The sequence below is a fragment of the Longimicrobium sp. genome (assembly GCA_036389795.1).
GTDB lineage: Bacteria > Gemmatimonadota > Gemmatimonadetes > Longimicrobiales > Longimicrobiaceae > Longimicrobium.
In genome coordinates this window covers 1-42,393 of the sequence record DASVWD010000155.1, presented here as the reverse complement: position 1 = coordinate 42,393, position 42,393 = coordinate 1, and the positions used below count along the sequence as shown (strand labels likewise).

At 74.8% G+C, this 42,393-nt stretch carries 32 protein-coding genes; 2 read left to right on the top strand and 30 right to left on the bottom strand.

Features of this window, described 5'->3' with window-relative positions; genetic code table 11:
• Positions 1 to 155 precede the first annotated feature (155 nt).
• The 30 genes from VF746_21255 to VF746_21110 all read right to left on the bottom strand — a co-directional run bounded on the left by VF746_21255 (position 156) and on the right by VF746_21110 (position 38,726).
• Complete coding sequence (locus VF746_21255) at positions 156 to 1,592, bottom strand: pitrilysin family protein (protein HEX8694952.1); 1,437 nt, start codon at positions 1,590 to 1,592, stop codon at positions 156 to 158.
• Complete coding sequence (locus tag VF746_21250) at positions 1,592 to 2,935, bottom strand: pitrilysin family protein (GenBank protein ID HEX8694951.1); 1,344 nt, start codon at positions 2,933 to 2,935, stop codon at positions 1,592 to 1,594. Before VF746_21250 ends, VF746_21255 begins: the two co-directional genes overlap by 1 nt.
• A 664-nt stretch (positions 2,936 to 3,599) precedes the next feature.
• Entirely contained in the window at positions 3,600 to 6,041 is a 2,442-nt protein-coding gene (locus VF746_21245) for a polysaccharide biosynthesis tyrosine autokinase (protein ID HEX8694950.1), read from the bottom strand.
• Positions 6,042 to 6,374: 333 nt separating this feature from the next.
• On the bottom strand, positions 6,375 to 7,484 hold the full coding sequence (locus VF746_21240; protein ID HEX8694949.1) for a glycosyltransferase: 1,110 nt from the start codon (positions 7,482 to 7,484) through the stop codon (positions 6,375 to 6,377).
• Positions 7,485 to 7,738: 254 nt separating this feature from the next.
• Positions 7,739 to 9,136, bottom strand: a complete 1,398-nt coding sequence (locus VF746_21235) for a glycosyltransferase family 1 protein (protein ID HEX8694948.1) — start codon at positions 9,134 to 9,136, stop codon at positions 7,739 to 7,741.
• A gap of 14 nt (positions 9,137 to 9,150) precedes the next feature.
• Positions 9,151 to 9,927, bottom strand: a complete 777-nt coding sequence (locus VF746_21230) for a class I SAM-dependent methyltransferase (GenBank protein HEX8694947.1) — start codon at positions 9,925 to 9,927, stop codon at positions 9,151 to 9,153.
• A gap of 148 nt (positions 9,928 to 10,075) precedes the next feature.
• A complete protein-coding gene (locus VF746_21225; GenBank protein HEX8694946.1) occupies positions 10,076 to 11,236 on the bottom strand; it encodes a glycosyltransferase family 4 protein in 1,161 nt (386 codons plus the stop codon).
• Between the two features lie 154 nt (positions 11,237 to 11,390).
• A complete protein-coding gene (locus tag VF746_21220) occupies positions 11,391 to 12,344 on the bottom strand; it encodes a glycosyltransferase (protein HEX8694945.1) in 954 nt (317 codons plus the stop codon).
• Positions 12,341 to 13,057 (bottom strand): class I SAM-dependent methyltransferase, encoded by a 717-nt coding sequence (locus VF746_21215; GenBank protein ID HEX8694944.1) that lies wholly within the window; start codon positions 13,055 to 13,057, stop codon positions 12,341 to 12,343. The genes VF746_21220 and VF746_21215 overlap by 4 nt, the downstream gene beginning before the upstream one ends.
• Before the next feature lie 105 nt (positions 13,058 to 13,162).
• A complete protein-coding gene (locus VF746_21210; GenBank protein ID HEX8694943.1) occupies positions 13,163 to 14,083 on the bottom strand; it encodes a decaprenyl-phosphate phosphoribosyltransferase in 921 nt (306 codons plus the stop codon).
• Between the two features lie 141 nt (positions 14,084 to 14,224).
• Positions 14,225 to 14,977: an SDR family oxidoreductase gene (locus VF746_21205; GenBank protein HEX8694942.1), complete on the bottom strand. Its 753-nt coding sequence runs from the start codon at positions 14,975 to 14,977 to the stop codon at positions 14,225 to 14,227.
• A complete protein-coding gene (locus VF746_21200) occupies positions 14,970 to 16,316 on the bottom strand; it encodes an FAD-binding oxidoreductase (GenBank protein HEX8694941.1) in 1,347 nt (448 codons plus the stop codon). The genes VF746_21205 and VF746_21200 overlap by 8 nt, the downstream gene beginning before the upstream one ends.
• A 186-nt stretch (positions 16,317 to 16,502) precedes the next feature.
• Positions 16,503 to 17,969: a S8 family peptidase gene (locus tag VF746_21195; GenBank protein HEX8694940.1), complete on the bottom strand. Its 1,467-nt coding sequence runs from the start codon at positions 17,967 to 17,969 to the stop codon at positions 16,503 to 16,505.
• Positions 17,970 to 18,243: 274 nt separating this feature from the next.
• Positions 18,244 to 19,404, bottom strand: a complete 1,161-nt coding sequence (locus tag VF746_21190; protein ID HEX8694939.1) for a glycosyltransferase family 4 protein — start codon at positions 19,402 to 19,404, stop codon at positions 18,244 to 18,246.
• On the bottom strand, positions 19,401 to 20,246 hold the full coding sequence (locus VF746_21185) for a hypothetical protein (protein HEX8694938.1): 846 nt from the start codon (positions 20,244 to 20,246) through the stop codon (positions 19,401 to 19,403). Before VF746_21185 ends, VF746_21190 begins: the two co-directional genes overlap by 4 nt.
• Position 20,247: 1 nt before the next feature.
• Entirely contained in the window at positions 20,248 to 21,291 is a 1,044-nt protein-coding gene (locus VF746_21180) for an NAD-dependent epimerase/dehydratase family protein (protein HEX8694937.1), read from the bottom strand.
• 301 nt (positions 21,292 to 21,592) lie between these two features.
• On the bottom strand, positions 21,593 to 22,804 hold the full coding sequence (locus VF746_21175) for a glycosyltransferase (GenBank protein HEX8694936.1): 1,212 nt from the start codon (positions 22,802 to 22,804) through the stop codon (positions 21,593 to 21,595).
• Positions 22,801 to 24,012 (bottom strand): glycosyltransferase family 4 protein, encoded by a 1,212-nt coding sequence (locus VF746_21170; GenBank protein HEX8694935.1) that lies wholly within the window; start codon positions 24,010 to 24,012, stop codon positions 22,801 to 22,803. The genes VF746_21175 and VF746_21170 overlap by 4 nt, the downstream gene beginning before the upstream one ends.
• Before the next feature lie 287 nt (positions 24,013 to 24,299).
• On the bottom strand, positions 24,300 to 25,469 hold the full coding sequence (locus tag VF746_21165) for a glycosyltransferase family 4 protein (GenBank protein ID HEX8694934.1): 1,170 nt from the start codon (positions 25,467 to 25,469) through the stop codon (positions 24,300 to 24,302).
• Positions 25,466 to 26,320, bottom strand: a complete 855-nt coding sequence (locus tag VF746_21160) for an FkbM family methyltransferase (GenBank protein ID HEX8694933.1) — start codon at positions 26,318 to 26,320, stop codon at positions 25,466 to 25,468. Before VF746_21160 ends, VF746_21165 begins: the two co-directional genes overlap by 4 nt.
• 249 nt (positions 26,321 to 26,569) lie before the next feature.
• Positions 26,570 to 26,983 carry a hypothetical protein gene (locus VF746_21155; protein HEX8694932.1) on the bottom strand — a complete coding sequence of 138 codons (414 nt, stop codon included), beginning with the start codon at positions 26,981 to 26,983 and terminating at the stop codon, positions 26,570 to 26,572.
• Positions 26,984 to 27,006: 23 nt separating this feature from the next.
• Positions 27,007 to 28,530 (bottom strand): hypothetical protein, encoded by a 1,524-nt coding sequence (locus tag VF746_21150; protein ID HEX8694931.1) that lies wholly within the window; start codon positions 28,528 to 28,530, stop codon positions 27,007 to 27,009.
• 615 nt (positions 28,531 to 29,145) lie between these two features.
• Positions 29,146 to 30,138, bottom strand: coding sequence for a class I SAM-dependent methyltransferase (locus VF746_21145; GenBank protein ID HEX8694930.1), 993 nt, complete (start codon positions 30,136 to 30,138; stop codon positions 29,146 to 29,148).
• A 3-nt stretch (positions 30,139 to 30,141) separates the two neighbouring features.
• On the bottom strand, positions 30,142 to 31,308 hold the full coding sequence (locus tag VF746_21140) for a glycosyltransferase family 4 protein (protein HEX8694929.1): 1,167 nt from the start codon (positions 31,306 to 31,308) through the stop codon (positions 30,142 to 30,144).
• A gap of 148 nt (positions 31,309 to 31,456) precedes the next feature.
• Positions 31,457 to 32,941 carry a hypothetical protein gene (locus VF746_21135; protein ID HEX8694928.1) on the bottom strand — a complete coding sequence of 495 codons (1,485 nt, stop codon included), beginning with the start codon at positions 32,939 to 32,941 and terminating at the stop codon, positions 31,457 to 31,459.
• Entirely contained in the window at positions 32,938 to 33,909 is a 972-nt protein-coding gene (locus tag VF746_21130; protein HEX8694927.1) for an FkbM family methyltransferase, read from the bottom strand. Before VF746_21130 ends, VF746_21135 begins: the two co-directional genes overlap by 4 nt.
• A 250-nt stretch (positions 33,910 to 34,159) precedes the next feature.
• Complete coding sequence (locus VF746_21125) at positions 34,160 to 34,834, bottom strand: class I SAM-dependent methyltransferase (GenBank protein HEX8694926.1); 675 nt, start codon at positions 34,832 to 34,834, stop codon at positions 34,160 to 34,162.
• Positions 34,831 to 35,955, bottom strand: a complete 1,125-nt coding sequence (locus VF746_21120) for a glycosyltransferase family 4 protein (protein ID HEX8694925.1) — start codon at positions 35,953 to 35,955, stop codon at positions 34,831 to 34,833. The genes VF746_21125 and VF746_21120 overlap by 4 nt, the downstream gene beginning before the upstream one ends.
• Positions 35,952 to 37,151 (bottom strand): glycosyltransferase family 4 protein, encoded by a 1,200-nt coding sequence (locus tag VF746_21115; protein ID HEX8694924.1) that lies wholly within the window; start codon positions 37,149 to 37,151, stop codon positions 35,952 to 35,954. The genes VF746_21120 and VF746_21115 overlap by 4 nt, the downstream gene beginning before the upstream one ends.
• A 30-nt stretch (positions 37,152 to 37,181) precedes the next feature.
• Positions 37,182 to 38,726 carry an MraY family glycosyltransferase gene (locus tag VF746_21110; GenBank protein HEX8694923.1) on the bottom strand — a complete coding sequence of 515 codons (1,545 nt, stop codon included), beginning with the start codon at positions 38,724 to 38,726 and terminating at the stop codon, positions 37,182 to 37,184.
• 703 nt (positions 38,727 to 39,429) lie between these two features.
• Between VF746_21110 and VF746_21105 the strand changes: the two genes are divergently transcribed.
• Complete coding sequence (locus VF746_21105; GenBank protein ID HEX8694922.1) at positions 39,430 to 40,974, top strand: ATPase domain-containing protein; 1,545 nt, start codon at positions 39,430 to 39,432, stop codon at positions 40,972 to 40,974.
• Between the two features lie 56 nt (positions 40,975 to 41,030).
• Positions 41,031 to 42,206 carry an ATP-binding protein gene (locus VF746_21100; protein HEX8694921.1) on the top strand — a complete coding sequence of 392 codons (1,176 nt, stop codon included), beginning with the start codon at positions 41,031 to 41,033 and terminating at the stop codon, positions 42,204 to 42,206.
• The last annotated feature ends 187 nt before the right edge of the window (positions 42,207 to 42,393 follow it).

The following is a 42,393-nucleotide window of genomic DNA, read 5'->3' as shown; positions in this document are numbered from 1 at the left end:
CGACCTGGGCCGCGCTCCCCTCTCCCAGACCACGGGAGAGGGGAAACACCTCGGCGCTGCGCGCGACGGAGCGCGGGAGCGGACGAACGCGCGAGGGGCCCGGGATCGCTCCCGGGCCCCTTCGTACTTCCGTACTTTCGTACTCCGTACCGCCGTCACTCCTTGACGAACTCGGCGACGTCGCGCACCTCGACGGGGGCCACGTTGATCGACTTGAGGCCGGCCTCGATGACGCTCCGGTCGCCGACCACCACCACCACGGCCTGGCCGGGGCGCACGTAGCGGTTGGCCACCCGGCGCACGTCCTCGGGGGTCACCGCCATCACGCTCGACACGTAGGTCTTGAAGAACGACGGGTCGATCCCGTAGGTGACCAGGTCGGCGAGCTGCCCGGCCACCTCCTGCGTGGTCTCCAGGTCCTGCGGGTAGCCCAGCGCCAGGTAGCGCTTGGCCTTGTCCAGCTCCTCGGCGGGGATCGGCTCGGTGCGGATGCGGTTGAGCTCCCGGAAGAACTCCACCACCGCGCTGTCGGTCTTGGCCGTCACCACCGCCGAGCGCGCCTGGAAGGGCCCGGCGGCGCGCCGCATGGCGAAGCCCGAACCGGCGCCGTACGTCCAGCCGTGCGTCTCGCGCAGGTTCTGGTTCAGCCGGCTGGTGAACGAGCCGCCCAGGATGGTGTTGAGCACCTGCAGCGCGAAGTAGTCGGGCGTGTTGCGCGGCACGCCGGGGTGCCCGATGCGGATCTCGCTCTGCGCGGCGCCCGGCTTGTCGACCAGGTAGATGGTGGTGCGGGCGATCTGCGGCTCGTCGAGCCCGCCGGCCTGCGCGGGCGCCGGGCCCATGGCGCGCCAGGCGCCGAACGCCTGCTCCACCTGGGCCTGCATCCCCGGGTCCACGTCGCCCACCAGCACCAGCGTGGCGTTCTCGGGGCGGTAGGCGCCGTGGTGGAACGCCTCGACCTTCGCCCGGTCCAGCTGGCGCGTGGCCTCGACGGTGGCGAAGCGGCCGTACGGGTGCTGCGGCCCGAACACCAGCGCCTGGAAGGCGTTGCCCGCGATGATGGCGGGCTCGTCGCGGCCGCGGGTGAGGTTGGTGACGCGCTCCTCGCGCACGCGCTGCACCTCGTTGTCGGGGAAGTCGGGGCGCAGCACCACGTCGGACATGAGGCGCAGCGCCTCGGGGAAGTTCTTCTTCAGCACGTACAGGCTCGCCTGCGCGGCGTCGTAGCCCGCGCTGGTGGAGAGGCTGGCGCCCAGCAGGTCCAGCTGGTCGGCGATCTGCAGCGCCGTCTTCCCCGCCGCGCCCTCGTCGAGCATGCCGGCGGTGAAGGAGGCGAGCCCGGGGAGCGCGGCCGGGTCTTCGGTGGTGCCGGCGCCGCGGATCACCAGCACGGCGCTCACCACCGGCAGCTCGGGCATGCGCACGAAGGTGACCTTCATCCCGTTGGCCAGCGTGCGCGTGACGGGCTCGGGCGGGTTGACGGCCGGGGCGGGGCCCAGCGAGGGCGGCGTGGTCGGGAACTGGGCCAGGGCCGCCGGGGCGCCGCCGGCCAGGGCGGCGCCGAGGGCGAGAAGCGTGGTGGCTCGTTTCATCACTGGTTCTCCACGGCGGCGAGCTCCGTCTTCCCCTGGGGGACGAAGCTCAGGACGATGTGGTTCTTCCCCTGCAGGTACTGGCGCGCCACGCGCTGCACCTCGGCGGGGGTCACGGCGCGGTAGCGGGCCAGGTCACGCTGGACGTAGCCGGCGTCGCCCGTGTAGTAGAAGTAGTCGTTGAGCTGGTCGGCCTTGTTCCCCACCTCTTCCAGGCGGGCCACGAAGCCGGTCTCGATCCCGTTGATCACCCGGCGCACCTCCTCGGCCGAGGGCGGCGTCTGCGCCAGCTTCTCGACCTCCTCGTAGACCGCCGCCTCCAGCACGTCGAGGTCGGTGGTGGGCTTGCCGCGGACGACCACCCAGAAGTCGCCGGAGAGGAGCGAGGCGTTGTTGAAGGCGTTGACGGTCTGGGCGATCTGCTGGTCGTAGACGAGCCGCTTGTACAGCCGCGAGCTCTTCCCCTGGGTGAGGATGCCGGCCAGCACGTCGAGCGGGGCCTCGTCGGCGTGGAAGCGCTTGTTGGCGCGCCAGATCACGCTCACCTGCGGCAGCGTCACCCGGTCTTCGCGGGTGATGTAGCGCGTGGCGGCGATCGGCGGGATCGGCACGCTGGGGCGCTGGACGGGCTGCCCGCGCGGGATCCAGCCGAAGTACTGCTCCGCCAGGCGCCGCACCTCGGCGGGGTTCACGTCGCCGGCCACGGTGAGCACGGCGTTGTTGGGCGTGTAGTACTGCCGGAAGAACCCCTTGACGTCTTCGAGCGAGGCGGCGGAGAGGTCTTCCATGGACCCGATGGTGGTCCACGAGTACGGGTGCCCCTGCGGGTAGAGCGCGGCGGAGGCGATCTCGAACATCAGCCCGTACGGCTGGTTCTCGTAGCGCTGGCGGCGCTCGTTCTTCACCACGTCGCGCTGGCCGTTGAGCTTTTCCTGGCTCATGGTCTCCAGCAGCCCGCCCATGCGGTCGGCCTCGAGCCAGAGCGCCAGGGGAAGGGCGTTGGAGGGAACCACCTCGTAGTAGTTGGTGCGGTCGGTGTTGGTGCTGCCGTTGTTGGACCCGCCGGCGCTCTCGAGCCACTGGTCGAACTGGCCCTCCTGCACGTTCCTGCTCCCCTCGAACATCACGTGCTCGAAGAGGTGCGCGAACCCGGTGCGCCCGGCGCGCTCGTAGCCGGAGCCCACGTGGTACCAGACGTTGACGGCCGCCACCGGCGTGGAGTGGTCTTCGGCCACGATCACCCTCAGCCCGTTGGGGAGCGTGAAGGTGGTGTGGGGGATGCTGACGTCCTGCGCCGCGGCCGGCGTGGCGGCGAGGGCCAGCAGCAACACGAGGCGTTTCATCGAGCGGCCTTTCTGCTGGGGTTGGGGTTGGTGCACGGGTAGCATACGGCGGCACGCAACGGCCCGCCAGAGCCGGGGATGAACCCCGCCCAGGCACCAGATGTTCCGGCGGGCGGCGCGGCGCAGAGTGAGACGCCCCCGCGCGGTCGAAAGGTTGGACGCGGGCCGCCTCCCTGGTGCCTGGCGGCCCCGCCCTGGCGCTCGAGGCGCCTGTCCCTCCCCCGCCGCGCGGTGGAGGGACTTCCTCGCTGCGCTCGTGACGGGTTGGGGGTGCTTCCCTGCGCTTTCGCGGGCTCCGGCGCGGCCGCGGGGGGCCCTCACCCGCCGCCTTAGAGCGGCAACCCTCTCCCAACTTCGGGAGAGGGTGGACTTTACGAGCCGGTGCGGGGGATGGAGGTCAGATACCGGCTGTTCCTGTTCCCTCGCCGTTCGCGTGAGGGATGCGCGCCCGACAGGGCCGGGACGCCGCCGCCACGGGGGTTATGTGGCGGCGGTGGCCCGGCGCCGTTGGGCAACGTTGTTTGTTGCCCTACGGCGCGCGCAGCCCGGCCCGGAGCGCAGCGGAGGGACACGCCCAAGACCGCGGTGCGAAGTGCGCGGCCGGAAACACGAAGCCCCGCGACGGCAGCCGCGGGGCTTCGCTCGACTTCGTCCGGAGGGCCGGTCAGGCCTTCGCGGTGCCGGCGTCGGAGTAGTACTCGTAGTAGTAGGTGTAGCGGCCGTAGCCGGCTACCTTCTGGTCGGGGTCGTTGAGCACGGCGCCCACCACCCGCGCCCCGATGGCGCGCAGCTGCTGCAGCGCGTACTGCGCCGAGTGGCGGTCGGTCTGGCCGGCGCGCACCACCATCAGCACGGCGTCGGTCTGCACGCCCAGGATCTCGGCGTCGGCGGCGGCGAGCACCGGGGGGGTGTCGACGATCACCAGGTCGTACGCCGCCTGCAGCGCCTCCAGCGTGCGGCGCATGGCGGCGGCGCCCAGCAGCTCGGAGACGTTGGGAGCCAGCGTCCCCGCGGGGAGGATGGAGAGCCCCTCCACCAGGGTGGGCCGCACCGCCTGCTCCAGCGTGGCCTGCCCCACCAGCACCTCGGTGAGCCCAGGGGTGCGCGGCGCGTCGAAGATGGTGTGCAGCCGCGAGCGGCGCATGTCGCAGTCCACCAGCAGCACGCGCATGTGCTGCTGCGCGAAGGTGACCGCCAGGTTCGCGCAGACGGTGCTCTTCCCCTCCGACGCACCGGCGCTGGTGACCATGATGGTGCGCAAGGGGTCGCCGGCGGTGGAGAAGATCAGGTGGGTGCGCAGCTTCCGGTACGCCTGCGACCCCACCGAGTGCAGGTCGGTGACGGTGATGAGCCCGTCGGCGGGCTGGGGACCCCGCCGCGCCAGCGCCCGCGTGGGGAGCCGGAGCCGCCTGCGCGCGGCGTCGCCCTCGGGGGCGACGCGCGGCACCACGGCCAGCGTGGGCAGGTGCAGGTAGGTCTCCAGGTCCTCGCGACGGAGGATCGCCGTGTTCATGCGGTCCAGGAGCAGCGCCCCCGTGCCGCCGATCATGAGCCCCACCAGGAGGGCGAAGAAGAGCCGCTTCTTCCCCCCGCTGCCGATGGGGCCGGCGGGAAGGAGCGCGGTGTCGACGATCTCCACCTGCCCGGCCTCGACGGCCTCGTCGATGCGGGCCTTCTGCTGCTCGCGCAGCAGGTCGTCCACCAGGGTCTGCAGCGTCTCCACCTGGCGGCCCAGGCGCTGCTCCTCGGCCTCGGCGTCGGGGAGGGTGGCGATGCTGGCGGCGTCGCCGGCCATCACCTCGTCGATGACGCCGACCTGCGCGGCCAGGGCGGTACCGCGCGACTCCACGGCGCGCACCAGGCGGGAGCGCGAGGTCTCGATCAGCGAGTCGAGCCGCTCCACGTCGGGGTTGGAGGCGGCGCGCGACCAGGGGCCGGTGGTGAGCGAGTCGCGCGCGGTCTGCCAGCGGGTGAGCTGCTGGTAGAGCGAGGCCATCCCGGAGTTCCCCGACACCTGCGGCGCGGCGGCCAGCGCGGCGAGCTGCTCGGCGCTCTCGCGGCCCGGGGCGCCGGCGAGCTGCTGGCGCATCTGCTCGTAGATGCGCCGCTCCTGCTCCAGCTCCTCGCGCCGGAGCCGGAGCCCCGAGAGCCCTTCCTGGGTGGTGCGGAACTTCTCGCGCGGGCTGAACGCCTGCACGCCCTTGCGGAAGGCGCTCAGCTGGTACTGGGCGGCCACCAGCAGGCTGTCGGTGCTGCGCAGCTGCTCCTGGATGAAGAGGCGCCGGCGGCGGGACTCCTGCTGGGCACTCTGGGCGTTCAGCCGCTGGAAGGCGAGCGCGGCGGCGTCGGCCACGCGCTGGGCCAGGTGCGGGTCGTACGCCTGGTAGCCGATGTCGATGAAGTTGGTGAGCTCGGGCGTCTTGGCCTGCAGCCCCGCCACCACGCCGCTCACGGCGTCTTCGCGCGAGACCACGTGGAAGCGCGCGGTGGGGAGGTCGGGCCTGGCCGTGAAGACGGCCCGGACGCCGGAGAGCTCGAGCGGCGCCCCGTAGGCGGCGCGCGCCGTCTGGCCCCGCAGGCGGGCGGTGACCCCGCCCTCGCCGAAGGTCACCTCGACGGTGTCGCCGGTGCGGGCGGCGGAGTTCACCCGCACGGGTCCCACCACGGCGAAGGGGAAGTCGGGGCGCTCGGGGGCCAGGCGCAGCCCCAGCGAGTCGACCACGGCCCCGGCGACGGCGCGGCTCCTGAGCGCGCGCAGCTGGGAGGCGATCGGGTCGGTGTACCAGCCGCTGACCTGGTTGGTGCTGGTCCCGGCGGCCAGGTCGCCCGCCATCGGCACGGTGGGGTCGATGAGCCGCACCGAGGCGCTGGACACGTAGCGGGGGAGCTCGCGGGAGAGCCGGTACGCCGAGATGCCGACGGAGACGAGGACGGCGGCCACCACCAGCCAGGCGTAGCGGCGGACGGCGCCCAGGTACTCGCGCAGCGGAACTCCGTCCTTGCCGTCGTCGCCGCCCGGGGTGAGCGACGAGCGCAGCACGGGCTGGCGCGGGGCGCGCTCGGAGACTTCCGGGAGCAGCCGGGGAGTGTGGGTCAGCTCGGTCACGGATTCAGTGGGATGGCCGCGGGAAGGAGCGCGGGGGTCGGGCCGGCCCGATGCTTTCGAGCCGCAACGCCCCGCGGGACAGCGGAGGATGGTATTGGAATATAACGAGTTATCGCGGCAGGGGAAAGAGAGTGCGTTAGTGCGGAACGGCGGCTGCGCCGCCGGGGGCCCTCACCCCGCACGGCCCGGTTCGTTCGTTCCTCACGAACCAGGGCCGCGCTCCCTCTCCCAGACTGCGGGAGAGGGAAACACCCCGGCGCTTCGCGCGACGAGATCTCGCACCACTTTCGCACTCTCGCACTTTCGCACTCACGCACTCACGCACTCACGCACTCACGCACTCACGCACTCCCGGTACACCTCCAGCGTCCGCTCCACCATCCGCTCCGCGCTCAGCTCGCCTTCCACGCGGGCGCGGCCGGCGGCGCCGAGGCGGGCGCGCAGGGCGGGGTCGTCCAGCAGGCGGGTGAGGGCGGCGGCGAGCGCTTCCGCGTCCGCGGGGGGGACGGTGAGGCCGGTGACGCCGTCGGGGGAGACGAAGGGGACGCCGGTGTCGAGCGCGGTGTTGACCACGGGGACGCCGCAGGCCATCGCCTCCATCTGCACGATCCCGTACGCCTCGCTGCGGGCGACGGAGGGGAGCGCGAAGACGTCCGCCGCGTGGTAGTACGGCCGCAGGTCGGGGACGGCCCCGAGCAGCGTCACCCGGTTCCTCACCCCTGCCTCCTCGGCCTCCCGCTCCAGCGCCCGCCGCAGCGGCCCGTCCCCGGCGATCAGCAGGTGCGCGTCGACGGCGCGCATCGCCCGCACCAGGTGCTCGAAGCCCTTGTAGTAGACCAGCCGCCCCGCCGCGAACACGATCCGCTCCCCGTGGCGCGCACGGACGGCGGCGACTTCGCCCGGATCGACGTCCCGCATCTCCTCCGCGTCGATGCCGAAGGGAACGACGCGGGTGCGCGCGGCGTGGCGCCGCAGGACGGGCGAGGTCGCCAGGTACCCGGGCGAGGTGGCCAGGATGGCGCTCGCGCGGGCGAGGAAGCGGTCGATCAGCGGGGCGAGGACGGCGCCCAGCACCTTCTGCCGGACGATGTCGCTGTGGTAGGTGACCACCAGCGGACCGCGCCGGCCGGAGGCGAGATACGAGAGGACGCCGGTGGGGTTCGGGTGGTGGAAGTGGACCACGTCGGCGCGGGCGCGGCGGATGGCGCGCGCCATCCCCGGGTTGAACGACGCCGCGGCGAGCGTGGCCACCGTGCCGACCCGGGTGACGCGCACGCCGCCCCGCTCCTCGATGGTCGTGCGGCGGCCGTCGCTGCTCACCACCACCTCGACGTCGGCGTGGCGCGCCAGGCGGCGGCAGAGCAGCTCCAGGTGCGTCTCCATCCCGCCCGGGTGCGGCGGGTAGAACTTGCCGACGTGGAGGACCTTGAGCCGCCGCGTCATACCGGTCGAGTTGGAGGATGAGTCGGAAGGGACGAGCTACGCCGGTCAGTCTGCCGCCGTCGCACGGGGGAGATCGGGCGAGCGGGCGTCCGTGTCGCTGCCGCGCCCGACCCACCTGGCAAGGTGAGAAGATTCTTCGGCCCTGCCACCGTTCGTGCGGAGGCCGGAACCGTGTGATCGGGCCTCAGAATGACACCCTTGGCACCTCGCGCCTCGCACTTCGCACTTCGCACTTCGCACCTCGCACTTCGCACTCACTCCTCTCCCCGCCCGAGCACGCGGCGGTACACGGCCACCATCCCGCGAGCGTACGCCTCCAGCCCGAACTCCGCGGCCCGCTCCAGCGCGGCCTCGCGCCGGCCGCGCCACTGGCGGCGGTCCCTGCGGTCCCAGAGCAGCTCGTCGACGGCGTCCACCCAGGCGGCGGCGTTCAGCGGATCGCGGTAGACCACGGCCTCGCCGCCCACCTCGCGGAAGACGGGGAGGTCGCTGGCCACCACGGGCGTGCCGCACGCCAGCGCCTCCACCAGCGGCAGCCCGAACCCCTCGCGCCCGGAGGGGGCGAGCACCACCACCGCGCGCCGGTAGACGGCGGCCAGGACGGGGCGCTCCAGGAACGGCAGCTCGACCACCGCGTCCAGCACCCCCAGCTCCCGCGCCTGCTCGCGCTGCGGGGGCGTGAGCGGCCCGCCCGCGCGCACCAGCCGCGTCCGCGGGTGCGCCCTCCGCACCTCGGCGAAGACGTGCAGGAGGAAGTCGATCCGCTTGCGCGGCACGTTCATCCCCACGTGCAGCAGGTCGACGGTGTCGTCGCTCTTCGGCCCCAGCAGCTTCGCGGCTTCCGGGTCGGCGATCGGGTCGGGGTCGGGCGCGAAGTCGGGGTGCACGGGGAGGGGGACCGTGCTCACCCGGTGCGCGGGGAGGATGCCGCGCCCGAGCAGCTGGTCGCGCACGCTCGCGGAGTCGCAGACCACGTGGGCGGCGGCCTGCAGACCCGTGAGCACGCTCCCCATCGTCTCGCGGAACCAGCGCGGGCGCGGCTCGTCCTCGGGCTCCAGCACCGAGCGGTAGGCGTCCAGGTCGTGGCAGGTGACCACCGTGCGGCCGGCGGGGAGCTCGTGCACCAGGTGCGCGTAGCTGTGGTCGACCACGTGGAAGAGGTCGAAGCGCCCCACGTGCCCCCGCAGCCACTGCGGGTAGGCCAGGTAGCGCCCCAGGTAGCGGTCCGCGTTCTTCGCCAGCTTCCCCCCGCTCAGGCGGCGGGCCACGCGCGGCATCGGCGGGCGCAGCAGCGTCACGCGGAACTCGGGGGCGGCGAAGGTCTCCAGCGCCTCCAGCAGCATCTCCGCCGCCAGGTCCATGCTGGGCCACCCCTCGTCCAGGTAGTCGCAGACGATCCCCAGCCGGATCGGCGTCTGCCCGCGGGCCAGCAGCGCCTCGACCTCCTCCACCACGCGGCTCTTCTCCTCCTCCACCGCCTGGCCCCCGCGGACGATGCGCCCCAGCAGCGAGCCGAGCGCCGCGCCGCGCTCCTCCCGCTCCCCGACGTCCGCCTCCTCTTCGTCGGACTCCACCCAGGGGGGCCGGCCGCCGCGCCCGGCCTCCGGCGCCCGCTCCTCGATCCACGTGCTGAAGAAGAATCGGTCGAACATCGTGCCCCTGACCGTCATCTCGGAGTGCAGACGAACCAGGCCTGGCTGTTCAGCAGCGGACCCAGCGCGGGGACGGGGGAGAAGAGCGTCCGGCGCACCTCGAAGTCCGCGCGGAGGCGGCGGCGCAGGGCGCGCCAGTTGAAGCCCTTGTGGCCGTGGTACTCGTTCGGCCGCCCGTCCGCGAAGCGCGAGCGGTAGACGGGGCGCGCCACCGCCGCCTCCTCCCCCGCGAAGAGCATCCGCAGCATCTCGCCCGGCGCGTACGTCTCGCGCTCGACGTAGCCCTCCACCCCGCGGCGGGCGGCCAGCGCGCGGGCGAGCTGCTTCACCGCCAGCGCGGGGCCGGTCTCCACGGGGACGCTCACGATCACCACGCCGTCGGGAGAGACCAGCCGCCGCAGCCCGGCGATGACCCGGTCCGCCGCTTCGGCCGTGCAGTGCTCCAGCACCTCCATGCACACCGCCGCGCCGAAGCCGCCCGCCGGCTCGGCGGCGAGCGCGTCCACGTGCACGAACGATATCCCCCGCTCGCCCGCGAAGCGAGCCGCCGCGTCGGCCACCAGCCCGGGGTCGACCTCCGCGCCGACGGCTTCGGGGAAGAGGTCGCGCACGGTGGCCAGGAAGGTCCCGTCGCCGCAGCCGTAGTCGAGCAGGCGGCGGCCCGCGTACGGCGCCGCCAGCTCGCGGGCCACGCGGAAGCGGCTCCCGTGGCTCCAGCGCAGCAGCCCGATCCCCCCGAAGAGCTGCTTGCGCGCGTAGGCCCCCTCGCGCAGGCGGGCGTCGCCGCTCATGGCGTGCCGCTTCGACCGGCTTCGGTGCGGCCGCCGGCAGCCCCCACCCTGGCGCTGCGCGCCGGCCCCTCCCCCGAACTGCAGGGGAGGGACTTCGGTGCTGCGCGCGACCGGCGGGAGGAGGTCTCGCGCTCGAGGACAGGTCGCATCATCGTTTTTCGCGCTTCCCTTGAAGCACTTCGGCGAAGAAGTCGAGGTGGCGGCGGGCGACGGCGGGGAGCGCGAACCCGGCGCGGGCGCGCTCCAGGCCCCGGCGCGACAGCTCCGCCCGGCGCTCCGGGTCGGCCGCCAGGGCGTCGATGGCGCGGGAGAGCGCCTCGGGGTCGCGCTCGGGGACGACCACGCCCGCGTCGCCGATCACGTGCGGGATCTCGCCGCTGTCGCTGCCGATCACGGGGACGCCGCACGCCATCGCCTCCGTCAGCATGCGCCCGAACTGCTCGCGCCAGCGCGGCGTGGTCTCGCTGGGCGCGCAGAGGACGTCCATCGCGCCCAGGTACGCCGGCACCTGGTCGTGCGGCACGCCGGTCACGATCCGCACCCGGTCCATCCGTGCCGCCCGGAACGTCGCCGCGTCCTTCTCCAGCGGCCCACCGCCCACCAGCAGCGCGCGCCACGGCCGCCGGCACTCCTCCAGCGCGTCCATCAGCGTTGCCAGCCCTTTCTCCGGCACGAAGCGGCCGAGGAAGCCGACGACGGGCGGTCCATCCTCCGTCCACTTCAGCGCTTCGCGGACGCGGCGCCTCGCCTCTGGGTCCGGGCGGAAGCGCTCCGCGTCCACACCGGGCGGGATCACCCGGTGAGGGAGGTCGCGGTAGCCGGGCCGGTCCCGCAGCGTCTCCTCCACCGTCTTCCCGAAGGCGATCCACCCGTCCGCGCGGCGCATCGCCCGCCGCTCCAGCCGCGAGAACGGCCAGGGGTAGCGCTTCGGGAGGTTCTGGAAGGTGGCGAAGACGAGCGCGGCGGACTCCGGCGCCAGCGCGGCGACCTGCGAGGCGGCCAGCACGTACGGCTCCTCCCAGCAGTGCACCACGTCCCACCCCTCGCGCACGATCTCGCGCAGCCGGCGGCCGTAGCGCATCACGTGCACCCGGCGCGCGAGGTGGACGGGGACGGCCTCCACCCGGCAGCGCTCGCCTTCCACCGGCTCCAGCGCGACCTTGCGCAGGTCGCCGGGGAAGCGCTGGGGGGCGACGGCGGTCACCTCCCACTCCCCCGCCCCGGCGGCGGCCATCTCGTGCGCCAGCCGCCGGTTGGCGCCGACGACGTACGAGTGGCCGACGGTGAGCAGCCTGAGCGGCCGGCTCATGCCGGGTGGACCCCGGGTGGGCGGAGGGTGCCCGGCGAGCCTCCGCGCCGGGTGCGACCCACCAGCCGGGGCGAGCAGATCCCTCGGGTCGCTGCCGCTCCCCTCGGGATGACACGGGTGTGGTCGATCGGCGACTCTGCCATGGGGTGCGCCGTCATCCGCCGGCCGCGGGCGAGGGGCCGCGGTACGGCTCGGGGGCCGAGCGCGTCATCCGCCGCCAGCGGGCGAGCGTGGACCAGCGCACCGGCCGCCGCTGCCGCCACGCCCCGGGGAGGTCGCGCGCCAGCGCGGCGAGCAGGCGCCGGAACCCGCCGGGGTCGTCGACGTTCCACCCCTCCCGGATCGGGAAGTAGCGCCGGAGCCGCGCGGCGAGCCCCGCCACCACCAGGGGGAACGGTTCGTTGTAGAGGCCGTTCAGCACGTCGTTGCGCACGGTCAGGTGCAGGTAGCGCCGCCGGTCGCGCCCGGCCGCGTCGGCCAGGTGCGCCACGCGCGCGTCGGGGAGGTAGACGATGCGCCACCCCGCGTCCAGCAGCCTGAGCGCCAGCTCCTTCTCCTCGCCGTGGATGCCGAGCTGCTCGCGGAAGCCGCCGGCGGCCAGGAACGCCTCGCGCCTGAGCAGGTGCCCGAAGCCGATGAAGGTGGGGACGTAGCACGGGTAGTCCACCCGCGCGGGCTGCACCTCGGCCGGCCAGGGCTCGCCCGACGCGCCCGCCTGCGCGAACGCGACCGCCGCCACCTCGGGGTCGCCCTCCAGCACCGCGACCGCCCGGCGCACGCCGTCGCCCGGGAGGAGGTGGGCGTCGTCGTCCAGGTTCAGCACCCACGGCGTCTTCGCCTCGCGGGCGATGCGGTTGCGGCTGGCGGCCAGGCTCAGGCTGGCCTCGTGCCGGATGAACCGCAGCGGCCGCGGCGCGTCGTCTCCCAGCACGGCACGGAGGCGGGGCTCGACGGGCTCCGCCGACCCGTCGTCGACCACGATCGCTTCGGCGACGAGCGGCTCGTGCGCCCGCAGCGAGGCGAGGCAGCGGGCGAGGGAATCGACGCGGTCCCTCGTCGCCACGCCGACGGTGACCGGGCGCGCGGCCGGGAGCGGCGGCACCGTCATCGCCGCACGAAGGCATTGACGTTCGCCGCGTACCACGGCGGCAGGTCCAGGGCCGCCACGTCGCGGCGGAAGGCGGCGTTCTCCGGGGCCACCGCGAAGCCCAGGCGGCCGAAGCGGCGCACCCAGTGCTCCACCGGCCGCTCGTTGACGTGGAGCGTGCCGCCCTGGTTGGGCTGCGCGGCCGAGAAGACGACCACGGGCGAGCGCGCCAGCAGCCGCAAGAGCTTCCCCGAGTGCCACGCCGGCACGTGCTCGGCGACCTCGAGGCTCGTGGCGAGAGCGAAGTCGCCCGGGACCGCGGACGCGACCGCCCGCCGCCGCAGCCGCACCAGGTCGAGCTCCCTCACCGGCACGCCGCGGGCGGCCGCCATCGCGAGGGCCGCGGGCGACGACTCCACCCCCAGGACCGTGAGCGACGGGTCCGCCCGCAGCATCGCGGCGAGCAGCTTGCCGTCGCCGCAGCCGACGTCCAGCACCGAACGGGCGGGGAAGCGGCGGAGGATGGCGCGCGCGAAGCCGTCCCAATCCCCCGCCTGGTGCTGCTCCCAGAAGCCGCCGCCGTACGCGGTCGCGTCCTCGGACGCGAAGCGCTCGCGCAGCCGCTGCGCGTACCACTCGGCCAGCGAGACGACCGTCCGCGCGCGCCAGTACGCGCGCGGGAAGCGCCGCCTGCCGGCCTCGAGCCACGGCCGGACCCCGCGCGGCAGCGTCACCGCGCCCCGTCGGCGGCACGGGTCCCCGGCATCGGCGGCCGGCCGTCGCGCGCGGCGGCTCCCCCGGGACGGCGGGATCGGCCGTTCATCGCCTGGCCGCGCACTTCACCGCCCCGGCCACAGCGCCCAGACGCAGAGGCCGGCCCACCCCAGCACGGTGAGGATCAGCGGCGCGTCGGTCCAGAGCGCCTCGGTGGGGCTCTCGCCCAGGCTGCGCGCCTGCACCAGGTACGAGTAGCGGAAGATCCCCAGCAGCACGAACGGGACGGTGATGGCCAGCTCGGGGCGGACATCGATCACGTACAGGCTGTAGAAGACGATGGAGGCGCTGGCCGCCGTCTGCGCGTAGCCGTCGAGCAGGCCCACCGTGTAGGCGCCCAGCACGCGGCGCGCCTCGGGGCCGCTGGTGGCCAGCTCCTGCCGCCGCTTGACCGCCGCCAGGTACAGCGCCAGCGCCAGCGTGGTGATGAGCATCCACGCCGAGAGCGGCACGTCCACCGCGCGCGCGCCGGCGTAGATGCGCAGCACGAACCCGCTGGCGATGCAGAACAGGTCCACCACCGCCACGTGCTTGAGCCGGAGCGTGTACGCCGCGTTGAGCGCCACGTACCCCGCCAGCGCCGGCGCCACCGCCGGGAAGGCCAGCACCCCCAGCGCGAGCGCGACGACGAGCCCCGCCAGGATCGCCCGCGCGGTGGAGACGGGCAGCGCGCCCGAGGCCAGGGGGCGCGTGTCGCGCTTCACCGGGTGGAGACGGTCGGTCTCGACGTCCATCAGGTCGTTGAAGACGTACACGGCCGACGCGGCGACGCAGAACAGCGCCGTGGCGGCCAGGGCGCGCAGCACGGAGTCGCGCTCCAGGTAGACCCCCGCGAAGACGGCGGGCGCCAGCACGAAGCCGTTCTTGATCCACTGCCGCGGCCGGAGCAGCCGCGCCAGCGCGCGCCCCGTCCCCGGCCGCCGCGGGTCGATGCCGCGCGCCGTGTCCAGGGGGGGAGCCGTCTGCCGGTCGAGAGCCTGGGGCATCGATGAGAAACCCGAAAATGGACGTCGGAGAATCGGATGCGGAGCGCGAGGCCGCCCGGGGGCCCTCACCCGGCGCCGCTACCGCGTCGCCACCCTCTCCCAACTTCGGGAGAGGGTACTTTGCTCGCTCCGGTGTGGGATCTACAGCTTCATCCGCTTGAACAGCCACTCGGGGATGGAGCGGATGGCGAACATCACGGGGCGCCAGAAGCCGGGGAGGTACACCACGTCGCGCCCGCCCTCCACGGCCCGGCGGATGCCGCGCGCCACCTTCTCCGGCGGCGCCACCAGGAAGGTGCCCGGCTTGCCGAAGGTCATCCGCGTGTCCACGAAGCCGGGGACGACCGTCACCACGCGCACGCCGGCGGGGTGCAGCCGGTTGCGCAGGCCCTGCAGGTAGACCGTGAGCCCGCCCTTGGCCGCGCCGTAGACGTAGTTGCTCTGCCGCCCGCGCTCGCCCGCCACCGACGAGACCACCGCCAGGAACCCCCCGCCGCGCCGCTCGAAGTGCCCGGCCAGCACCGTCAGCAGCGACACGCACGCGGTGAGGTTGGTGTCGAGGACGAGCCGCGCCTCGGCGAAGTCCGTCTTCGCGCGCTCCTGGTCGCCCAGGTAGCCGACGGCGATCACGGCGCCCTCCAGCGCGTGCCCCTCCTCGCGCAGCACGTCGCCGAGGACGCGGGGGTGCGTGTCGAAGGCGAGCGCGTCCAGCTCCACCGCCCGCGCGCGCACCCCGAAGCGCAGCGCCACGTCCAACGCCACCGCCCGCGCCTCGTCGACGTCGCGCGCGGCGAGGACGAGCGGGCGGCCCCCGCGCGCCAGCTCGGCCGCCAGCGCCCGCGCCACGCCCGAGGTGGCGCCGACGACCAGGACGCTCCCCCGGGCCTCAGCCATCGGCCAGCCCCACCCGCCGCGCGAGCGACGAGGAGAGGACGCCGTCGGGGTCCACGCACGCCTTCACCGCGCGGAAGCGCTCCGCGTCCGGGTACATCGCGGCGAAGGCGGCGCGGTCGAGCGCGGCGTCCTTCGCCAGGTAGACGCGCCCGCCTGCGTCCAGCACGATCCGGTCGAGGTCGCGCAGCAGCTCCGCCAGTCCCGGGGCGACGGGGAAGTCGAGCGCGAGCGTGTAGCCGTCGCGGGGGAACGAGAGCAGCCCCTGGTTCGCCGGGCCGAAGCGCTTGAGCACGGCCAGGAACGAGGCGCGCCCCGCCTTCGCCACGCGTTCCAGGAGCCGCGCCAGCGCGTCCGCGCGGTCGGGCGGCACCACCGACTGGTGCTGCACGAAGCCGCGCCGGCCGTAGAGGCGGTTCCACCCGCGCACCCCGTCCAGCGGATAGAAGAACTTCTCCAGCGGGACCAGCACGCCCGCGCGGTCGCGGTGCAGCGCGTGGTAGAGCCGGTTGAAGGCGCCCACGGTGAAGCGGTTGAGCGCGAACGACGGCGCGTCGAGCGGGACCCCCAGGCGCCCCTCCCGCCGGCGCGCGAACGGGTCGCCGGAGACGCGCGAGGCGGGCGCGTGGTCGCCCCGCATCAGCACGCCGCGCCCGAGCCGCCTCCCCCGCGCCAGGCAGTCGACCCAGGCGACGGAGTAGCGGTAGCCCGCGTCGTCGGCGAAGCGCTCCAGGGCGCAGTCCAGGTCGGCCGTGCGCGCGTGGTCCACCGCCACCCAGGCGGACTCGACGGGGAGGAGGCGGAGCCGCGCACTCAGCACCGCGCCGGTGAGCCCCATCCCGCCGAGGGTGGCCCAGAAGAGCTCGGCGTTCTCCGCGCGCGAGCAGGTGAGGACCCCGCGCGCCGGGGTGAGCAGCCGGAAGCTCTCGACGAAGGCGGCGATCGTGCCGTCGCGGTGGTGGTTCTTGCCGTGCACATCGCAGGCGATGGCGCCGCCCAGCGTGACGTGCTTCGTCCCCGGGGTGACGGGGAGGAACCAGCCGCGGGGGAGGAAGGCGTCCACCACGTCGGCGAAGCTGGCGCCCCCCTCCGCCTCCAGCACCCCCGACGCCTGATCGAAGGCGAGCATGCGGCCCAGCCGCAGGTGCGAGACCACCGCGCCGCCGCCGTTGAGCGCCGCGTCGCCGTACGCGCGCCCCAGCCCGCGCGAGACCACGCCGCCCTCGGGCCGGACCGCGAGCACCTCGCCCAGCTCCGACGTCTTCTCCGGGCGGTAGACGCGGCACGTCTCGACCGGGTGGCGTCCCCATCCGGAGAGGCGCTGCACGCTGGAGGGGATCATCGGGACGAAATCGGGGGCGGTCGGCGGCGAGACGGAAAACGATGGCACCGAAAGGTGGATGGCGCAAGGAGATGGGGGAGGATGCAGGACGCGGAGTAAACTTCCTCCGCATTCCTGGCGAGCGAAAGCCCCGCCGCGCGGGGAGCGCGGCGGGGCCTTTCTACTGCGGGTGGGCCTGCGGCCGGCTCAGGGCTCGATACCGCCGCCGGTGCCGCAGTAGTAGCTCGACGAGCCCGTGGTCGTGGCGCCGCTGCCGTCCGTCACGGTGGCGGACACCGTGACGCGGGAGGTGCCGCCGCAGAGCGGGTAGGCGTAGCTGTACCCGTCGGCGTCGTACTGCTCGATCGCGTTGCTCCAGCTGAAGCTGTACCCCGATTCGGTGCCGCCCGAGGCCGTGGCGTCACAGTATCCGGTGGACGAATCGCAGATCACGCTCACGCTCAGCGGGGTGGAGCCCGGAACGGGCGGCGGGGGCGGCGGGCCCGGAATGAACCCCGAGTAGACCACCCGGTTGGGCGAGTTGTTGCCCTTGTTGGTCACCACGTTCCACGTGGCGTTCTGGTCGATCGCGTATTGCACGTCCACCGGCAGCGAGCCGGGAATCCACTCCAGGTACATGGCCGCGATGCCCGCCACGTGGGGAGCCGCCATGGAGGTGCCGGTCATGACGGTGGTCCCCGTGTCGCTGCCGTACCAGGCCGAGGTGATGCTGGTGCCCGGCGCGAACAGGTCCAGACACAGGCCGTAGTTGGAGGTGGAGTAGCGGGTGTCGGTGGAGTTGGTGTTGCCCACGATGATCGCGTCTGTGACCCGAGAGGGCGAGTAGTTGCAGGTGTTCGCGTTGTTGTTCCCCGCCGCGATCACGTACGTCACGCCGGAGTTGATGGAGTTCTGCACGGCGTTGTCGAGCGCGTAGTTGGCCGGGCCGCCCAGGCTCATGTTGGCCACCGACAGCCCGACGCGGTTGGCGGTGACCCAGTCCACGCCCGCGATCACGCCGCTGGTGCTGCCGTTTCCGAAGCAGTCCAGCACGCGCACGGAGATGAGGTTCACGGCCTTGGCCACGCCGTAGGTGCTGCCGCCGGCCGTCCCGGCCACGTGCGTGCCGTGCCCGTTGCAGTCGCTGGCGTCGCCGCCAAACACGTCGTACCCGGCCACGGCGCGCCCGCCGAACTCGGTGTGCGTGAAGCGGATGCCGGTGTCGAGGACGTACAGGTTCACCCCCGCGCCCGTGCGGTTGTACGTGTAGGAGTAGTCGAGCGGACGGTACCGCTGGTCGATGCGGTCCAGCCCCCACGTGGGATAGAACTGGGTGCCGGCGGCCGTGACCACCTGGTCGGGCGAGATGTAGTCCACCTGCGGGTTGTTGCGGAGGGCGGCGAGCTGCGCCGCGTTCAGCCGCGCCGCGAAGCCGTTCAGCGCGGCGTGGTACACGTGGCGCGGCGTGGCGCCCGCCGCGGCGGCCGCGGCGCGCGGAGAGGCTCCCGCCTTGAGCACCACGATGTACTGGTCCTGGATTGCGCCGTCCTGCGGGCTGGCCGCGAGCGCGGCGTTGGGCGCGATCTCCGGCGACAGCGGGGCCGCCGAATCCCTCGAGCAGGCGGCGAGGGCCAGGATGATTCCTCCGGCCAGGACTGCGGGACGAGCAAGCATGCGACCTCCAGGTGGGTGGGTGGGGAACGAGAGCCGGACGCTCTCTGCGAATTGCACCGAAAGGTGTGTATCGCAATCGTAAGGCCATACTGCTACATTTCATGAATGCGTTGTGGATTGGTGACTTAGCAAAATACGAACAGAGATTACGTCGATTCAAAATAGTGCGTCAAATCCTGTACTGCACCAAATAATGTCGGAACCGTGTCGGTGTCGCGCCCGCGAGCACCGGCGGCGCCCGGTGCGCTGCTCCCCTGCGCTCGCAGATTCGGGTCTACACAGGTTCTGCCGCGGGTTCCCCCGCCATTGCCCCCGCCGACGCATACACCTCCAGCGTCCGGAGCGCCGTGGCCGTCCAGCTCATCCCCCGCACCGCCCGGTGGGCGCGCTCGCCCATCTCCCGGCGCAGCGCGGGGTCTTCCATCACCCGGCGGACGGCGGCGGCGAGGGCGGCCGGGTCGCGCGGGGGGACCAGGACGCCGCCTCCACTCTTCCCCAGCAGCGCCGGCGCACCGCCCACCGCCGTGGCGACCACGGGAAGGCGCTGGCTCATCGCCTCCATCACCACCATCCCGAACCCCTCGTAGGTGGACGACAGCACCAGCGCGTCGTGCTCGCGGAAGCGCCGCATCACCTCGTCTTCGCCCACGCGCGGGACCACCGCCACCAGCGGGCGCACCTCCGGCGGGAAGTCGGCCAGGACGCGCTCCTCCGGCACCCCGGGGCCCAGGACCGTCAGCCGCGGCGCGCCGCCGCCGGCGGCCAGGAGCGCCATGGCGCGGACCAGGTAGTCCACCCCCTTCATCCGGTCCCAGGTGGCGCAGAAGAGGAGGCCGCGGCCGCGCGGCGCGTCCGGCGGCGGGGCGTCGTCGAGATACCGCTGCGAGACGCCGTGCGGCACCACGTCCACCCGGTCCGCCGGCTTCCACCCGCGCCCGACGGCGAAGTCGCGGTCGCCGTCGTTCAGCACGATCAGCCGGTCGGCCAGGCGCGCGGCGAGCGCCACCTGCGACAGCCGCGCGGCCGGGTACCAGAGCCGCCGGTGCCACCCCTTCGACCCCAGCCCCTCGGCCGCGTCGTCCAGCATCCGCCGGTAGTTCAGGTGCTCCAGCCCGTGCGAGCGGCTCACCAGCGCCACGCCGCGGTACGCCCCCAGCCGCCGCCGCACGCCGACCATCGCCCCCTCCGCGCTGGCGGCGTCGACCACGTCGAAGCGCCCGTGCTCGCGGAAGGCCCGGGCGACCGCGCGCGCGGCGAGCGCCGGCCCCGCCAGCCAGCGCAGCCGCGGCGAGGACGGGCGGGGGCCGAGCTCCGGCGCCAGCAGCACGCGGCAGTCGTGGCCGAGGCGGGTGAATTCCTCGCGCAGCTTGTGGTAGACCTTCCCCGAGCCCAGCCGCGGATCGTCCGGGTAGTCGCCGACCAGCAGGATCCTCACGGCCGGCGCCCCGCGCGCGAGGCCGCGTAGCGCAGCCGCGCCTTGAGCGCCCGCCCGGCCTGCACCGCCCGCTCGGCCGGCGAGGGACGGAAGCGGAAGACGCGCCGCTGCAGGGCGTCCTCCTCCGCGTCCGGGGCGCCGCGCGCGCGCAGCTCCACGAGGCCGGCGTGGTAGCGCGCCCAGAGCGAGAAGTACGGCCGGTCCAGCGCCGCCAGCAGCCGCGTGTAGTCGGCGAAGGGGCTCGCCGTCCAGGCGGTGGCGTGCCGCTCGTGGCGCGTCCACGTCCCGCGGTTCAGCAGGCGCGCGTCGCCGTGGGAGAGCAGGATCGCCGCGTAGACGTTGTCCCACACCGCCTCGCCCACCACGTAGGGGCGGAAGCGGCGGCGGTGCGCGCGCCACCACTCCGCTCGCACGGCGAAGGTGTCGACGCCGCGGGTCACCACCCCCAGCCCGGCGCCCGTCGCGCCGTCGAAGTCCATCCGCGACACCGCGCGGCCGTCGAGCGGCACGGCGAGGACCTCGTCCACCAGCGCCTGCGAGACGTGCACGTCGGAGTTGGTGAAGCAGAACGCGCCGAGCCCCTCCTCCTCCGCGCACGCGCAGAGCCCGTCGAACAGCTCCGTCACCAGCGGCTTGCGTCGCCCCGCCCGCCCGGTGGCGGCGACGGAGTCCGCGCGGAGCGACGCCACGGTGCGGAAGCCGGGGACGTCGATCACCCCGTCGGGCCACTGGAGGTTGACCAGGCGCACGCCGTCGAGACCCCGGAGCGTGTCGAGCGCCGCCGCCTGCCGGCGCGCGGCGTCGCCCTCGGCGGGGTGGACGTGCGTGCCCAGCAGGAGCATCTCAGGCCGCCTCCTGCCGCTCGCGGGCGCTGCGGTGGATCTCCTCGAAGATGGCGGGGAGGCCGCGCGAGACGCTCCACTCCGGGTAGTGCGCCTTCAGCTTGGCGAGGTCGCTGATGTAGCAGACGTGGTCGCCCGCGCGCGGGGCGTCGACGTACTCGTGGCGCACCTCGCGGCCGGTGAGCGCGCGCACGTGCTCGAACGCCTCCAGGATCGAGCACGAGTTGCCGCGCCCGCCGCCCAGGTTGTAGACCTCGGCCACGCGCGGCCGCTCGGCGAAGAGGTGCACCAGCCGGGCGATGTCGAACGCGTGCAGGTTGTCGCGCACCTGCTTTCCCTGGTAGCCGTAGATGCGGTAGGTGCGCCCCTCCACCGCCGTCTTCACCAGGTAGCTCAGGAAGCCGTGCAGCTCCACGCCCGCGTGGAAGGGCCCGGTCAGGCACCCCCCGCGCAGGCAGCAGGTGGCGATCCCGAAATAGCGCCCGTACTCCTGCACCAGCACGTCGGCCGCCAGCTTCGACGCGCCGAACAGCGAGTGCATGCACTGGTCGACGGGGAAGCTCTCGGGGATGCCGTCGGCGCAGGCCGGATCGGCGTAGTCCCAGCGCGTGGGGAGCTCGGCCAGCGGCAGGCGGTTGGGGCCGTCGCCGTAGACCTTGTTGGTGCTCAGGTGCACGAACGCGGCGCCGGGCGCGTGGCGGCGGACGGCCTCCAGCAGGTTGAGCGTGCCCGTGGCGTTGACGTCGAAGTCGTCGAAGGGGCGCTGGGCGGCCAGGTCGTGGCTGGGCTGCCCGGCCGCGTGCACCACCAGGGTCGGGCGCACGGCCTCCACGCACTGGCACACCCCTTCGCGGTCGCGCACGTCGAGGGCGTGGTGGCGGAAGCGCGGGTGCTCGGCGCGCAGGCGGCCGAGGCTCGGGAGGGTGTCGCCCCCGGGCCCGAAGAAGTCGCGCCGCATGTTGTTGTCGATGCCGTGCACCTCGGCGCCCAGCCGGGAGAAGTAGTCCACCACCTCGGCGCCGACGAGCCCGGAAGAGCCCGTCACCAGAACGCGTTCCACGTTTACCCGACCCTCTGGATTGTTTTTCCGACGCTCAGGAAGATGTCATTCCGAGTGGAGCCCGATGCGGTGAAGCCGCCGTTGCCACCGAGGTCGGCCGGGCTCCCGAGGAATCCACCCACGGCCGGCAGGGCGCCGGATCGATGCACCAGGCCAGCATCCGTGCGGGTCGAGTAGATTCCTCGGGCGCCGCCTGGCTCCGGTGCGAAATCCGTTTCGGCGCCGCGGCGCCGCTCGGAATGACGGAGCTGGCGAGAAGACCATCTGATGGTCGGCCCGACCGGCATCACTCCTCCGCCAGCAGCACGTCGAGCGTGCGCTCGACGGCGAAGTGGCGCTCGTAGAAGGCGCGGCCCCGCTCGCCGGCCCCGCGGCGGCGCGCGTCGTCGTCCAGCAGGTTCAGCACCTCCACGGCCAGCGCCCCGCCGTCGCCGCCCGCGGGGACGAGGGGGACGGGGGACTCGCCCCACAGCGGCTCGGTGGAGCGGCCGGACGTGGTCACCGTGGCGACGCCGTTCGCCAGGGCGGCCATCAGCGTGGTGCGGCGGCTGCTGGCGCCGTCGGGGAACGGCTGCACGGCCACGTCGCACGCCTGCAGGTGGACGGAGACCTGCCCCGGCGGGAGCCACCCCGGCGCCACGGTCCGCCCGCGCAGCGAGGGGTCCGCGCGCTCCAGCCGCTCCGCGAACTCCGGCCCGCCCGCGCCCAGCAGCAGGGCGACGGAATTCGCGGGCGGCGCCAGCACGGCCAGCAGCGCGGGCTCCAGCAGCGGCGCCACCAGCGCGCCGTAGGTGCCGAAGTGGCCGACGACGTGCCGCCCGGGATCGCCGCCGCGCAGGCGGGCGCGCAGGACGGCCACCGCCTCGGGGTCGTCTACGCGCGGCACCGTCGCGGGGACCGGGAGCCAGCGCAGCGGCAGGCCGCGCGGGGCCCAGGGCCGCAGCCGCTCCGCCCACGCCGGGGTGGAGACGTAGGCGACGCGCGAGGCGCGCAGCAGCAGCATCGCCATCCCCCGGTTCACCGCGGCGAGCAGGTTGCGCTGCGGGCGCTGCACGCCGAAGGGGAAGAACGGCTCGTGGAACATGACCCGCACGTCGTCGCCGGCGCGGGCGCGGCCGAGGAGCCAGCGGCAGAAGGCGACGTTCATCCCCTCCAGCCCGAACGCCCGCGGCGCGTACTGCACCAGCAGCGTGCGCGGCGCGGGGAAGCGGTCCAGCCCCTGCGCCATCGCCCGCCGCCCGGCGCGCCCGAATCCCCCGACCGGGTGCACCTCGACCCCGTCCACCCGCCCCTCCGGCGCGGGCGCCCAGACGTGCACCTCGCGCCCCGCGCGCGCCAGCGCCCCGGCGAGAAGCTCGGTGTAGTCGCCCACGCCGCCGCGCTGCGGGGGGTACTCGCCGGTGACCAGGTGCCAGGCGCGGGGGTGCGGAAGTGTGTGAGTGCGTGAGTGCGTGAGTGCGCTTTCGCTCTCGCGCGCGTCCGCGGGCCGGTCGCTCACGCGCAGTCTCCGGCGGGGTGCGCCGACCCGGCCTGCTCCGCGGCGGCGGCCAGGATCGGCTCCAGGCGGTCCAGGTGCGCGGCGAGCGACATCCGCTCGGCGGCGGCGCGCGCGGCGGCGCGCATCGCGGCGAGCTCCTCCGGGCGGGCCGCGGCGCGGGCGAGCACCGCGGCGAGTCCTTCCACGGTCGGCGGATCGCCCGGCGCGAGCCAGCCGTTGACGCCGTCGTCCAGCCACTCGCGGATACCGCCCACGTCGAACGCCACCGCGGGGACGCCGAACGCGCCCGCCTCCAGCCCCACCAGCCCGAACGGCTCCGGCCAGACGGAGGGGACGGCGACGACGGATGCGGACCGGAAGAGGCGCGCGCGCTCCGCGTCGGCCACCCAGCCGGGGAGCTCCGCCTCCACCCCGAGCGAGGCGGCGAGCGCGCGCCACTCCTCGCGCTGCGGCCCGTCGCCGGCCAGGGTGAGGGGGACGGGGCGGCCGCCCTCGCGCGCGGCCCGGGCGGCGGCCTTCACCAGGAAGTCGCCCCCCTTGAGCCGCGTCATCCTCCCCAGGAAGAGGACCCGGAAGCCGGGCGGGGGATCGGCCGCCCGCGCGGGGACCTCGATGGTGGGGAAGAGCGGAACGACGTGCGCGCGCTCCGCGGGGACGCCGTTCCGCACGTACTCGCGGCGCATGTGCCCGCTGGCGGCCACCAGCGCGGCGTAGCGGCCGAAGAGCGCCTTCTGCTCGTTGGCCCAGCGCCAGTGCCAGGCCGCGTGCGGCAGGCTCAGGCGCCCGTTGCGGCGGGGGACGTAGAGCGCCAGGCACGCCGGCCCGAAGCGGCGCCCGCACGGCTCCGGCCGCGGGAAGAGGTGCGCCTTCTGCCCGCCGATGCAGGTGCCCGCGTAGGCGTGCATCATCTTGACGACGGGGAAGGCGGCGAGCATCCCCCGCTCCGCGTCCAGCCGCCGCATGTTGTGCGAGAAGGCCACGTCGGCCCCCCACGCCCGCGCCGCCGCCAGCGCGCCCTCGGCCCCCAGCTCCGCCAGGCAGAAGTGCGGCGCCCCGGGGGCGGGAGACGCGGCCCCCTCCCGCAGCCGGTCCTCGTGCAGGAAGGCCACCTGGTGCCCGCGCGCGGCCAGCGCCGGCATCACGGCCGCGAGGTAGCTCTGCACCCCGCCCGCGTCGCCGATCCCGTCGTTGGCGAAGAGGATGCGCATCTACCGCGCGGGTGAGGCGGGGAGGGACGGTCGGGCGAATGAATTCGCTGCAACGACCACAAGAAGTGCGCCTGCACAGGCGAATGAATTCGCCGCTACAAGGGCACGAAGTCCGCCTGCGCGGACTTGCGGGCTGCGCCCGCGCGCTTCGCGCCTGGGACCAGCCTGCCAGCGCCGAAGGTGGCCTCCACACCGAACCAGCCTGCGAAGGCAGGCTTCTCGCCGTTGTTGCCGCGGGTTCACCCGCCCCTGCGCGAAACCCGCCATCACCAGCCGTCTCTCGAGATTCATCTCGTCCCCCGCCCCGCCACCTCGCGCACCAGCGCCGCCAGCCGCTGGCCGTAGCGCTCCACCGAGTCGTCCTCCACCCGGCGCCGCGCGGAAAGCCCCATCGCCAGCCGGCGCTCTGGATCGGTGACGAGCGAGCCGAGAGCCGCGGCCAGCGCGTCGACGTCGCCCGGGTCGACCAGTACGCCGTCCACCCCATCGCGGACGATCTCGGGGACGGCGTTGATGCGCGTGGCCACCACCGGCAGCCCCGCCGCGGCCGCCTCCTGGAAGACGATCCCGAACGCCTCGCCGCGCGTGGGCATGGCGAAGAGGTCGGCCTCGCGCCAGAGCGCGTACCACGCCGGCGTGTAGGCGGCCACGCCGCGCCGGACCGCCACCCCCTCGGGGAGCGCGCCCTCGTCCAGCCGCCAGTCGGTCGCGAGCGTGAGCCGCGCGCTCGCCGCCAGCCCGCCCCTGCGCCACGCCTGCAGCAGCTCCCATCCACCCTTGCGCGGGAAGTCGCCCCCCATGAACAGCACGCGCACCGGGCCGCCGCCCGCGCGCCGCGCCCGCTCCCGGGCCCAGCCGGGGTCGAACCCCGCCAGCCGCACGGGAAAGTGCAGCACGTGCACCCGGCCGGCGGCCTCGGGGAGGCCGCGCGCCAGGTCGTCCGCCGCCCAGCGGCTGGTGGCGACGATCGCCGCGGCGGCGCGGAACACCGCCCGGTCGCGCGCGGCCCCCGGCGCGTGGTCCAGCCGCCCCAGCGCGCCCGCCGCCTCGCGCGCCGCCAGCGCCTGGGTGGCGTCGAGGGAGACGATCGCGGGCGTGCGGCGCATCCGGCGGACGCTGGCCCACGCCGCGGCCTGGGTGTGGAAGTGCAGCACGTCGAAGCGCTCCCCCCGCCGCTCCAGCGCCGCGATGCGCCGGGCCGCCAGCAGGCCGATGTGCAGCTCGCGGCGGAAGCGCGCCAGCAGCGCCGCCGCCAGCGCCGTCCCGCCGGGCGGCCCCGCGCAGAGCAGCCGCCGCACCACCCGCTCGGGGGTGGAGAGCGGGTCCGAGAGGAGCACGTGCACCGCCTCGATCCCGGGGTCGGCGGCCAGCGCCTCGGGCATCAGCCGCGCCAGGGTGGCGTGCCCCAGGAGCCCCGAGTTGACGAAGAGCGCGCGCAGGCGCCCCGCCCCGCTCACCGCGCCACGCAGCGCAGCAGCGCCATCGGCGAGCCCGCCACCGCGCCGGGGCGCAGCGGCCGCCCCAGCGAGGTCTCGAAGCGGTAGCCGTGGCCGGCGAGCAGCTCCACCAGCTCGGCCGGGCGCTCGCCGGCCTTCTCCAGCAGGTCCAGGTGCAGCTCCAGGAAGAGCACCGGCTTCTTCCGCGCCAGGAGCTCCCGCGCGCCGCGCAGCACCTCCAGCTCGTGCCCCTCCACGTCCACCTTCACCACGTCGGGGAAGACGCCCAGCCGCTCGCACTCGGCGTCGAGCGTCGTCATCTCCAGGTCGTGCGCCTGCACCCCCGGCGGCGGGGGATCGAAGCTGATGAAGCCCTTCGACGCGTCCACCCACGCGGGCCGCGTCCCCGCCGCGCGGGTGACGCCCGCCTCGCGGTAGCGGACCCGGTCCTCCAGGCCGTTCAGCGCCAGCATCCGCTCGCCCGCCCCGCGCAGCACGGGCGAGGGCTCGTACGCCACCGCCCTGTTGCCGGGGCGCGCCAGGCAGAACGCCGCCGCGAAGAGCCCGTGGTGCGCGCCCACGTCGAAGAGCGTCCCCCCGGTCTCCCGCGCCGCGCGCAGGAAGCCGTGCATCTCCTCCACCGAGTCGCCGTTGCCGCGGAAGTGGAACTCCACGTCGTCCACGGCCTCGGGGATCAGCCGCAGGGAGAGGCCCGCCGCCTCGGCCACGGGGACCCCCTGGGCGTCCGTGGCCACGCGCAGCCCGAAGTCCACCGCCGGCGGGGCGAAGCCGTACAGCCGCCCCCGCAGGCGCCGCTTGATCGCCTCCGGGAGCACCACGGCCGCCGCCTTCTTCAACGCGCGCAGGTTCATCGGGGGTCGAGCAGAGGCATCATCGACAGGCTCGTGGCCGGGCGACTCAAGTCGCGGCAACAACTGCAGGAAGCCTCGCAAACTGCGCGAGGCTGCGGGGCGAGCTTCCAGCCGCCAGGCGAGGTCCGGCTCGGGGGCTACCTTCGGCGCCGGCAGCTCGGGATCGGGCGTGAAGCGCGCGGGCGCAGCCCGCCAGTCCGCGCAGGCGGACTTCGTGTGGTTGTTGCGGCGAATTCATTCGCCCGGGGATCATCCCCGCCGGAGCCGGGGAAAGACGGAGGGGCCGTCGTCCACCGCGATCATCGTCTCCTCCGTCATCAGGTCCAGCTCTTCCAGCGCGCGGATGATCCGCGGGACGTCGCGCGTGGTGAGCGGGTCGCCGCAGGAGCCGTTGCGGATCGTCTCCACCTTGCGGTCCCGGTCCAGCACCAGGCTCCACCGCCGCGTCTCCAGGCTGTCCTTGCCTCCCCACGCCTGGCGGGCCAGCAGCACGTGGCAGCGGCCGTCCACCTGGGTGCGCTCGGCGAAGGCGGCGCGGCAGGAGCCGTCCGCGCGCAGTTCCAGCACGCCGATCACCTGGCGGGGCCCCGGCCGCTCCTCGCCGTGGACCCAGGTGATCCGCCCGTCACCCGTCGCGTCGGTCGTGTCGGTCGCGTCTCGCACTTCGCACCTCGCACTTCGCACCGTCAGCTCGCCGGCAGGAGCCGCACGCCCGCCAGCAGCCGCCGCACCCGGCCCGGGAGCGGGATCCCCGCGTAGAGCGGGCGCATCGCCCACAGGTACAGCACCGCCAGCGCGGGCGCCAGGGCGAGCGGCACCCACACCGCGCCGCGCGGCCCGAGCGACCCCACCGCGCCGCCCAGCACGAAGAGCCCGCCCGCGCGCAGGAGCCACGGCCCGGCCGCCGCGCGCCACACGTCGCCCGCGCCCAGGCCCGTGGTCCGCCGCACCAGCACGAGCCCCGCGGGCACCGCCACCAGCGCCGTGGAGAGCACCGTGGCCGCCGCCACGCCGGGGAGGCCGAAGGCGCGGCCGAGCAGCAGCGCCGCCCCCAGGTTCACCGCCCCCTGCGCCAGCGCCGCCCACCCCGCCTGCACCCGGGCGCCCAGCGTCCCCGCCGCGGTGAAGAGCGCGTGCCCCATGCTGTGCGACACCACCACCGCCGCCAGCAGCGCGTTCAGCGCCAGCCCGCCGAAGCGCGCCGGGCCCACCCAGAGCGACACGAACGACGGGTTGAAGGCCAGCACCCCGCACGCCACCGCCCCCGCGCCCAGCAGCGAGAGGCGGAAGAGCGACACCACCACCTCGCGCACCCGCTCCGGTCGGCCCTCGCCCTTCAGCTGCGCCAGCCCCACCAGCCCCGCGTCGGGGAGCTGCCAGCTCATCTGCATCCCCACGGCGCCCAGCTTGGCCGTCATGGCGAACACCACCGCCGCGGCCGGGCCCGCCACCGCCAGCACCACCATCGCGTCCGTGGCCGCCAGCAGCCGCCAGCCGAGCGCCGCCGTCCACCCGCCGAACCCCTGCGCCGCCATTGCCCGGAAAGTGGCCGCCGGCGGCAGCCGCCACCCCCGCAGCAGGTCGGGCGCCACCTTCGCCAGCCGCCCCAGGCAGGCCAGGCACACCACCAGCGGGGGGAGCACCGCGGCGGCGGCCAGCGCGTAGAGCCCGTAGCCGGCGAGGAGGAGCCCCGCCGTGAGCGCCACCGAGAGCGCCACCTGGACCAGCGAGACCACCCCCGCGAACGCCGCGTCCTGCAGCCCGATCAGCGCCGAGTAGAACGCCCGCAGGGGGAAGGCGGCCGCCATCCCCAGCAGCAGCAGCAGGAGCGGCCCCAGCGCCGCCGAGCGCTGCGCCTCGGTCAGGCGCACCAGGTCCGGCGCCACCTCGAGCGCCAGCGCCCCCAGCCCCGCGAAGGCGACCCCCGCCGCGAGCGCGAAGGCGAAGCCCGCCGCCAGCAGCGCGCGCACGCCATCGCGGTCGCGGCGGCCGTCGTGCTCGGCGATCAGCCAGGGGAGCACGCCCAGCACGCCCAGGTCCACCAGCGCCGAGTAGGCCAGCACCTCGCCGAAGGCCAGCCACACCCCGTACGCGTCGCTCCCCACGCGCGCCAGCACGAACGGCACCAGCGCGATCCCCGCGACCAGCGCCAGGCCGAACTGGAGGTACCCGAACGCGGCGGAGATCCCCGCCCGGCGCGTGCGGCTCACCGCGGGAGGTTCACGAAGGAGTCGGCGGAGCTCGAAAGGACGGTCAAGCGAGGATCGAACCGCGATGGGTGACTGCGAACGACGGGTGTGGGCGTGTCCCTCCGCTGCGCTCCGGGCCGGGCTGCGCGCGCGGTAGGGCACGATACGACCGTGCCCAACCGCGCCGGGCCACGGTCGCGCCAAACCCCACGGCGCGCCCGCGTCCCGGCCCTCCGGGCGCGCATCCCTCACGCGGGTTTCGTCGCGGCGCACCCGAAGCTCCGTAGGGGCGAGCCTGCGAGTCCGTCCAAAGCCGGCCCCCGGCACTTCGTTCGCCCGACGCGCCGGTTCCGGCAATGCGTCGTCGCGCGCGGCGCCGAGGTGTTTCCCCTCTACCGCGCAGCGGGGGAGGGGAGCGCGCCTCCGGCTGCGAGGAACAAGCAGCCGAGGCCGCACGGGGGAGGGGGCACCCGGCGGCTTCGCCGCCCGGAACGGGCGAGGCAGGCCTCGCCCCTACGGTCGCTGACGCGAGGACGCAGCGCCGGTGAGGGCCCCCGCCGCCGCGCCGAAGCCCGTCGCCCGCGACCCTGGGCACTGGGCACTGGGCACTGGGCACTGGGCACTGGGCACTGGGCACTAGGCACTGGGGTTCCGCCCGTACGCCTGCAGGTGCAGCCCCAGCGGCGACTCCGCCCCGCGCGGGACCAGCCGCCCCGCGCGCCAGACCGCCGTCCGCAGCGCGTTCGCCGCGGCGCGGGCCGCGCGGGGACCGGTCGTCACCAGCTCCGGCGCCGCCACCTCGACGCGGACGTCCGCGAACCCCGCGCGCTCCAGCGCCAGGCGCAGCGAGCGCGGGCCGAAGTGGCTCACGTGCACCAGGTTGTCGGCCACCGTGGGCCGGTAGCGGGGCCGGAGCCGCCCGCGCAGCTCCTCCTTCCAGAGCTGCACCCGCCCGTGCGGCACCTTCACCGCGATCCACCCGCCCGGCAGGAGCAGCGAGCGCGCCGCCTCCAGCACCGGCACGGGGTCGGGGATGTGCTCCAGCACGTCGACCAGCGTCACCGCGCCGTAGCGGCGCCCCCCGGCCGACAGCTCGCGCGCGTCGGCCCGGTGCACCGGCAGCCCCGTGGCGCGCGCCGCGAACGCCGAGCTGGCCGGGTTCAGCTCGATCCCCTCCGGGCGCCAGCCGCGCCGCCCGGCCAGGTGGATCAGCCGCCCCACGTGCGCGCCCAGGTCCAGCAGCGTGCGCCGCTCCGGGGGGACGCGCCGCTCCAGCGCCGCCAGCACCGTGCGGAAGATCAGGTCCTTGTAGCCCGCGCGGAAGTCGTTCTCCAGCCACTCCGCCGACCAGCGCTGGTCGTACATCCGCTCGAAGTAGCCGGGCAAGGACGGGAGCGCCTCCGGCTGCCCGAAGCCGCACCCCGCGCAGCGCACGATCCGGACGGTGGCGCCCGTGTAGCGCGCCAGCTCCGCGTCCTGATCCGCGAACTCGGGGAGGGAGAAGACGGCCGTGTGGACGGGCCGCAGCTCCGTCCCGCCGCACACCCAGCACGCACGGACAGGAGAAAAGCCCGCGTGCGGCGCGTCCGCCTCCGCGCTCCTCTCCACCGGCCGGACGTCGGCGCCCAAAAGCTAGTCCGCTCCTTCCACGATGTCCACGATCCGCCGCGCCATGTCGTCCCACGTCCACGCCCTGAGCGCCTCCGACGCGGCCAGCGCCGCCGCGCGGTGCGCCGCGATCCCCGCGCGCCAGGCCAGCAGCCGCTCCGCCAGCTCCCCCGCGTCGTCGGGATCGTCCAGCAGCAGCGCGCCCAGCGCCGCCGGGACGCGCTCCGCCACCCCCGCCGCGCGGCTCACGACGGCCGGCAGGCCGCAGCAGAGCGCCTCGTGCACCGCCAGCCCGTACGCCTCGTAGCGCGTCGGCGAAACGACGCCGTCCGAGGCCCAGAGCACGTCGCGCACGTCGGCGCGGAAGCCCAGGAAGCGCACCCGCTCGCCCAGCCGCTCGGCCGCCGCGCGCCGCTTCCACGCCTCCAGCTCGCCCCCCGCGCCCGCCACCAGCAGCCGCGCGTCCCACCCCGGCTCGCGCGCGGAGAGGTAGGCGAAGGCCTCGAAGAGCGTGTCGAACCCCTTCCGCCGGTCCCCCAGCGCGCCCACGAACGCGAGCGCCGGCCGCTCGTCGTGCAGCCGCAGCGCCCCGCGCGCCCGCTCCCGCTCCTCCGCCGACGGCGGGCGGAAGCGCTCCGCGTCGCTCCCGTAGTGGACCGCGTGCACCCGCTCCGGGTCGGCGCCGAGGAGCTCCACCGCGTGCAGCGCCGTCCGCTCCGAGTTGGCGAGCACCACCCGCGCGCGGGAGGCCACCGAGCGCTCGTCGCCGAGCGCCTTCCACCGCGCCGCGCGCTCCACCAGGCGCCGGACGGGGCGCCCGGCGATCGCCGGCCGGTACGCCGCGTGGACGTAGTGCAGCCAGGTGGCCTCGCCCGCGAAGTTCCCCCCGTTCGCCAGCGTGACCAGGGCGCGCGCGGGCCCCGTCCGGCTGGACGTCGCCCCGGAGAAGAACTTCGCCTGGTAGCTCCCGGCCCACGAGAGGAGCGGGAAGCCGAGCAGGTGCGACCCCAGCGGCCGCGGCACGCGGTGGACCACCACGTTCGGCATGACCGCCAGCTCCGGCTCCACCCGGTGCGCCACCAGGTGCGCCACCCGCCCCGAGCGCGCCAGGTACGAGGCGAGCGCGTGGTTGGCGGCGTCCATCCCCCCCGTCCGCGCGAAGTCCCCCGCCACGATCAGCCAGGGCGTCATGCGCATCCGGGGACGAAGAGCCCTGGCCGGGTCCCATACCGGTCAGACGCGAAGATCCTGGTAAAGTACCCTCTCCCGAAGTTGGGAGAGGGTGGCGGCTCCAAGGCCGCCGGGTGAGGGCCGCCCGGCGGAAGCTCCGAGCCGATCCTCATCTCCCGAAGATCGCCGGCGCCACGAGCTTCCGGGGCCCCGGGGCGGGCGCGGGCGCCGGCTCCGCGGCGCGCGCCTCCGCCTCGGCGGCGGCCAGGCCGGCGGCCCGGCGGCGGGCGTGACGGGCGGCGGCGAAGAGCGCGGCGTTCAGCAGCCAGAACTCCATCCCCGCCTGCGACAGGAAGATCGGGTAGCTGAAGGTGAGCGCCAGCGCCCCGATCCCGTGCGCCAGCACCACCACCCCCCAGAACGGCAGCTCCGGCGACCCCCTGGGCGCCGGCGAGCGCGCCACCCGCCACGCCAGCGCGAGCGCCAGCGCGAGCGCCAGCAGGTACGCCAGCAGCAGCGGCGCCCCCCCGTCCACGATCCACCCCGCCCACTGGATCTCCACCCACACGTCGGTGGAGGGCGCGAACGGGTCCGCCGGGCGCTCACCGCTCCCGAAGTAGGTGGCGATCATCCCCCAGCGCCCCAGCCCCGAGCCCAGCGGCGCCCGCGGGAGCGTCTTCGTGAACGCCTCCTCGAAGAAGTGGCCGCGCTCGCTGTAGTAGACGGCGCCCGGGCGGTCGCGCATCAGCGTGGCCATCCGCCGGCTCACCGAGGGGCCGGCCAGGCTCATCGCCGCCGCGTAGCCGCCCAGCGCCACCACCGCCACCGCCGTCACCAGCGTCAGCAGCCGCGCCGCGTCGCGCCGCCAGGCCAGGAGCCCCGCCACCACCAGTACCACCACCGCCGTCATCACCAGCACCGCGCGCACCTGCGACAGGTACAGCACCATCATCCCCACCGCCATGCTCCCCGTGCTGGCGGCCAGCATCAGCGGCTTCCTGCGGGTGAGGAAGAACCCGGTGCCGAAGAGCACCGCGTACAGCCCCGAGATCGCCGCGCCGCCGGGGACGTCGGTGAGCCCCATCGGGCGGAACACCTTCACCCCGCCGGCCGTGGTGATCATCAGCGTCTGCAGGTAGCCCTTCCCCTTGGCGGCCACGATCGCCGAGAGCGCGGGCTGCAGCTGGCCGGGGAAGTACACCTGCAGCACCCCCACCAGCGCGCTCAGGGTGTGGAACGCCCACAGGATGAGCGCCGCCTGCCGGATCACCTTCACGTCCAGGTCCAGCCGCGGCACCCAGAAGAGCGGGGCCAGCACCGCCGCGTAGAGCGCCGCGTGCGCCGTGCCCGCCACCGGCCCCACCGTGTCGGGGTGGAAGACGGCGAGCCCCAGCAGCAGGAGCACCGCCCCCGCCGCGAGCGAGGAGGGGTGCGCCGAGCCGCGGCCGCGCAGCAGCACCAGGAGCGCCAGGCTGCCCCCGAAGGCGGCCATGCGCACGAACATGCGCGCCTCGCCGATCCCCCCGGAGAGGAGCGCCAGCTGGCACCCCAGCAGGAAGACGATGAAGAGCTGCACCCACGGCGCCCGCCGCGGCTCGCGGTGCGGCAGCGGCGGCGGGGGGAAGCCCGGCCGGGGGAGCGCGTGCGCGCTCACAGCGGCCCCTCGCCGGGCGCGGCCCAGAGCTGGTGCGGCCAGGGGTCGCCGGCCGAGGCGCCGAGCGGGCGCAGCAGGGCGCGCGCGTCGGGCCGGCGGGCGTAGGCGGCGCGGCGGGTGGCCGCGGGCGAGTGGTCCAGGCTCCAGCCGCGGTACCCGGCGCGCGCGAACGCCGCCGCCACGTCGTCCGCCAGCGCGGCGCCGCGCGGGTGCAGCCCCGGGTGCAGCTCCACCAGCACGCGCCGGTAGCGCCCCCGCGCGAGCCCCGCGGCCATCCCGACGAGCGCCAGCTCCTCGGCTCCCTCGATGTCCATCTTCAGCAGGTCCACCCGTTCGGTTCCCAGCTCGTCCAGCACGCCGTCGATCGCGCGCCCCTCCACCTCGAAGCGCTCCGCCCCGGCCGCCCCGGCCACCAGCGACGAGAGCCCCCAGTTCCCCCCCGCGGGGTCGTGCCCCGCCAGGGTGAGCGTCCCCGCGCGGTCCGCCGCGGCCACGGGGAGCGCCGCCGCCCACCCGATCCCGTTCGCCGCCAGGTTGGCGCGCAGCAGGGCGAAGAGGCGCGGGTCCGGCTCCAGGGCCACCACCCGCCCCGCGGGCCCCACCCGGTGCGCGGCCAGCAGGGTGAAGTAGCCCCAGTTGGCGCCCACGTCCACGAACGTCGCGCCCGGGCGGAGCAGCGCGCCGAGCAGCGCCGTCTCCTGCGGCCCGTAGCGCCCGGTGAAGAACGCCTCGCGCGCGGTCACGTCGCGCAGGTCGCAGGCGAAGCGCCACCCGCCCGCCTCGCGCGGCAGCCGCGCCGCGAAGCGGTGGTCCCGGGGCAGCGCGTTCATCGCCCGGTAGCGCCCCGCCGGGAGCCGGCGGACGACCCGGGCGGCCGCGCGCAGCCACCCCGGCGCCTCCCCGAGCGCGCCCAGGTCGGGCTCACCGGGAAGGACCGGCGCCCCGGGCGAGGCTTCGTCTGCGTGCAAGCGGCTGTCGAGGACCGTCATCAGGGCACGAGAATCACTTCGTGGAGGCGAGGCCCGGAGGGGCGAATGAATTCGCTGCAACGACGACACGAAGTCCGCCTTCGCGGACTGGCGGGCTGCGCCCGCGCGCTTCGCGCCCGACACCTGCCCGCCGGCGCCCGAAGGCGGCCTCCGCGCCGAACCAGCCTGCGAAGGCAGGCTTCTCGCCGTTGTTGCCGCGGCTTCAGCCGCCCTTCCCGACCCCCACCCCTCACCCGCCCGGCTTCCGCCCGATCACCAGCACGTTGTCGGAGAGCCCCCGCGGCCACAGGCGCGAGATCCACCCCGGGTAGTGCCGCCCGGTCCCGGGGACCCGGCCGTTGCGCGTGTAGGCGACGGCCACCTCCTCCAGCCCGCACTCCGCCGCGATGCGCCTGAGGTCCACCTCCAGCAGCGCGGTGAGGTGCGCCGGGTAGCTCGAGTCGCGGAAGGCGTTGTGCTCGCCGCGCAGCAGCAGCGTGGCGCGGCTCAGCAGCGAGAGCTGGTTGGGCGTGGTGACCGCCACCCACCCGCCCGGCCGGGCCAGGCGCGCCAGCGCGCGCACGAACGCCCGCGGGTTCTCCAGGTGCTCGATCGTCTCCACCGCCGCCACCACGTCCGCCGAGCCCGCGGGCAGCGGGACCTCGCCCGCGTCCAGGTCCGCCAGGCGCAGCTCGCCCTCGGCCGGGAAGCCGTCGTAGCGCACCGCGTCGACCCCCACGTAGCGGTCGAAGCGCCCGCGCAGGTACGGCCAGAGGCCGCCGCTCCCGCACCCCACGTCCACCAGCGTCCCGCCCCCCGGGTGCCGCGCGGAGACGGCCTCGGCCACCAGACGGTAGATGGCGTCGCCGCTCGTGCCCCGGCTGCGGCGGGCGCGCTCCTCGACGTTGGGGGAAGACGGTCTCACGCGGCGCGCTCCTTCACGACGCCGGCCAGGATCGCGTGCAGGCGCCCCATCTGCCGCGCGGGGCCGCAGAGCGCCGCCGCGCGCGCCGGGCCCGCGGCGCCGAGCCGGGCGCGCAGCCCGGGATCGGCGATCAGCCGCCCGAGCGCGTCCGCGAGCGCCCGGGGGTCGCGCGGCGGCACCCGGACGCCGCAGGAGGGGTCGACCACCTCGCGCGCGCCGCCGGAGTCGGCCGCCACCACCGGGAGGCCCGCGTACAGCGCCTCCACGAACGCGATCCCGAACGGCTCCGGCCCGTGGTTCGGCTGGCAGTGGACGTCGGCCGCGGCCAGCAGGCGGGGGACGTCGGCGCGCTGGCCGGCGAACACCACCCGGTCGGCGATCCCCAGCCGCCCGGCGAGCGCCCGCAGCCCGGCCGCGTACGCCGCTTCCGCCGGCCGCTGCGCGCCGCCCGCCATCCAGCACCTCCAGGGGAGGTCCCGCAGGCGGGCGAGCGCCTCCAGGTGGGTGGCGTGGCCCTTCCACTCCTCCATCCGGCTCGCCTGCACCACCACGACCTCGTCGGGCGCGGTCCCCAGCTCCCGGCGGACCTCCTCGCGGGCGGAGCCGAGGCCGGGGGGCGGCGGCGGGACGGGGTAGTACACCACCTCCGAGGGCGCGTGCGGGAAGAGCGCCGGCAGCGTGTCCCGCGCGAAGCCGCTGCAGCAGAGCGCCAGGTCCGGCGGCGCGCGCATCGCCAGGCGGTCCACCCGCGTCGGCGCGCCGATGGCGTCGTGGAGCCAGAAGACCAGGGGCACCCCCCGCCGCCGCGCGTGCCGGGCGGCGATGGCGTGGCTCCAGGTCGAGTGGCAGACGACGACGTCCACCGGGGACCGCTCCAGCAGCCGGGCGAGGCGGTAGCGCGCGCGCAGCACCGTCCACGGGCGGCTGAGCCGCGCGGCGCCCAGGATCTCGGGCGGCGTCCCGGCCTCGCGCAGCTCGCGCGCGAGGCGGCCCTCGAAGAAGAGCGCGAAGCGGGGCTCCAGCCCCGGCGCCAGGGCCCGGCGGCGCGCGAGGGTGGCGAGCATCGCCTCCACGCCGCCGTACAGGTTCCCCGCGTAGACGTGCAGCACGCGCATCGTCATCGCCCCGGCAGCGAGCGGTAGACGGGCGCCACCTCGGCGGCCAGGCGCGCGCGGTCGAACTCCCGCTCCGCCTTCGCCCGCCCCGCCGCGCCCAGGCGCGCCCGCAGCCCCGCGTCCTGCGCCAGGCGCCGGATCGCCCCGGCGAGCGCCGCCGCGTCGCCCGGCGGCACCGCCAGCGCATCGCGGCCGTCGTCCACCAGCTCCGCCGCGCCCCCCGCCGCGCTGACGACGACGGGCCGCGCGCACGCCATCGCCTCCGCGATCACCAGGCCGAACGGCTCGGGCTGCGTGCTGGCGTGGACGACCGCGTCCAGCGCGCGCATCGCCGCCGCCGGGTCGTCCACGAAGCCGGTGAAGCCGACGCGGTCCGCGATCCCCAGCTCCGCCGCCCGCCGCCGCAGCGCTGCGACGTCCACCTCGCTCCCCGCCGTGCCGTAGATCGCCCCGCCCACCACGTAGGCGCGCACCGGCGGCTCCGGCGGGAGGCGCGAGACCGCGTCGAGGAAGACCGCGTGCCCCTTCCAGACGCCCAGCGTCGCCACCAGGCCCACCGCGACCGTCCCCGGCGGCTCCGGCGCCATCCCCGCCCGCTCGTGCAGCGGCAGGCGCGGCCCGGCGGGCGCGAAGCGGGCCAGGTCGACGGCGTTGCGCACCACGTGCACCCGCAGGCCGGCGCCGCAGGCCGCGCGCAGGTCGTCGCGCACGCTGGCCGAGACGGCGAGCGCCGCCGAGCAGCGGCCCGCCAGGCGGCGCATCAGCGACGACATCACCCGGCGCCCGCCCACGTAGTCGTGCACGTGCCAGACGAGCCGGGCCCCGCGGGGGAGCGCCAGCGCGCCCAGCACGTGCACCTTGAAGCCGTTGGTGTGGACCACGTCCGGCCCGATCCGCCCGAGGAGGCGCCGCAGCCGGCGCGCCCAGCCGAGCGCCCCCGGCGCGGCCGCGGCGAGCGACGCCGCCAGCGCGAGCCGCGGTCCGCCGCCCGCGTCACCGGCGCGCGCCAGGGCGGGCGGGAACGGCAGGAGGTGGACGTGGGCGCCGAGCGCGGCGGCCGCGCGGGAGAGCGGCCCCTCGGCGGGGCAGACCAGGTGCCGCTCCCACCCCGGCTCCGCGACACCCAGGCTCGCCAGCAGGTCCAGCAGCACGCGCTCGGCCCCGCCGGCCTGCCCCGACGCCGAGAGGAAGGCGACCTTCACCGCGCTAGGGAGTGGGGAGAGACGGAGGGCCTACGCCGCGCCCTGCAGCGACGCCACCGCCGCCGCGGGCACCGTCCCGGCGGGCGCCGGCTCGGCCGACGCCGGTTCGGCCGGGGAGGGCTCCGGCGCGCCGGCGAGACCCCTGGCGAGCCAGGCGCCCACCGCGCCGGCCAAGGTGTGCAGCGTGCGGCCGGGCGCGTGGGTGGCGGCCGGGTCCGCCGGGTCGCACCAGCCGCGCAGCACCCAGGGGTCCGCCCCGGGGCCGGGGACGGGGAACTCCACCTTCCAGGCCCGCGCCGCCCGGGCGGCGGGAAGCCCGTCGCGCCCGCCGTCGGGCGAGCTCTCGCGGCAGAAGGCCAGGTCCACGAAGCCCAGCTCCTCGGCGTTGTCGGACAGGATGGCGCGCAGGGCCTCCACGCTCTCGGCCAGCGCGATCACGTGCGCCACGTCGCGGGCGTGGATCTGGTCGCGGATGCTGCGCCGCACGCGCCCCACCCCCGAGGTCACCACCACGCCCGCCTCCACGAACTCGTGGTAGCCCAGGCGCTTGATCCCAAACATCAGCAGCGCCGTGCACGCCGCCGCCCCGGCCACCGCCGTGGCGGCCACGATCCCGGGCGGCGCGAAGGCCAGCACCACGCCCACCATCGCCAGCCCCGCCGCCACCAGGAAGAGGAGCACCACGGCGCGCGTGTGGGTGAGCCCGATCGCCACCAGCCGGTGGTGCAGGTGCCGCTCGTCGGCCCCGAAGATCGGGCGCCCGCGCAGCCAGCGGCGCAGGATGGCCAGCAGCGTGTCGAGGAGCGGGAGGGCGAGGACCAGGACGGGGACCACGGCCAGCACGGCCGCCGCGCTCTTGGTGGAGCCGTGCACCGAGAGCACCGCCAGCATGAAGCCCACGAACAGGCTCCCCGAGTCGCCCAGGAAGATGCGCGCGGGGCGCACGTTGTAGCGCAGGAAGCCCAGTAGCGCCCCGGCCAGCGCCGCGCAGACCACGGCCACCTCGGCGTTGCCCAGGATGGCCGAGACCGCGCAGGTGGTGGAGAGCGCCACCAGCGCGATCCCCGTGGCCAGGCCGTCCAGCCCGTCGATCAGGTTGAAGGCGTTGGTGACGCCCACCACCCAGAGCAGGGTGAGCGGGAGCGAGAGGAGCCCCAGCTCCACCGCCGCCCCGCCCACGCTCAGCTGCTCGATGCGGAAGCCGAACGCCCACGCCGCCAGCGCGGCCAGGCACTGCGCCAGCAGCTTGTAGACGGGGCGCAGGTCGCGCAGGTCGTCCACCAGCCCCGCGGCGAAGAGGAGCCACCCCGCCACCAGCACCCCGCCGAAGAAGCGCAGCGACTCGGGGCTCGGCTGCAGGTCGGGCGCGGCCAGCGGCGCCGACGTCAGCACCCCCGCCGACATGGCGATGCACACCGCCACCCCGCCCAGGCGCGGCACCGGCCTGCGCTGCACCCCCGCCTTCACCCGCGCGTGCCCGTAGACGCCGCGCGCGACCGAGAACCGGACCACCGCCGGGGTCACCAGCAGCGCCGTGAGCGCGGACAGCAGGAAGGCGATCGCGAGGTCGGCCACGTGAATTCGGGTACGGCGGAGGAACGCAAGGCGGCGCGAAGGCCGGATGCTCCTCGGACGGTGGGCCAGCTTGTGGGGGGCGGCAGGACTTCGGGGTGGGACGAACCCTGGACCGACGCGTATGAGAGTAGCCGAAAACCCGCGCCGGGTCAAGTAGGAACCCCAGGGGACATCGCGCTCCACCGGCCTCCGCACGCCCCGACGGCAGCACCCTCGCTACAGCGAACGATCAGCGAACCACCCTCACCTTTCACGCCCGCTCTCCCTCCCCCTCAACCCCGATGTGTTTCGCGGGGGCGGGTCTGCGAGTCCGAGCACGGGCAGCACTGGGCGCAGAGGCCGCCTGCCGCACACGGGCCGGCGTCCGCCGGTCGAGGCATACCCCGCCCCTGCGAAACGCCGCCCGGAGTCGCAAGAGCCGCCGCCGCGCCGATGTCCGGCACTTTCGCGCTTCGCACTCACGCACTCACGTATGGATCGTGACCGGCACGTACCGACGCCGTATGCGGCCCCTCCAGCCTCTGATCCCGTTGCACCGGGGCTGCGGCGGAGGCCGGAACAACGAGGCACGGCAATGGAGATCGCCTGGCCCGTATCTTTCGGGGGGCGAGGTTCGAAGGGTGGGGCCCACCCGGACTTTCTCCAGCCCCGCGTGCACGCACCCACACACCGGTATCAGTGGCTCAGCCCCTGGAGCAGGCGAATGCATCGCGACCGCGAACCCGCCGAGATGGTGGAAGGCTCGAATCGTTCCGGAGACGCCGGCGTCGATGCGGCGGTGAGGCGGACCCAGAAGATCCCCACCGGCGTGGATGGCCTGGACCGAATCCTCGAAGGGGGCCTGCCGAAGCGGGAGATCTACCTCGTCCAGGGCGAGCCCGGCACCGGCAAGACCACCTTCGGCCTCCAGTTCCTGCTCGCGGGCCGTGATCTGGGCGAGACCGGCCTCTTCATTACGCTCACGCAGCGCGAGGCAGACCTCCAGGACACCGCCGCGTCGCACGGGTGGTCCCTGGAGGGACTCCACGTCCATCAGCTCAAGGGGCCGGGTACCGCCCAGGGGCGCATGGAGGATCAGGCCCTCTTCCCGACGGGCGACGTCGAGCTCACGGAAGTCATGGGCGAGGTCCTGGAAGTGTTCGAGCGCGTTCGTCCCGGGCGGGTGGTGTTCGACGCCATCGCGGAGCTCCGCCTCCTCGCCAACGATCCCACGCGCTTCCAGCAACAGATCTTCGCCCTGAGGGAGCTGTTCGCCACCTCCGGCGCCACGGTGGTCTTCCTCGACACGCAGCCGCAGTCACGCGGAACGCGCGAGATGGAGCACATCGCCCACGGGGTCATCCTCCTCGAGCACACGTTGACGCGGTTCGGCAACGCGCAACGACGCCTCCGGGTGCTGAAGATGCGTGGGATGGGCTACGGCGAGGGGCTGCACGACTGCCGCATCCAGCCGGGCGGGTTCGTCGTCTTCCCGCGTCTGCTGCCGGGCGAGGAGAGCACCCACGAGGGGAAGCTGCTCGAAAGCGGCGTGGAGATGCTCGACAACCTGGTCGGCGGCGGGCTCGCCGAGGGGACCTCCTGCCTCTTCGTCGGCCCTTCCGGCGCGGGAAAGAGCTCGGTCGCCACCCTGTACGCCTGTGCGGCTGCCGAGCGGGGCGAGCGCTCGGCAGCCTTCCTCTTCGAAGAGCGGCCCGAAACCTTCATCCGCCGTTCCGAGAGCCTCGGGATGCCGGTCCGCTCCCACCTCGACTCGGGCATGATGCTGATCCGCCCGATCAATACCGCCGAGCTCTCGCCGGGCGAGTTCGCCGAGCGCGTGCGACAGCAGGTGCAGGAGCGCGGAGTGCGCGTGGTCACGATCGACAGCCTCACCGGCTATATCAGCGCGATGCCGGACGAGCAGATGCTCCTCACGCAGATGCACGACCTCCTCCACTACCTGAGCGGGCAGGGCGTGCTCACGATCCTGGTGGTCGCCCAGCACGGGATCGTCGGCTCCACCCTGGCCGGCCCGATCGACGTGAGCTACCTCGCGGACGCGGTGCTGCTCTTCCGCCACTTCGAGGCCAACGGCGAGATCCGGCGCGCGGTCTCCGTGTTCAAGAAGCGCTACGGCGATCACGAGAAGATGATCCGCGAGCTCCTGATCACCGGAGGTGGCATCCAGGTCGGCGAGCCGCTCCGCGGCTTCCGGGGTCTCCTCACCGGGAACCCCGCGGTCCTGGACACCGCGGCCAGGCGGTCGTGACGGGGCAGGCACATCCCACCGAGCCCTCCGCCGCGGCGGCCACGGAGCGCAACGCGGTGGAGAGACGCGTTCTGATCCTGGCGCCGATCGGGCGGACCGCGCCGCTCGTCCGTGACATCCTCACCGGCGCGGGGTTCGCCTGCGAGGTTTGCGCGACCATGGCGGAGCTCTGCAGCGAGATCGACCGTGGCGCCGGCGCCGCGCTGCTCCTCGCGGAGGCGCTCTCGGCCGAGGGCGACGCCCGCAGGTTCGCCGCGGCACTCCAGGCCCAGCCCGACTGGTCCGACCTGCCGGTCACCGTCTTCGTGGCCGACCTGGAGCGCACCGCGCCGTGGTTTCGCGATCTGGCGAAGCTCATGCCCGGCCGCAGCATCGTCATCCTCGAGCGGCCCATCCGCGCCGCCGCTCTGATCTCCCTGATGGCGTCCCTGCTCCAGGCCCGCGCGCGCCAGTGCGAGGTGCGGGACCTCGTGATCGAGCTTGGCCGGGCCCGCCGCGAGGCCGAAGCGGCGAACCTCGGCAAGAGCGAGTTCCTGGCCGTCATGAGCCACGAGCTGCGTACGCCGCTGACTGCGATCATCGGGTTCAGCGATCTGCTCTACGACGAGATTTCCGGCCCGCTCACGGAGGTCTCGAAGCGACAGGTCGAGCGCATCCGCAAGAGCGCGTGGCACCTGCTCGGCCTCATCGAGGACATCCTGGCCCACGCTCGCATCGAAGCGGGCAAGGAGGAGTTCAGGATCGAGCTCGTGAGCGCCACCGAGCTCGCTCAGGCCGCGGCAGCGCTCGTCGAGCCACTCGCGGCCAAGAAGGGCCTGGCGCTCCGGACCAGCGTGCCGGAGGACCGTGTCACGATCCACACCGACGCCCGGAAGGTCCACCAGATCCTCCTCAATCTGCTGAGTAACGCGATCAAGTTCACGGACCGGGGTGAAGTCGCGCTCCTGCTGGCGCACGCGCCCGACGGTGGGGTGATCTTCCGGGTGCGGGATACCGGGAGCGGGATCGCTCCAGCGCACCTGGAGACGGTCTTCCAGCCCTTCGAGCAGGTCGATCCCTCTCTGACGCGACGGCAGCAGGGCACCGGGCTGGGTCTCGGCGTCAGCCGCAAACTGGCGCAGCAGCTCGGCGGGGAGCTGTCCGTGGAGAGCGAGCTGGGGGTGGGGAGCACCTTCACGCTCCGGCTGCCGGCCGGTCCGACGACGCCTTCGGCAGGCGAGAGGGCGTCCTGAGTCGTCTGCACGCCCCGTGTCACGGTCCCGGATCCGACCCGAAGTATCATCCTCGGTTATTCACGAAGCTCGGGACATTCGCCGTGCGGCTTTGCGGTCGCTGTCGGAGAGGGCCGTCGGGCGAGAGGTGTGTCTCAGGAGCACGACGCCCCTTTCCCCACGGGTGACCGGGAGGAGGCTCGGCGTC

Bases quoted from the DNA above. Each gene is read 5' to 3' on its own strand.
- VF746_21255 (HEX8694952.1), bottom strand. From the start codon at position 1,592: ATGAAACGAGCCACCACGCTTCTCGCCCTCGGCGCCGCCCTGGCCGGC.
- VF746_21250 (HEX8694951.1), bottom strand. From the start codon at position 2,935: ATGAAACGCCTCGTGTTGCTGCTGGCCCTCGCCGCCACGCCGGCCGCG.
- VF746_21240 (HEX8694949.1), bottom strand. From the start codon at position 7,484: ATGACGCGGCGGCTCAAGGTCCTCCACGTCGGCAAGTTCTACCCGCCG.
- VF746_21235 (HEX8694948.1), bottom strand. From the start codon at position 9,136: ATGTTCGACCGATTCTTCTTCAGCACGTGGATCGAGGAGCGGGCGCCG.
- VF746_21230 (HEX8694947.1), bottom strand. From the start codon at position 9,927: ATGAGCGGCGACGCCCGCCTGCGCGAGGGGGCCTACGCGCGCAAGCAG.
- VF746_21225 (HEX8694946.1), bottom strand. From the start codon at position 11,236: ATGAGCCGGCCGCTCAGGCTGCTCACCGTCGGCCACTCGTACGTCGTC.
- VF746_21220 (HEX8694945.1), bottom strand. From the start codon at position 12,344: ATGACGGTGCCGCCGCTCCCGGCCGCGCGCCCGGTCACCGTCGGCGTG.
- VF746_21210 (HEX8694943.1), bottom strand. From the start codon at position 14,083: ATGCCCCAGGCTCTCGACCGGCAGACGGCTCCCCCCCTGGACACGGCG.
- VF746_21205 (HEX8694942.1), bottom strand. From the start codon at position 14,977: ATGGCTGAGGCCCGGGGGAGCGTCCTGGTCGTCGGCGCCACCTCGGGC.
- VF746_21200 (HEX8694941.1), bottom strand. From the start codon at position 16,316: ATGATCCCCTCCAGCGTGCAGCGCCTCTCCGGATGGGGACGCCACCCG.
- VF746_21195 (HEX8694940.1), bottom strand. From the start codon at position 17,969: ATGCTTGCTCGTCCCGCAGTCCTGGCCGGAGGAATCATCCTGGCCCTC.
- VF746_21185 (HEX8694938.1), bottom strand. From the start codon at position 20,246: ATGCTCCTGCTGGGCACGCACGTCCACCCCGCCGAGGGCGACGCCGCG.
- VF746_21170 (HEX8694935.1), bottom strand. From the start codon at position 24,012: ATGCGCATCCTCTTCGCCAACGACGGGATCGGCGACGCGGGCGGGGTG.
- VF746_21160 (HEX8694933.1), bottom strand. From the start codon at position 26,320: ATGAACCTGCGCGCGTTGAAGAAGGCGGCGGCCGTGGTGCTCCCGGAG.
- VF746_21140 (HEX8694929.1), bottom strand. From the start codon at position 31,308: ATGACGCCCTGGCTGATCGTGGCGGGGGACTTCGCGCGGACGGGGGGG.
- VF746_21120 (HEX8694925.1), bottom strand. From the start codon at position 35,955: ATGACGATGCGCGTGCTGCACGTCTACGCGGGGAACCTGTACGGCGGC.
- VF746_21105 (HEX8694922.1), top strand. From the start codon at position 39,430: ATGCATCGCGACCGCGAACCCGCCGAGATGGTGGAAGGCTCGAATCGT.